The organism is Mesorhizobium sp. M1423, assembly GCF_040317575.1.
Classification (GTDB): Bacteria; Pseudomonadota; Alphaproteobacteria; order Rhizobiales; family Rhizobiaceae; genus Mesorhizobium.
Window position 1 is genome coordinate 220,754 of the sequence record NZ_JAMYKU010000003.1, and the last position, 57,671, is coordinate 278,424.

The 57,671-nt window shown below is 61.1% G+C and carries 50 protein-coding genes (2 of these 50 running past the window's edge); 23 read left to right on the forward strand and 27 right to left on the reverse strand.

The genetic code is table 11. From position 1 onward, the window contains the following. The 5 genes from NKG95_RS05890 to NKG95_RS05910 form a co-directional block, all read right to left on the reverse strand. Positions 1 to 728, reverse strand: partial view of an ABC transporter ATP-binding protein gene (locus NKG95_RS05890; RefSeq protein ID WP_352639489.1) — the beginning only. The gene continues 940 nt to the left of window position 1, outside the view; only the first 728 of its 1,668 coding nucleotides appear in the window; the start codon lies at positions 726 to 728; the stop codon falls past the left edge of the window. A 9-nt stretch (positions 729 to 737) separates the two neighbouring features. Beyond that, on the reverse strand, positions 738 to 1,871 hold the full coding sequence (locus tag NKG95_RS05895) for an ABC transporter permease (RefSeq protein WP_353040175.1): 1,134 nt from the start codon (positions 1,869 to 1,871) through the stop codon (positions 738 to 740). Between the two features lies 1 nt (position 1,872). Then, positions 1,873 to 2,880 carry an ABC transporter permease gene (locus NKG95_RS05900; protein ID WP_031194486.1) on the reverse strand — a complete coding sequence of 336 codons (1,008 nt, stop codon included), beginning with the start codon at positions 2,878 to 2,880 and terminating at the stop codon, positions 1,873 to 1,875. A 104-nt stretch (positions 2,881 to 2,984) separates the two neighbouring features. Beyond that, entirely contained in the window at positions 2,985 to 5,069 is a 2,085-nt protein-coding gene (locus NKG95_RS05905) for an ABC transporter substrate-binding protein (protein ID WP_353040176.1), read from the reverse strand. A gap of 122 nt (positions 5,070 to 5,191) precedes the next feature. After that, the gene (locus NKG95_RS05910; protein WP_352494473.1) at positions 5,192 to 6,658 is read right to left on the reverse strand and encodes an alpha-glucosidase/alpha-galactosidase; all 1,467 of its coding nucleotides are present in this window, start codon (positions 6,656 to 6,658) and stop codon (positions 5,192 to 5,194) included. Positions 6,659 to 6,935: 277 nt separating this feature from the next. Between NKG95_RS05910 and NKG95_RS05915 the strand changes: the two genes are divergently transcribed. The 5 genes from NKG95_RS05915 to NKG95_RS05935 all read left to right on the forward strand — a co-directional run bounded on the left by NKG95_RS05915 (position 6,936) and on the right by NKG95_RS05935 (position 12,030). Next, the gene (locus NKG95_RS05915) at positions 6,936 to 7,733 is read left to right on the forward strand and encodes a helix-turn-helix domain-containing protein (RefSeq protein WP_084642854.1); all 798 of its coding nucleotides are present in this window, start codon (positions 6,936 to 6,938) and stop codon (positions 7,731 to 7,733) included. 498 nt (positions 7,734 to 8,231) lie between these two features. After that, on the forward strand, positions 8,232 to 8,669 hold the full coding sequence (locus NKG95_RS05920) for a CBS domain-containing protein (protein WP_023720681.1): 438 nt from the start codon (positions 8,232 to 8,234) through the stop codon (positions 8,667 to 8,669). Between the two features lie 119 nt (positions 8,670 to 8,788). Continuing rightward, a complete protein-coding gene (locus NKG95_RS05925; RefSeq protein WP_353040177.1) occupies positions 8,789 to 9,715 on the forward strand; it encodes an NADP-dependent oxidoreductase in 927 nt (308 codons plus the stop codon). Positions 9,716 to 10,033: 318 nt separating this feature from the next. Continuing rightward, on the forward strand, positions 10,034 to 11,722 hold the full coding sequence (locus NKG95_RS05930) for an FAD-dependent oxidoreductase (protein WP_353040178.1): 1,689 nt from the start codon (positions 10,034 to 10,036) through the stop codon (positions 11,720 to 11,722). Next, positions 11,719 to 12,030, forward strand: coding sequence for a UBP-type zinc finger domain-containing protein (locus NKG95_RS05935; protein ID WP_353040179.1), 312 nt, complete (start codon positions 11,719 to 11,721; stop codon positions 12,028 to 12,030). Before NKG95_RS05930 ends, NKG95_RS05935 begins: the two co-directional genes overlap by 4 nt. Before the next feature lie 20 nt (positions 12,031 to 12,050). Here NKG95_RS05935 and NKG95_RS05940 read toward each other — a convergent pair whose 3' ends face one another. The 3 genes from NKG95_RS05940 to NKG95_RS05950 all read right to left on the reverse strand — a co-directional run bounded on the left by NKG95_RS05940 (position 12,051) and on the right by NKG95_RS05950 (position 16,340). Further along, on the reverse strand, positions 12,051 to 13,220 hold the full coding sequence (locus tag NKG95_RS05940) for a GNAT family N-acetyltransferase (protein ID WP_353040180.1): 1,170 nt from the start codon (positions 13,218 to 13,220) through the stop codon (positions 12,051 to 12,053). Beyond that, on the reverse strand, positions 13,217 to 14,212 hold the full coding sequence (locus NKG95_RS05945) for a sterol desaturase family protein (RefSeq protein ID WP_352844698.1): 996 nt from the start codon (positions 14,210 to 14,212) through the stop codon (positions 13,217 to 13,219). Before NKG95_RS05945 ends, NKG95_RS05940 begins: the two co-directional genes overlap by 4 nt. 199 nt (positions 14,213 to 14,411) lie before the next feature. Beyond that, entirely contained in the window at positions 14,412 to 16,340 is a 1,929-nt protein-coding gene (locus NKG95_RS05950; RefSeq protein ID WP_353040181.1) for a heparinase II/III family protein, read from the reverse strand. A gap of 116 nt (positions 16,341 to 16,456) precedes the next feature. Here NKG95_RS05950 and NKG95_RS05955 point away from each other — a divergent pair, with 116 nt between their 5' ends. After that, positions 16,457 to 17,698 (forward strand): glycoside hydrolase family 5 protein, encoded by a 1,242-nt coding sequence (locus tag NKG95_RS05955; RefSeq protein ID WP_353040182.1) that lies wholly within the window; start codon positions 16,457 to 16,459, stop codon positions 17,696 to 17,698. Between the two features lie 174 nt (positions 17,699 to 17,872). Continuing rightward, entirely contained in the window at positions 17,873 to 19,798 is a 1,926-nt protein-coding gene (gene asnB / locus NKG95_RS05960) for an asparagine synthase (glutamine-hydrolyzing) (protein ID WP_353040183.1), read from the forward strand. On the opposite strand, the gene NKG95_RS05965 is transcribed toward asnB, so the two are convergent. After that, entirely contained in the window at positions 19,772 to 20,890 is a 1,119-nt protein-coding gene (locus tag NKG95_RS05965; RefSeq protein WP_023720691.1) for a glycosyltransferase family 4 protein, read from the reverse strand. The two genes, asnB and NKG95_RS05965, sit on opposite strands and share 27 nt — an antisense overlap. 169 nt (positions 20,891 to 21,059) lie before the next feature. On the opposite strand from NKG95_RS05965, the gene NKG95_RS05970 reads away from it, so the two are divergent. Both NKG95_RS05970 and NKG95_RS05975 read left to right on the forward strand, forming a co-directional pair. Then, positions 21,060 to 22,499 carry a lipopolysaccharide biosynthesis protein gene (locus NKG95_RS05970; RefSeq protein ID WP_023720692.1) on the forward strand — a complete coding sequence of 480 codons (1,440 nt, stop codon included), beginning with the start codon at positions 21,060 to 21,062 and terminating at the stop codon, positions 22,497 to 22,499. A 123-nt stretch (positions 22,500 to 22,622) separates the two neighbouring features. Beyond that, positions 22,623 to 23,825, forward strand: a complete 1,203-nt coding sequence (locus NKG95_RS05975; protein WP_353040184.1) for a helix-turn-helix transcriptional regulator — start codon at positions 22,623 to 22,625, stop codon at positions 23,823 to 23,825. 47 nt (positions 23,826 to 23,872) lie between these two features. Here NKG95_RS05975 and NKG95_RS05980 read toward each other — a convergent pair whose 3' ends face one another. The 4 genes from NKG95_RS05980 to wecB all read right to left on the reverse strand — a co-directional run bounded on the left by NKG95_RS05980 (position 23,873) and on the right by wecB (position 27,832). Then, positions 23,873 to 24,307 carry a peptidase inhibitor family I36 protein gene (locus tag NKG95_RS05980; RefSeq protein WP_156948150.1) on the reverse strand — a complete coding sequence of 145 codons (435 nt, stop codon included), beginning with the start codon at positions 24,305 to 24,307 and terminating at the stop codon, positions 23,873 to 23,875. Between the two features lie 246 nt (positions 24,308 to 24,553). Then, complete coding sequence (locus tag NKG95_RS05985; protein WP_023720694.1) at positions 24,554 to 25,357, reverse strand: WecB/TagA/CpsF family glycosyltransferase; 804 nt, start codon at positions 25,355 to 25,357, stop codon at positions 24,554 to 24,556. After that, positions 25,354 to 26,685: a UDP-N-acetyl-D-mannosamine dehydrogenase gene (gene wecC / locus NKG95_RS05990; protein WP_023720695.1), complete on the reverse strand. Its 1,332-nt coding sequence runs from the start codon at positions 26,683 to 26,685 to the stop codon at positions 25,354 to 25,356. Before wecC ends, NKG95_RS05985 begins: the two co-directional genes overlap by 4 nt. Then, positions 26,678 to 27,832 carry a non-hydrolyzing UDP-N-acetylglucosamine 2-epimerase gene (gene wecB / locus NKG95_RS05995; protein ID WP_352484050.1) on the reverse strand — a complete coding sequence of 385 codons (1,155 nt, stop codon included), beginning with the start codon at positions 27,830 to 27,832 and terminating at the stop codon, positions 26,678 to 26,680. Before wecB ends, wecC begins: the two co-directional genes overlap by 8 nt. A gap of 336 nt (positions 27,833 to 28,168) precedes the next feature. Here wecB and NKG95_RS06000 point away from each other — a divergent pair, with 336 nt between their 5' ends. After that, positions 28,169 to 29,476 carry a glucosamine inositolphosphorylceramide transferase family protein gene (locus NKG95_RS06000; RefSeq protein WP_353040185.1) on the forward strand — a complete coding sequence of 436 codons (1,308 nt, stop codon included), beginning with the start codon at positions 28,169 to 28,171 and terminating at the stop codon, positions 29,474 to 29,476. Positions 29,477 to 29,495: 19 nt separating this feature from the next. Here the strand turns inward: NKG95_RS06000 and NKG95_RS06005 are convergent, their stop codons facing one another. Both NKG95_RS06005 and NKG95_RS06010 read right to left on the reverse strand, forming a co-directional pair. Continuing rightward, the gene (locus NKG95_RS06005; RefSeq protein ID WP_353040186.1) at positions 29,496 to 30,806 is read right to left on the reverse strand and encodes a VpsF family polysaccharide biosynthesis protein; all 1,311 of its coding nucleotides are present in this window, start codon (positions 30,804 to 30,806) and stop codon (positions 29,496 to 29,498) included. Between the two features lie 155 nt (positions 30,807 to 30,961). Beyond that, complete coding sequence (locus NKG95_RS06010; protein ID WP_023720700.1) at positions 30,962 to 32,029, reverse strand: acyltransferase family protein; 1,068 nt, start codon at positions 32,027 to 32,029, stop codon at positions 30,962 to 30,964. Between the two features lie 325 nt (positions 32,030 to 32,354). Between NKG95_RS06010 and NKG95_RS06015 the strand changes: the two genes are divergently transcribed. The 9 genes from NKG95_RS06015 to minE all read left to right on the forward strand — a co-directional run bounded on the left by NKG95_RS06015 (position 32,355) and on the right by minE (position 42,009). Continuing rightward, positions 32,355 to 33,905, forward strand: a complete 1,551-nt coding sequence (locus NKG95_RS06015; protein ID WP_023720701.1) for a GumC family protein — start codon at positions 32,355 to 32,357, stop codon at positions 33,903 to 33,905. Positions 33,906 to 33,913: 8 nt separating this feature from the next. Then, complete coding sequence (locus tag NKG95_RS06020; protein WP_352788059.1) at positions 33,914 to 35,020, forward strand: glycosyltransferase; 1,107 nt, start codon at positions 33,914 to 33,916, stop codon at positions 35,018 to 35,020. Between the two features lie 258 nt (positions 35,021 to 35,278). Next, complete coding sequence (locus tag NKG95_RS06025; RefSeq protein ID WP_353040239.1) at positions 35,279 to 36,277, forward strand: LacI family DNA-binding transcriptional regulator; 999 nt, start codon at positions 35,279 to 35,281, stop codon at positions 36,275 to 36,277. After that, a complete protein-coding gene (locus NKG95_RS06030; protein ID WP_353040187.1) occupies positions 36,274 to 37,791 on the forward strand; it encodes a sugar ABC transporter ATP-binding protein in 1,518 nt (505 codons plus the stop codon). Before NKG95_RS06025 ends, NKG95_RS06030 begins: the two co-directional genes overlap by 4 nt. Beyond that, positions 37,791 to 38,843: an ABC transporter permease gene (locus tag NKG95_RS06035; protein WP_352484056.1), complete on the forward strand. Its 1,053-nt coding sequence runs from the start codon at positions 37,791 to 37,793 to the stop codon at positions 38,841 to 38,843. Before NKG95_RS06030 ends, NKG95_RS06035 begins: the two co-directional genes overlap by 1 nt. 107 nt (positions 38,844 to 38,950) lie before the next feature. Beyond that, positions 38,951 to 39,952 carry a substrate-binding domain-containing protein gene (locus NKG95_RS06040; protein ID WP_031194494.1) on the forward strand — a complete coding sequence of 334 codons (1,002 nt, stop codon included), beginning with the start codon at positions 38,951 to 38,953 and terminating at the stop codon, positions 39,950 to 39,952. A 233-nt stretch (positions 39,953 to 40,185) separates the two neighbouring features. Further along, positions 40,186 to 40,905, forward strand: coding sequence for a septum site-determining protein MinC (minC, locus tag NKG95_RS06045; RefSeq protein WP_353040188.1), 720 nt, complete (start codon positions 40,186 to 40,188; stop codon positions 40,903 to 40,905). A 19-nt stretch (positions 40,906 to 40,924) separates the two neighbouring features. Beyond that, a complete protein-coding gene (minD, locus tag NKG95_RS06050) occupies positions 40,925 to 41,740 on the forward strand; it encodes a septum site-determining protein MinD (protein WP_353040189.1) in 816 nt (271 codons plus the stop codon). Then, complete coding sequence (gene minE, locus NKG95_RS06055; RefSeq protein ID WP_023720709.1) at positions 41,737 to 42,009, forward strand: cell division topological specificity factor MinE; 273 nt, start codon at positions 41,737 to 41,739, stop codon at positions 42,007 to 42,009. The genes minD and minE overlap by 4 nt, the downstream gene beginning before the upstream one ends. 181 nt (positions 42,010 to 42,190) lie before the next feature. On the opposite strand, the gene NKG95_RS06060 is transcribed toward minE, so the two are convergent. The 7 genes from NKG95_RS06060 to NKG95_RS06090 form a co-directional block, all read right to left on the reverse strand. Then, positions 42,191 to 43,510 (reverse strand): ABC transporter substrate-binding protein, encoded by a 1,320-nt coding sequence (locus NKG95_RS06060; RefSeq protein ID WP_023720710.1) that lies wholly within the window; start codon positions 43,508 to 43,510, stop codon positions 42,191 to 42,193. A gap of 95 nt (positions 43,511 to 43,605) precedes the next feature. After that, positions 43,606 to 44,454, reverse strand: coding sequence for a carbohydrate ABC transporter permease (locus NKG95_RS06065; RefSeq protein ID WP_352484059.1), 849 nt, complete (start codon positions 44,452 to 44,454; stop codon positions 43,606 to 43,608). Continuing rightward, positions 44,451 to 45,368, reverse strand: a complete 918-nt coding sequence (locus NKG95_RS06070; RefSeq protein WP_051409714.1) for a carbohydrate ABC transporter permease — start codon at positions 45,366 to 45,368, stop codon at positions 44,451 to 44,453. The genes NKG95_RS06065 and NKG95_RS06070 overlap by 4 nt, the downstream gene beginning before the upstream one ends. A gap of 19 nt (positions 45,369 to 45,387) precedes the next feature. Next, positions 45,388 to 46,479 carry an ABC transporter ATP-binding protein gene (locus tag NKG95_RS06075; RefSeq protein WP_023720713.1) on the reverse strand — a complete coding sequence of 364 codons (1,092 nt, stop codon included), beginning with the start codon at positions 46,477 to 46,479 and terminating at the stop codon, positions 45,388 to 45,390. 50 nt (positions 46,480 to 46,529) lie between these two features. Continuing rightward, positions 46,530 to 48,041, reverse strand: coding sequence for an arabinosylfuranosidase ArfA (gene arfA / locus NKG95_RS06080; RefSeq protein WP_353040190.1), 1,512 nt, complete (start codon positions 48,039 to 48,041; stop codon positions 46,530 to 46,532). An 18-nt stretch (positions 48,042 to 48,059) separates the two neighbouring features. Next, positions 48,060 to 48,221: a hypothetical protein gene (locus tag NKG95_RS06085; RefSeq protein ID WP_352844719.1), complete on the reverse strand. Its 162-nt coding sequence runs from the start codon at positions 48,219 to 48,221 to the stop codon at positions 48,060 to 48,062. A 4-nt stretch (positions 48,222 to 48,225) separates the two neighbouring features. Further along, the gene (locus NKG95_RS06090; RefSeq protein WP_352494491.1) at positions 48,226 to 49,152 is read right to left on the reverse strand and encodes an ArsR/SmtB family transcription factor; all 927 of its coding nucleotides are present in this window, start codon (positions 49,150 to 49,152) and stop codon (positions 48,226 to 48,228) included. 247 nt (positions 49,153 to 49,399) lie between these two features. Here NKG95_RS06090 and NKG95_RS06095 point away from each other — a divergent pair, with 247 nt between their 5' ends. The 4 genes from NKG95_RS06095 to NKG95_RS06110 are packed head-to-tail and all read left to right on the forward strand — an operon-like array spanning position 49,400 to position 53,426. Continuing rightward, a complete protein-coding gene (locus NKG95_RS06095) occupies positions 49,400 to 50,278 on the forward strand; it encodes an ABC transporter permease (protein WP_023718528.1) in 879 nt (292 codons plus the stop codon). Next, positions 50,275 to 51,096 carry an ABC transporter permease gene (locus tag NKG95_RS06100; RefSeq protein ID WP_023718529.1) on the forward strand — a complete coding sequence of 274 codons (822 nt, stop codon included), beginning with the start codon at positions 50,275 to 50,277 and terminating at the stop codon, positions 51,094 to 51,096. The genes NKG95_RS06095 and NKG95_RS06100 overlap by 4 nt, the downstream gene beginning before the upstream one ends. 22 nt (positions 51,097 to 51,118) lie before the next feature. Further along, entirely contained in the window at positions 51,119 to 52,261 is a 1,143-nt protein-coding gene (locus NKG95_RS06105) for an extracellular solute-binding protein (protein ID WP_352484610.1), read from the forward strand. Continuing rightward, positions 52,254 to 53,426 (forward strand): ABC transporter ATP-binding protein, encoded by a 1,173-nt coding sequence (locus tag NKG95_RS06110; protein WP_353040191.1) that lies wholly within the window; start codon positions 52,254 to 52,256, stop codon positions 53,424 to 53,426. The genes NKG95_RS06105 and NKG95_RS06110 overlap by 8 nt, the downstream gene beginning before the upstream one ends. A gap of 20 nt (positions 53,427 to 53,446) precedes the next feature. Here the strand turns inward: NKG95_RS06110 and NKG95_RS06115 are convergent, their stop codons facing one another. The 5 genes in view from NKG95_RS06115 to NKG95_RS06135 are tightly spaced (at most 11 nt apart) and all read right to left on the reverse strand, a layout consistent with a single transcriptional unit that may run on beyond the window. Continuing rightward, a complete protein-coding gene (locus NKG95_RS06115; RefSeq protein ID WP_353040192.1) occupies positions 53,447 to 54,424 on the reverse strand; it encodes a branched-chain amino acid ABC transporter permease in 978 nt (325 codons plus the stop codon). A 1-nt stretch (position 54,425) separates the two neighbouring features. Then, a complete protein-coding gene (locus NKG95_RS06120; protein ID WP_031193840.1) occupies positions 54,426 to 55,313 on the reverse strand; it encodes a branched-chain amino acid ABC transporter permease in 888 nt (295 codons plus the stop codon). A gap of 7 nt (positions 55,314 to 55,320) precedes the next feature. After that, entirely contained in the window at positions 55,321 to 56,031 is a 711-nt protein-coding gene (locus tag NKG95_RS06125) for an ABC transporter ATP-binding protein (protein ID WP_352856500.1), read from the reverse strand. After that, on the reverse strand, positions 56,024 to 56,797 hold the full coding sequence (locus NKG95_RS06130) for an ABC transporter ATP-binding protein (protein WP_353040193.1): 774 nt from the start codon (positions 56,795 to 56,797) through the stop codon (positions 56,024 to 56,026). The genes NKG95_RS06125 and NKG95_RS06130 overlap by 8 nt, the downstream gene beginning before the upstream one ends. Positions 56,798 to 56,808: 11 nt before the next feature. Then, positions 56,809 to 57,671, reverse strand: the 3' portion of a protein-coding gene (locus tag NKG95_RS06135) for an ABC transporter substrate-binding protein (protein ID WP_352856504.1). The gene runs 346 nt beyond the window's last position; the window shows 863 of its 1,209 coding nt (coding positions 347-1,209); its start codon lies beyond the right edge, outside the window; it ends in the stop codon at positions 56,809 to 56,811.

The following is a 57,671-nucleotide window of genomic DNA, read 5'->3' on the forward strand; positions in this document are numbered from 1 at the left end:
AACTGCCGCACCACGGTCAGGTCGTGCGTGATCAGGATCACCGCCATGCGCAGTTTCTTCTGCAGGTTGCGGATGAGATTGAGGATTTGCGCCTGAACCGTCACGTCGAGCGCCGTCGTCGGCTCATCGGCGATCAGCACGTCCGGATCGTTGGCCAGCGCCATGGCGATCATCACACGCTGGCGCTGACCGCCGGAAAGCTGGTGCGGATACTGCTTCAGCCGCGCCTGGGGCTCAGGAATTTGCACCTGCTGCAGCAGCTCGAGCGCCCTTGCCTCGGCCTGCCTGCGGCTCATCTTGCGATGCACCCGTATCGCCTCGACGATCTGGCTGCCGATCGTGTAGATCGGGTTGAGCGAACTCATCGGTTCCTGGAAGATCATCGAGATGCGGTCGCCGCGCAGTTTGCGCCGGGCACGCTCGGAAAATTTCAGGATGTTCGCCCCATTGTATTCGACGGTCGATTTCGGCGACACGACCGCACGCTTCGACAACAGTCCCATGACGGTGCGCGCCGTCACCGACTTGCCCGATCCGGACTCGCCGACAATGGCGATCGTCTCGCCGCGATAGAGCTGGAAGGAGATGTCCTTGACCGCTTCCACCATGCCGTGCTCGACCTTGAAATCGACGGCGATGTTGCGGGCATCGATGACCGGGTTTTCCGAACGTCCATCATGGTCGAGCCGGACAGGCGGTGCGAAAGATTTGACGAGCGCGTGTTGCATCATGTCACGTCAATAAGGATCGACTGCATCGCGCAGTCCGTCGCCAAGCGCGTTGAACGCGAAGACGGTGACAAGCACGAAGCCGACCGGCGAGAGGATCCAGGGATAGGTGCCAATGACCGAATAGGTGGCGGTGTCTTGCAGCATCAGCCCCCAGGAGATCAGTGGCGGCTTCACCGCGAAGCCGAGAAAACCGAGGAAGGATTCGAGCAGGACGACACTGGGGATCGCCAATGTGACGGCAACGATCACGTGGCTCATCACGTTTGGGAAAATGTGCTGCATGATGATGCGGCCATCCGTGGCGCCGACCGCCATCGCCGCACGGACGTAGTCGATTCGCGCCAGCGCCAGGGTCTTGCCGCGCACCTCGCGCGACATCTGCGCCCAGCCAAGCGCCGACATGACGACGATCACGAAGGCCAGGAAGACATTTGTCGGCGCCGTCACCGGAACCAGCGACGTTAGCGCCAGATAAAGCGGCAATTGCGGAAATGCGAGCACCAGTTCGACGAAGCGCTGGACCCAGACATCGAATGTGCCGCCGAAATAACCCGACACCATGCCGACCGTCGTGCCGATCACGGTGACGATGAAAACCACGGTCAATGCGATCATCAACGAGATGCGCGAACCATAAATCGCACGAGCCAGCACATCGCGGCCGAATTTGTCGGTGCCAAGGAAGTGCACCGGCTGGCCGTCGGCCGAGCCGAAGAAGTGCCGGTTCGCGGGAAGCAGGCCGAGCAGTCTGTACTCCGCTCCCTTGACGAAGAAGCCGAGCAGCCGCGGATGGTCGTAGTCCGGCCCGACGACGGGTTGGAAGGTAACCGGGTCGAGGTCTTCCGAATCCGCCAGGGCATAGACGCGTGGCTGGAACACGAAGTTGCCGTCCTTGTCATGGAAGCTCATCATCTGCGGCGGGGCGAAGCCGACATCGGTCACCTTGGGATCCATCGGTGCGAAGAAGTCGGCAAACACCGCCAGCAGCACCAGAAACGCGACCAGGATGAGCCCGGCCATGCCGGTCCAGGACCGTTTCAGGCGGCGCCAGACGAGTGCGATGTAGCTCTCATTGCCGCGCGGCTTGATCTTGGCCGGCTCCTCGGCAAGTGGCGGCAGCGAGGGCTCGAACACAAGCATCTCAGGACCCTGCATATTGGCGCACACGCGGATCGAGCATGACGAGCAGCATGTCGGCGATGATGTTGCCGACGATCAGCGTCGCCGACAGCACCATCATGAAGGTCGCCGTGACATAGACGTCGCCAACCGCCATCGAACCGACGATCGCCGGGCCGACGGTCGGCAGGGCAAAGATGATCGCAGTCTCGATCTCGCCGGTCAGCATATAGGGCAGCACCACGCCCTGATACATGACCAGCGGATGCAGCGCATTGGGCACCGCATGGCGCATCACGACCGCACCACCGCTGAGACCCTTGGCGCGAGCGGTTTCGACATATTGCGCGTTCAGCGTGTCGAGCAAATTGCCGCGCATCACCCGCATGTTGTAGGCGAGCCCGCCAAAGGTGGCGATGGCGACAACCGGCCAGACATGCCGGACGAGATCGACGAACTTCGCCCAGGACCACGGCGCCCCGCCAAATTGCGGCGAAAAGAAGCTGCCGATCTCGGACACATTGAACTGGAAGACCAGCAGGTAGACGATGATCAGCGCCATCAGGAAGCGCGGCACCGTCATGCCGAGGAAGGAAATCGCTGACAGCGTACTGTCGATCCAGCTGTACTGTCTGGTCGCCGCCCAGATGCCAAAGCCGATGCCCAGCACCGAAGCCAAGAGATGGCAGACAAGCGCAAGCAGCAGCGTGCGCGGCAGCCGCTCGCCCACCACGTCGGCGACGGGCTTGTTGTAATACAGGCTGTAGCCGAAGTCGCCGCGGGTGACGATGCCGGCGATCCAGTTCAGGTATTGGAGCGGAACCGGCTTATCGAGGCCATGCTCCACGCTATAAGCCTTCGCCTGCGCATCGGCCTCGGCAAAGGAGGCTCCACCCTGGTTGATGAGCTGCAAGCGGATGTAGTCGGCATAGTTGCCCGGCGGGGCCTGGATGATCGCGAAGGTAACCACGCTCAAAATGGCGAGAACCGGTAATGCGGATGCTATGCGCATAAGCAGAAATCGCAGCATCGGCCGTTTCTCTCCTCGCTCGGTTTCAATTATCCCCTTGCCGCTGGCTTTGTCCCGGCCGCGCCAGCAGCGCGGCCGGGAATTTTCAAGTCAGGGGAGGAAACTCAGTTCGTCGGACCCTTGTCGCCGGGCTTTCCGGGAAGCTGTTCGGGGAACAGTTCATATTTCTGCTGCTTGTCGACAGCGACCCAGACCCTTTCACGAATGATCGAATCTTCGGCCCAGTTGAACATGAAGATCGGCGTTCCCTGCGGGATATTGGAGAAGCGGTTGTTGATGATCAGCGCGCCGGGATATTCGGTCAACCCGACGGTATAGACGTGTTGCGTCGAGATCTTCTGGAACTGCTTCATCAGGCTGGCGCGCTCGTCGTTGTCCTGCGCCGAGACGAACTTGTTGACGATGTCGACGAGGTCCTTCTCGAACGGCATCAGATCGACCTGGCCGTTTTCCGGAGCGCGATGGTTCCAGCTTGTGCGTGGGCCGATCGGCGCCAGTTGCTCGGTGTTCTGTACGACCGAGGTGAGCTCCTCATCATTGCGCCTGACCATCCAATCGAAACGGCCAGAATACATGGACGCGTCGCGCTGGACGCCGTTCAACCCGTTCAGGACAACGCGAAGACCTAGCCTCTCCATCTGGCCGACGACGCCCTCCGCGAGGCTCTTGTCGGTGGTGTAGTCATTGTTGACGAGCATCACGATCTCGACATTCTTTCCGCCGGCGGTGCCGGCAGGAAAATTGACGAAGCCGTCGCCGTCGCTGTCCTTCAGGCCTGCCTTGGCGAGTTCCGCCTTGGCGCCTTCGAGATCGAAGGGGTAGTAGACCGTCGACTTCCGGTCGTAGAAGCTCGTACCCGAGGAGAAGCCGCCCGGATAGATGGCGGTGAACGGACCCTTGACCAGCGAGTCGCCGAGCGCCTTGCGGTCGAGCGCCATGGTAACGCCCTTGCGGAAATCCTCGTTGCGGTTCAGCTCGCGAACCGCCTGCCCACGCTCGTCGGGATTGCCCCAGCCGTTGGCGGAGAAGTTCATCCGCAGATTATAGCCGATCAGCCGCGGACCGAAGGCAAGCCGGGCCGGCGCGTCCTTTTGCGCCGCCCGCTTCAGCGAGGCGACGAAATTCTCCGGCTGCTCCAGATTGGAGATGTCGGCCGCCCCCGACACCGCCTGAACGTCGCGGTCGGCCCAGGTCGATAATTTGTAGTGCAGTTCATTGAGATACGGCAGTTGGTTGCCCTTCTCGTCGACCTTCCAATAGTACGGATTACGGCGCATGACGATGATGTCGTCGGGGCGGTATGCCACCGGCACCCAGGCACCCATCACGGGCATGTTCATATATTCCGGCGGGAACGCGTTCTTGAACTGCTCGTAAGTGTTCTTCGAGTATTTCGGATGCTGCGGCTTGAGGATGTGCGACGGTCCGGGGCAGAACTTGCCGTAAGCCATGGCGTAGAGGTGTTGCTTCGGAAAGGCGTCCTTGAAGGTCCACTCGACGGTGTAGTCGTCGATTTTCTTCAGCGTCGTGCCGACGCCGAAGGTCTCCTGCGTGGCGCCGTTCAGCGGCGAGACATTGGGGTCGATCACCTCGTCGTCCCAGTAGAACATCACATCGTCGGCGTTGAACGGAACGCCGTCCGACCATTTCGCGCCCTCGACCAGATGCATCGTCAGCGTGTGGCCGTCCTTCGACCAGTCCCAGCCCCTGGCGAGGTTCGGCAGCGGCTCGGTGTCCTTGGCTTCGACCTGGAAAAGCGGGGCCGTTCGCGTAAGGCATTCGGAGAGGCCGATGTCGATGCCGCCCCAGCCTTGCGTCTGCCCCGCGCCGTAGTTCCAGCCCTCCGGCCGGCCGCCGATGACATGGCGCATCGTGTCACCGTAGACGCCGACGCCGTCCGGCATGTTGCCGGTCTTGAAGACCAGCGGCTCCTTCGGGAGCCGGTCCTTGACCGGCGGCAGCTTGCCTGGCTTGACGTATTTGTCGGTGACCCAATCGGGTTCGTGGTATTCTGGAAGTGCCTTGAACTCCAGGATGGAGTCGCGCGCGACATATTTGATCTTTCCCTCGGCGGGAAATTGCGCGGGCACCGGCGGCACGGTCGGCTCGGATGCATATGCGCTCAGCGCCGAGGCCGAGACGCCAAGCGCCAGCCCTGCGATAATGCCAATGTTTCGAAAATTCCTCATCGTCTCTCCTCCCTGTTGTTCAGGAGCGCGTTGACGCCGCTCCATTTCTCCTCGAACGCTATGCAGACGGTGCGGCGCCGAAAATCCCTCCGAAACTTTACCGCAATCCGTCCCGATGAAATTCAGACGGCCTGCTTGAGAGCCGTTTTTTCCGCACGCAATTCCTCGATCGAACGGACGTCGCGCCGTGCCGCACCGGCCCATTCTCGGGTCTTGACCCTGGATTTCGAAAGCCGTTCCTTCGCGGCCGGCACCGCATCGGCATATTGCGGCAGCCAGCGGGCCTGGGCGACGACCATCTCGTCCACCATTTGCCAAACCTCTTCCGGGGTCGAAACCGCGCCGACCAGTGGGTCGTGCAGGACCGCGAGCTTCAGCAGGTCGATATCGCCGGAGATTGCCGCATGAACCGACATGCGCTGGACGTTGATCGAGGAAATGCAAGTGGCGGCGCAGCCCTCCGGCAGCGTGATGCCGGCCACCATGTTGATACCGAAGCGATCGACGAAGCCGGGCGACTCGACGATCGCATCCTGCGGCAGGTTGGCGATGATGCCATTGTTCTTGACGTTGAAATGACCGCGATAAACGCGGTTCGTCTCCAGCGCCTCGAGAATATGGCTGGCATGCTCGTTGGAGCGCTTGGCAGGATCGATCGGCCTCGCGGCGGATTCCAGAAATTGCGGGAATTCGGTTTCGAACCAGTTGCGCGTTTCGGTCGAATAACGAAGGTAGCCGCCGGTCTCGCCGTGGATCCAGTCGGACATGTCGATCCAGCGGGTGATTTCGTCCGGCCGCTTGCGGTACCAGGGCAGGTATTCGGAAAGATGGCCGTTGCTTTCGGTCGAATAGACGCCGAACCGCTTCAGGACGTCGATGCGCAGCTTTTCCTGTTGCGAATAGACCGGATGCGCCTCGAAGGCGGCAACCAGCTCGTCCTTACCGATCTTGCGGCCGTTGAGACGCAGGTCGATGAACCAGGTCTGGTGATTGATGCCGGAGCAGATGTAATCGAGTTCGGTGCGCGACTTGGCGCCGAGCACTTCGGCGATCTGGTCGGCGCCGTGCTGGACGCCGTGGCAGAGGCCGACGGTATCGACCTTGCCATATTCGATCGCCGCCCAGGTGTTCATGGCCATCGGGTTGGCATAGTTCAGGAATTTCGCCCCAGGCTCGGCGACTTCGAGGATATCCTTGCAGAAATCGAGGATCACCGGAATGTTGCGCTGGCCGTAGAGGATGCCGCCGGCGCAAATCGTGTCGCCGACGCATTGGTCGATGCCATACTTCAGCGGAATGCGGATGTCGTCGGCATAGGCTTCGAGACCGCCGACGCGAACGCAGCTGATGACGTAGCGGGCACCCTCGAGGGCAGCACGGCGGTCGGTCGTTGCTGTAACCTTGGTCGGCAGCCTGTTAAATTCGACGACCCTGTCGAGGATCGACTTGATCATCTGGAGATTGCGCTCGCTGAGATCGGTCAGCGCGAATTCGACATCCCTGAATTCAGGAACGCACAAAATGTCGGTGAAGAGCTTCTTGGTGAAGCCGACGCTTCCCGCACCGATGATAGCGATCTTGAAACTCATCAGTCTCACCTCGACCTGATCGAATGTTAGGGCAAAGGCGGCGAAAACAGGCCTGGCCCGCCTGCCATGGCGTGCAGGCTGGACTCCGGCGCTTCCTCCCGTCCGCTCTTTGACCGCGGTTTCTTTTGCTTTTCTCGAGGGATTATGCGCCTAATTCAGCACGCGACCAGAGAAGGATTATGCTTTTAGGGGTAATTTTGTGCTGCGGAACTTGATCGACGCCGGGCCGGCGGGCAGGACGGTATCGCTGCCGCGCGGCCGCCAGCGCCTGCACACCATGCCGACAAGCACGGGCTATGAAGTGCGCGAGAACGAGGTCTACGACTGGGATGGGCGCAGGCGCGGCCAGACGCCGTTTACCGTGCTCCAGCACACGATCAGCGGCATCGGCCGATTGCGCTACGAGAACCGGAACTACCGTCTGCAAAGGGGCGATACGTTGCTGGTTCTCGTGCCGCACAACCACCGTTACTGGCTGGCCAGGGGCGAACGCTGGGAATTCTTCTGGATATCGATGAACGGCGAGGAGGCACTGCGCATTCACAAGTCGATCCTTGCCGCCGTCGGTCCGGTGCTTCGGCTGAAGCCCTCGACGATCGATCATCTCGCGGATTGCAGCGTACGCCTGATCACAGGCGCGGTCTCGCCCGGAGCCGCCTCGGCTGTCGCCTATGAAGCCGCCATGGCGCTCTACGACGATGTCTTCGGCTCGCATGCCGTCACCGACGACAAGAGCGCCATGCAACCGGTCATCGATCACATCAAGGCCAATCTCGACAGGCCGCTCCGCGTTGCCGATCTCGCCGAGATCAGCGGCCTGAGCCGCGCGCATTTCTCGCGCTGCTTCGCCGAGAGTGAAGGTCTTCCGCCCGCCGAATTCGTGCTGCAGCAGCGACTGCAGCGCGCGGCGAAGTTGCTGACGAAGGCCGATTTCCTGCCGGTCAAGGAAGTCGCCATCATGTGCGGCTTCGAGGATGCCAATTATTTTTCGAAGGTCTTCCGCCGCCTCTACGGCATCAACCCGACGCAATTCCGCACCAACGGAATGTATGCCAGCCTGGGAACCGCCCGATAGATTCGCACCGCGCTTGGCGTCGGAATCGGGAACGCTTTTGCTTCCCCTTGGTTTAGGACAAGAGAGCCTGATCGCCGCTGCGACAACCCACTCTGAGCGGAGATCAGGCCACAGATGTCAGGGAGTGATCGATGGACAATCCCGATCCGAACAACCCGAATCCACTGCCGGACAATCCCAATCCCGAGCCGGCCCGGCCGCCTGCCCCGCCGGAGACTCCGCCGGGAGAACCTCCAGGCGTACCCCCACCCTCGCCGGATCCAATTCCAATGCCGGACCAGGAGCCAATCGGGATTCCTCCTGGCACCCCTTCCGAAATTCCTTCGGAACCGACTTTTCCCGGGCCGACCGCCTGAAGGGCGGTCGGAGTGGAGGATGGCAAGGGTGATTTGGCGGAGCGCTCGAAACGGGTCTTGCCATGGAACGTTTTGCGCTGGCGCTCATTCACCCTTCCATCACGGAATTCGGCGGCAGGGCCTGCAACCAACGGAGGTTAAAATGAAAGTTGGCAACTGCATGACAAAGGACGTCGAGATCGCCAGTCCGCAGCAAACCCTACGTGATGCGGCAGAAATGATGGGTCGCCTCGACGCCGGCGCGATGCCGGTGGGCGAGAACGACCGGCTCGTCGGCATGATAACCGATCGCGACATCGCAATCCGCGGCGTCGCCCAAGGCAAGACACCTGACGCCAAGGTACGGGAAGTGATGAGCACCGAGGTCAGGTATTGCTTCGACGACGAAGACGCGGAGGATGTTCTGCGCAACATGGCTGATCTGAAAGTGCGCCGGTTGCCGGTGCTTAATCGGGACAAGCGCCTGGTCGGCATCGTTTCGCTGGGCGACCTCGCCACCAACAGCGAGACGGCGACAGCCGGTGAAGCGCTAAGCGGCATCTCGCAACCCGGCGGCGAGCATTCGCAAACGATACACTGACGGCGCACCGTCGACCGGCCTTGCCACGACCGAACCGCCGGCCGGATAGACGCCAGCCTGCCGGTGAAGGTGAAACTGTTCAGAGGCGAACTGGACCGCAAACCGACGAGGAGCAAGCCATGATTACCATGAAGGCCGTCCGTATCCACGATTTTGGTGGACCGGAGGCTCTTTCGCTGGACACGGTTCCGTTGCCTCAGCCGCATGACGACGAGGTCACGCTCAAGGTCTACGCGGCAAGCGTCAATCCCGTCGACTACAAGGTTCGCGAGGGCTCTTCGGGCGCGGATCTGCCCGTCACGCTCGGCCGTGACGTATCCGGCGTGGTGGAACTGTGCGGCACGCGGGCCCATACGCTGAAGAAGGGCGATCCGCTATATGCCATGCTCGGCAACGACCGCGGCGGCAACGCCGAATATGTCGTCGTCAAGGCAACGGAGGCGGCGGCGAAGCCGCAACGCTTAAACCACGCCGAAGCCGCCGCCGTGCCGCTTGCGGGCCTTACCGCGTGGCAAGGCCTTTTCGATCAGGGCGGCCTCAAATCCGGGCAGCGGGTCCTCATCCATGGTGGCGCCGGCGGCGTCGGTCATCTGGCGGTGCAGTTTGCAAAGGTTGCGGGCGCCTTCGTCGCGACGACCGTTTCCGCGCAGGATTTCAATTTCGTCCGCGCGCTTGGCGCCGACCAGGCGGTCGACTACAAGAACCAGCGCTTCGAGGAGGTTGTCGAGGACGTCAACCTCGTCTTCGACCTAGTAGCAGGTGAAACACAGGACCGCTCGTGGGACGTGCTCAAACCCGGCGGCACGCTCGTCTCAACGCTTTCCGAACCGTCGGCGGAAAAGGCCCGCCAGCATCGGGCTCGCGGCGTCTCCTATCTGACCAAGCCGAACGCAGCACAGCTTGCCGAAATCAGCCGCCTCATCGACGCCGGGAAGGTCAGGCCGTTCGTGCAGGCAATCTATCCTCTCGAGGACGTCGCCAAAGCCGAGGAACGGCTCGAGAAGCAGCATACGCGCGGCAAGATCGTGCTTCAGGTAGCCGCCTAGCGGACGCAGGCCGTTTCTCCTGTTCAGAAGCCCGGCGGCCGAGAGTTTGACACAGGACGGCGCGCCGGGCCTGGCCGGCTTAGACAGGCGCCGGCCGAAGCAGCATGCGTCGGGTTTGCCGGAATACGCAAATCAAACAAATCAGGGAGATGCAACGGAATGTGAGGCACCTCGCGACGGCACCGGCGCACGGCCCGCTGTCAGTGAAATGCGAAGCGAAGGGGCGCAGCGTTTACCGACAGGCGGGTTAGGTTCCTACGGCCCGCAACCCGCAAAAAACCGCTTCAATCTGTCGGACAGCGGCGATAGGCTCGAACCATGTCTCAATCTGCCAATCCGATCTCCATTGCCCGTCGCGATCAGATGTTTCCCGCGCTGGCTGAACCTGACCTGGACCGCATGGGCCGTTTCGGCGAAGCCGTGTCCTATGCTGCAGGCGAACAGATCGTCAAAGCCGGTGAGCTGGCGCCCGGTCTGATCGTGGTCCTGTCCGGCAAAGTGGATATAATCCAGGGCGGCAGCTTCGGCCGGCGCGAAACGATCGTCACGCACGGTGCGGGCAATTTCGTCGGCGAGCTGGCGCAGCTTTCAGCCCGGCCCTCACTGGTGGATGTGGAGGCGGTCGAGCCGGTCGAGGCGCTCGTCATCGCCTCGCAAAGGCTGCGGGACCTGATGGTACAGGAAGCAAACCTCGGCGAGCGCATCATGCGGGCGCTGATCCTGCGCCGTGTCGGCCTGCTCGAGAGCGGCACAGCCGGACCGATCATTGTCGGACCGGTCGACAGCGGTGACGTATTGCGGCTGCAAGGTTTCCTAGCCCGCAGCGGTCAGCCGCATCGGGTTCTCGATTCCGCTACCGATCCCTGCGCCAAGACGCTGATCGAACGCTTCCATGTCGATATCCACCATTTGCCGATCGTGCTCTGCCCGAACGGCAAGCTGCTGCTCAATCCCGGAGAGAACGAGCTCGCCCGCTGCATCGGCCTGGTGAGGCCGATCGACGCCGACAAGCTGTACGACGTGGCCATTGTCGGCGCCGGACCAGCCGGCCTCGCGGCGGCCGTCTATGCGGCTTCCGAAGGGCTGTCGACGATCGTGCTCGATTGCCGTGCCTTTGGTGGACAGGCGGGCGCCTCCTCGCGCATCGAGAACTATCTCGGCTTCCCGACCGGCATTTCGGGAATGGCGCTGATGGCGCGCGCTTACAATCAGGCGCAGAAATTCGGCGTCGAAATGGTGATACCGGACGAGGCGAAGCGGCTGGGCAGTACAAGCGACACGTCCGGTGCCCACTACACGCTCACCGTCGGCGGCGGGGAGACCGTGCAGGCGCGGTCGGTGGTGATCGCCAGTGGAGCGCGCTATCGCCGCCTTGATATGGCAAACCTGGCGCAATTCGAGGGAACCTCCGTGCACTACTGGGCTTCGCCGATCGAAGCGCGGCTTTGCGCCGGGCAAGAGGTAGCCCTGGTCGGTGCCGGCAATTCGGCTGGCCAGGCTGCTGTTTATCTGGCGGCGCATGTGAAGAAGGTATGGCTGCTGGCGCGCGGCAGCAGCCTGGATGCGAGCATGTCGCGCTATCTGGTGGAGCGCGTCAGGGCACAGCCGAACATCGAGGTGCTGGCTGAGACGCAGATCACGGCCCTGGAAGGCGACGACGGCAATCTTGGCAATGTACGCTGGCGCAACCCCGACACGGAGACAGCACGTCCGATCCACCATCTCTTCCTGTTCATCGGCGCCGATCCGAACACCGATTGGCTGGCGCAATGCGGCTTGGCGTTGGACGCGAAGGGCTTCGTGCGCACTGGGCCGGACATTGGCCAAGCGGGTGCGCTGGAGACGAACCGCAGCGGCGTGTTCGCCATCGGCGACGTGCGCGCTGGCTCGATCAAGCGCGTCGCCGCTGCCGTCGGTGAAGGTGCCCAGGTGGTTGCGGCGCTGCATGCATATCTCGCGCAAGGCGGCAGTCTCGCCGTGGCGCCTCAACTGGCCAGGAGCGCATGATGGCGGACGAATGCAGGCATGCCGGGGACATTCGCGACGTGACGCCGAGCGCGCTCGGCTGCGAGGAATGCCTGAAGAGCGGTTCGCAGTGGGTGCATCTGCGGCTCTGCCGCACATGCGGCCATGTCGGCTGCTGCGACGACTCGCCCAACCGTCATGCCACCAAGCATTTTCAGGCAACCGGCCATCCCGTCATCGAAGGCTACGATCCGCCGGAAGGCTGGGGATGGTGCTACATCGACGAAATCTTCCTCGACCTCGGCGACCGCACCACGCCGCAAAACGGTCCGATACCGCGCTTCATTTGAGCTTTTTTGCCAGCGTCCCGCTAGTCCAAGGCTGCTTCGGCTTGGGCGGGGATATCGCGCCCCTCTGGTGGTGCCAATGAACGCTCGCGCATGTGCCTGACGGTCTGAAGGACACGATCGGCAAGGGATGCAAGCGCGCCCTGTGCCGTGCGCGTCCCGATGACGGATTCCAGCGTAACCGCCTGCGTTGAGAATTTGTGTTTGAACGACTCTGCGCCACAGAGGAAATCGACCATGCCCAGGCCGTGATCGATCGACCACTGTACGTAATCCATCAACAGGATCACACCCGGCGACGCCCGGCCGAAATCCGGATCGAAGGTCGTCACGAAGGCCATCATCACGTCGTGCTGGACGAAGTTGATCGACACCGCGACCATTATGCCATTGCATTCCAGGACGAAGATATGCAGCACGCCGGCGCGCGCCAGCGCGTCGACGAGCGCGGCGAGTACCGGCACGCCGTCTTCGAAGAGGTCGGACTCTCGCATACGCTCGGTCAGCCATTTCCGCTTCAAGGCCGCGAGGCGCTCCAGTACCGGTTGCAGCGGCTCGTCGGGGGCAAGCAGGCGAAATCTCACCTCTCCGGTTTCTTCCAGCGCTTTGATGCCGCGCCGATAGTTCTGGCGCGTCTTTTTCGACTGTTCCGCGAACCATGCCGCTCCGCTTTCCCATTGTCCGGCAACGCGATAGCTGACTTCCGTTCGGTGAAACGGACGAAGCCTGATGCCGCTGGAAGCTCCCGGCGTGAAAATTTTGCGGGCCGCCGCATCCGGTGAGAGACGATTGATCAGGGCAAGATCGAAGCCACCGGCATCGCAGAGTTGGCTCCATAGCTCCTGCAGCGCCGACAACGAGCAGTCCGGGGCAACGAGAATATCTCCATAGTCGGTATAGCTGCCGGCCGCCCATTCGAGAAACCGCAGCCCCCTGCGCCTGCCGATCGCCAGCGGAACGACGGCAACGAGTTTCTCGCCCTTCCACACCAGGCCGATCCGCAACGCGCGCTGGTCACGGCGTTGTACGGTACTCCACCATGCCGAAATCCAGGCATGGCTTTGAAAGATCAGCCCGTCGGTACGATGCCAAAGGTCCATCCAAGCGGCTTCGACCGCCGCCAGGCGATCCGCCGAACGGACGATTTCCAGACGCTCCGCGCCTAGGACGTCGATGGAAACAACGGTGTTCATGAAGGAGAACTGTCCTGTGGCTGCGCGACCACATTGGGCCGCCTGTGAAACAGTCGCATGACATGCCTTGTCATCTTCTTGAGCGGCAGGATGTAGAGCCCAAAGAGCGACTGATAATCGCGCACATCGCGATCGATCAGGCCAAATTTCAGGTCTTCATCAGGCTCCGGGACAAATTGCGTTCCGAACAGCCGATCCCAGAACGAAAAAAGCAGGCCGAAATTCTTGTCATAATGACGTGGGTCGATGCTGTGATGAACCTGGTGCCAGTGCGGACACAGGATGATGTTGTTCAACGGGCCGAACGAGACCTTGAGATGCGTATGGCGAACAAAATCCATCATCAGGATGTTGCGGATGACGTAGACGTTGATGCCGAAGATAGCGACCTCTACCGGATCGAGTGCAATGAGGCTCCAGATGCCGAAGCAGATGCCCGGGATGACGCCATCCCACATACGGTTCATCAGATCGTCCAGCGGATGAACCCGGTCCTTGGTGATCCCCACCATCACCTCGGCCGAATGATGCACCTTGTGCAATTCCCACAGGAACGGGAAACGGTGCTGGGCGACGTGGTAGAGGTAGTATGAAATATCATAGGCGACCAGCATGGTTGCGGTGAAGATGACGATCGTCATCGGTCCCGCCGGGCCGCCGAGAAGCGGCGCGTGGGTGTTAAGGAGCCAGCCGATTGCCTCGCGTGTGCCGTAGCCCACCGCGACGACGAAGGTGACGCCGGCAGGAATGAGCAGGAAGGGCATCATCGCCCGTTTCGTGATCCAGAACAGGGCGTCGGCTCGCGCCGACGGATGCAGGATGACTTCCGCCGGGAAGGCGAAGTCGAAAAAATCCCTGAGGGATTTATGTTCGGCAGTTCGCCAGTAGGCGATCACCGCGCTGCCCAGTGCGGTGAGGAGAAGCAGGCCGAGCGTGGTCAGATTGACGTTCGAAAGCTTTTCCACAATCGCTCTGGCAAATTCGGAAAACATCGTTGCAGCGGCTCCTGGGGCGAATTGCAAAGCACGAAATCCCCGCCACACCTGCTACGCCGCCTGCAACCAGTGGCTGTTGCGGGCGCAGCGGGCAAAGCAGGCTGGATGATGCGAGACTAGCAGATCAACGGTAACGAAACCGCTAAATGTCCAAACGTAATTAATGTCGAATACGGCTGGAACTCGCCCGGCAACTCTACGTTGGCGCCGGTTTTTGCCGTTGCGGCGGGTGAATTGGGGCAAGATGGATATGGATTCCGGCTTCGCCCACTTCACCGTGCCAGGCGAGGCGTTCGGCTTGCTGCCTGGTGCCAAAACGCAGTGAAACCCAACCGCCTTGCCCCGGCATGTCACCGCCGGCGCGGATATCGAGCGCGGCATCAGGAAAGCGGATGGCCAATAGCGCCTCGTCGCCGCGCAACACCGTGACCGTGTTTTCATGCCGGTCGGTATGGAGGCCGGCGGCCAGTTGGAAGACGATCTCGGACTGATGCTTGCCGCTGAGCAGTTGGTCGGTGATGAGGATGCCATCGGCCTGGCGCGCCAAAGTGCGCTGATGCATGACGCCGAAGCGGCTTCTATACCCGTCGTGCCGGCCACACAGCCTCCAGTGCGTTCCAGGCTCGCTGTCCACCAGCGTCGCAACTGCCTTGTGCGACCAGTTGAAATTCCCAGCGATGGTGCTTTGGTTTTTACCCTCGATGTTCAGCGTGTTGTGCGCCGGCGTGGAGCGGAACCAGTCGCGCCATGCGCCTCCCGAACCGTAGAGCCAGGTGCCTGGATCGACCAGCACCGGCTCACCGTCGATGCACAGGGTGAGCGACAGCGCGTCGGCATGGCCGTGCGCCGCTATCGAGAGATAGCCGAGCGGCCCATGGTCGAACGTCAGTTCGACATCGCGGCCATTCATTGCTCCGCGCCAGACGGAGAGCCCACCTCGCGCGAATGTCTGCAAGCCATGCACCGCCGGTGCCGGGCCCGACGGCGCACCAAAGAAAAGCGAACGAAAGTCGTCGGGCCCCGGCGCGTTGCCCGGCGTCCCCAGTAAGCTTTGGATGGCGGCCGCGACGGATCGGATATAGTTCGGCTCGTCCCCCAGCTTCAGCACGCGGCCCTCATCGTCGTCGCCGAAGCGGGCGGCTTTCAGTGGCAGCCAGCCGACGAAATTGGCGAAGGCACCCAGACGCGCTTCGACAGCGGGGGGAAACGGCGTTCCCGCCTGGCGTGCCGCGGCGGCGCACAGCAAGATGAGTTCGGCGCTGAAGGCTGCGTAGGTCGGCGTTTGCTCGGCACCGGCGCCGTCGGCAAGTATCTGCTTGTGCGTCTCATTCAGGAGGGCGCCGCGGGCGATTTCGGATTCGGCCCCGAGCGCCAGGCCGACCAGATATTCGCCAGCCAATTCTGCGACGAGATGGTTGTTGGCGGAGGAATATCGCGATGGAAACCGCGGCAGCCAATAGGCGCTTGCCGCGAGTATCTCACCGGCTTTCCGCAGGGTCGTCGGGTCAAGCCGGTCGCCAACGAGGTCCAGGGTGACGATCAGGCTGATGGCTCGCAGCGCTACCTCGATGCCGGACGCCCAGCCAATGCCTCGGAACGGCGGATTGGCGGAATGCCAACTGCCGATTGCCACCTCAATGGCCCTCCGGGACCGATTGTCCTCGCTGAGGAGCAGGTGTGCAGCCAGTGGCGGCAATTGCTGCAGCCGGTTGATTTCCCAGACATATTTTATATCGCCAAGGTCGCCGCCATGGCGAAAATCGATGTCGAAAGTATGAGCCTCGGAGCCAGGCCAAAGCCTGCCGGTCACCGGATCAAGACGCCAAAGCTCAGCAGGAAACAAAACATCGGGCTCGCGCTTTGGCCATGTCCGCCCGAGTGCCGAAAACCGGCCCTGAAGCGTCTCTTGCGCGGCCGCCGCTATGGCTTGCCGTTGAGCGTCGGTCGCTGCCAGCACAGCGTGGCGAAATCCCGGCAGCACCGGGTGCAACTGCGGCGATGGATAGCGCTCCCACCCATCATCGCGGCGGCGCGACGCGATCCTTCGACGTTGCTCGCTCAGCCGGTGCAACACCTCGGCCGGTCCCATGCTGCGCAATCGGTTGATGTACCAGCCGATTCTCATGCACGCCCCGTCAACGTTTCGGTCCTTGTATACCATGCCGTCGAAAAGCTGCGCGCCGGCAATCTTCTTTCCCGTTCGTTGCGGTTAATATCTCCGGCGACCATGCGGAGAGAGCGATGAGAAAAGCGGTGTGTGTTGTTGCCTGGGTGCTCGCCTTGGTTATGGCGGCCGAGGCAGCGCCCATCCCTCTCAAGCGCGGCGTTGGCGTGCATGAGTGGCTCAACTGGTCGCCGGTGGAGAAAGACGGAACCTACGTTTGGCCGCCCTATCGCAGCGAAAAGGAGTGGCTTGCGGGAAGCAGGCCGTTCACCGATTGGCCGGCCGGGGAGGTGTTTGCCCACATCCGATCGATGGGCTTCGACTTCGTCCGGCTGAGCGTCGATCCCGGCCCTCTGCTTGCCAGCGAGGGCGGCAGGCGGCAGCAGGCGCTGGACATACTTGCCGCCGCCGTCGAGCGGATCACGTCGACCGGCCTCAAGGTGGTTTTCGACCTGCATGGCGTCACTCAGGTTCCGGACTACAGCATGGAGATGATCTACGGCGGCGCCGACAGCGAGGGCGTTGCCGGCTACCGCCAGATGGTTGTGGCGGTCGCCGCCATGCTGGTCAAGATAGGCACCGACAAAGTCGCCCTCGAACCTTACAACGAGCCAGCATATTACCCTTGCGATCCAAGCGGCAGCGATGACTGGCAGCGGATCATGGCGGGGACCGTCCACGACATTCGAGCGGTCAGCAGCGAACTCACCATCGTTGCGACCGGCGCCTGCGGCGGCAGCATTGCCGGACTGGTCAACCTCAGCCCCGGCTTCGATGACCCAAACCTCTATTACAGCTTCCATATGTATGAGCCGCACAGCTTCACCCACCAGCGGCCCGACGACACAAACAGCTTTGTTTCGGGACTTCCCTGGCCTGCCGACAGCAGTACACCCGAAGTGGTGACCGAAACCCTTAGGGCGCGGATGGAAGCTGCCGGCTTGAGCAGGGTCGAGCAGATGATGAACATGGCCACCGCGCGCGAAGCAGTAGCGAAATATTTCGAGCAGAACTGGGGGCAGAGCCAACTCGAGACGAGCTTTCGTCAGGCCGTCGACTGGGCTGAAGGCCATGGCATTCCAAGCCGGCGGCTCTTCATGGGCGAATTCGGCGCTATTCTCATGTCAGCGGACGGCCGCATGGGCGCCTTCGAGGCCGACCGTTCGCGCTATCTCAAGGCGGTGCGCCGAGAGGCCGAACGCTTCGCGATCCCATGGTCTGTCTGGGAGTTCTCCAATCGCTATGGGATGAGCCTCATCCGGCCCGATGGCCCCCCGGTGCCCGACCCGGAGATGCTGCAGGCACTGGGCCTGCCCTAATTGCCGTCAGTTCTCGTCGCGGATGAGCAGCCGTCAACTTCGATCCTCTCAACGCCAGGTTGGATCGAGAACGGCCTGTGGCAGTTTTTCCCTCGCGGCTCGATCTGTTAGCCACGAAGTGTTTAATACATTTGTTGTACTGGAGTGAGGAATACGCGCGCCTAGGGGGAAACAATGTGTGGAATTGCCGGGTGGATCGGCCGAAGGGCCGAGAACCCACAAGAGCGGGCCGCCAGAATGTCAAATGCATTGCGGCATCGCGGTCCCGATGCCGAAGGCATCGAGTTCTTGGACTTGAATACTGGCGAGGAACAATTGGCATTGGTCCATCACCGCCTGGCGATTATTGACTTAGCGCCAGAGTCAAATCAGCCGATGCATATCGAGGACGGCCATCTCAGAATAATTTTCAACGGCGAAATATACAACTATATCGAGCTACGCCAGGAACTGATCGGCCTCGGCCATCATTTTCGAACGCGCTCCGATACCGAGGTGCTGCTCAGAGCTTATGATCAGTGGCACTTGTCCATGTTCGACCGGTTGAGCGGCATGTTCGCTTTTGCGCTCTGGGATGCTCAGAGGCACGAATTGATCCTCGCCCGTGATCCGTTCGGCAAAAAGCCCCTTTACCTCATGCAAAGCGAAAAACTGCTGTCCTTTGCCTCAGAGATCAACGCGTTGTTGTCATCGCAGCCAAATGCGCAGCAACTCGATTTGGACGCTGTGCACGAGTACCTGCGCTGGCGTTACGTGCCTGGACCGCGCACGCTTTTTAAACAAATCCGCAAGCTCAACCCCGGAAGCTATGCCGTTTGGTCGCAAGGGACTGTGACGGAAACGCGCTATTATACGCCTCCAGATCAAACGGACCTGACCGAGGACATCGACCACGAAACCGCCAAGCGACGATTTCTGGAACTGCTCGACCATTCCGTCGAGATCAGAATGCGCAGCGATGCACCTTTCGGCGCCTTTCTCTCCGGAGGCCTCGACTCGTCAGCAATCGTGGCCCTGATGACCAAGCACAGCGACAAGCCCATTCGCACATTTTCGGTCGGTTTCAGCGAACCGGCCTATAGTGAACTTCCATTCGCCCGACGCGTCGCCGATCATTTCAAGACCGATCATTGCGAACTGGTCATAGAAGCGGACGACCTGATTGACCACCTGCCGAAGTTGATTCGCCATCTGGGGGCGCCCGTTTCACAAAGTTCGGACATTCCGATTTACCTGATGTCGGAGCGAGCCTCACAGGACGTCAAGATGGTGCTCACAGGTGAAGGGGCAGACGAGGTTCTCGGCGGGTATCCCAAACATCGCGCAGAGTCACTGGCTGGAATCTACCGGTCGCTCGTTCCAGCCTTGCTCCACAACAACCTCCTCGCCCCTTTGATACGTGCCATGCCTGGCGCATCGGCCAAGTTCGATACATTTGCCCGAAGCGCGGGTGAAAGGGACTTTGCCACCCGGATGATCTCCTGGTTTGGAGCCATGACAGAGCAGGAACACAGTCGCCTCATCGGTGCGCCGGCCAATTGCCGCAATGGACGCAACAACTTACCGTTTTCCTCAAGCGCGACAGCATCCCATCTTCGCCGCGCGCTATTTTTCGATCAGACATCGTGGTTGCCCGACAATCTCCTGGAACGAGGCGACCGGATGATGATGGCCGGTTCAATCGAAGGAAGAATGCCGTTCCTCGATCGCGATCTGGTTGCGTTCGTCAGCAAATTGCCCGATCGCTACAAGGTGGGTTGGCGGAAGGGCAAGCTGATCTTGCGCAGCAGCATGGCCAACATACTTCCGGAGGAAATTCTCAACCGCCGCAAGATCGGATTCAAGGTGCCCGTCGCCGAATGGTTTCGGGGGTCGATGAGGAACTACGTGCACGATCACCTTTGCTCGCCTAACTCCGTCATTCGCAGCTATTTGAGCCCGAAACAGCTTGATCAAATCGTCTCGGAACACACCACGGGTGCCGCAGACCACGAAAAGCTGATATGGGCGCTGTTGAATTTGGAGATATTCCACCGCGAATTCAGGCTTGAGGCGCCGCCGCGATCATCAGCCTCACCGCTTGACCGGTTGACGGCTTGACGCCGCCGACCGCCAGACATCGCAGATTGCGCCGACAAACGGGGCGAGTTCAAGCCGTTCCCGATGCACGGCCATGGCACCGGCACCAAGCCTCGCCCTCAGTGCTGGGCTCTCCACGAGGCGGCCCAGCGCGTCGGTCAACGCAGTAACATCGCCTGGCGGCACCAGCAGCCCGGATTGCCCGTCGGTAATTATGTCTTCGACCGCGCCAACCGGGGTTGCCACCACCGCCAAACCGGCTGCCATGCCTTCGATCACCGACATAGGCAGGTTTTCGGCGAAGGAGGGAAGAACCAGAATATCCGCGAAAGAGATCAGCGACGCGACATCGTCGGGTCCCACCCAACCCGGAAAGGCGATCCGGTCTGCGATCCCTAGCCCGGCCGATTTTGCCCGTGCCGCATCGATTTCGCCATCGCCGGCAATCGTGGCGCGCCAGTTCTTGACGGGGTTCATGCGGTGCAGCGCGTCCAACAATTGCGGTACGCCCTTGCGGTCGCCGATACGACCCAGGAACAGGATATGCACGTGGCCGCCGCCACCGACGTGCGCCAGCGACGGGACTTCGGTCGCATTGGGCACGATCACGATATTGCCGGCAGCGCCTGGCGCCCGGCTGGCGACGAAATCGCGCCAAAGCCTGCCCAAAACGATCACCCGATCGGCATGCTCGAACAGAGCTTTGATACGGCGGCTTATGAACCCGTGATCGTCTTTCCAGAATGTCTGATACTGCGCCCCGTGCAAATGCAGGACATAGGGTATCGACAGCAGCCGTGCGCAGGCGGCGATCACCATCTTGCGATAGGTGCTGCCGGAGACTGAGATGTTGATATGAACGACATCGGCGCGTCCAGCCAGACGCGCTTTAAGCATCCGCAAGCAAAAGCCGAGCATATAGAAGATCGAAAGTCCGACATGCCCCGAGCCACGACTGGCAAGGAAGCGCACATCGATGTCGGTGACTTCTTGCCGTTCGAACTCCTGCTTCAGCGCCCCCATGATGCGGTCGATGCCGCCCTGGCCCGAAACGCCCGACGGCGTCGCGACCAGGACATGTATTTTTCGATCGGATATGAGGCGCTGCAACATGATGGTACTCTAAATAACACAGACCGGGTAACTGCAAAGCAAACGTTCCCGATAAGGTTTACGGCAAATCTTTTAGTTCAAACTGAATCTGTTCACCCTTCGCCGTCATCGCGCTGGATTTTCCGCCAATCGGCGGCTAGTCGAAGGTGAATTTTCCAGGGACACGCCTTTGCTGCTCCGTTCCACGCTCATTTATGCTCCGGCGATCCTGCTGACGCGAATCTCGGCGTTGCTCCTGCTGGTCGTCGTGACGCGTTTGATCGACCAGACCGAGTATGGCCTGCTCACTCTGGTGGTGACCGTCGGCGAAATGACCGACATTGCCGTCACCAACTGGCTGCGCATCGCGTTGCTCAGGCTTGGCGGCAAGGGCGAAGTCAGCCGCGGCAGCCTGATGCTGGCCGGGCAGGTGTTGCTTGCCACCACGGCACTGGCGCTGGTCATATCGGTAGGCGCGTCGGCGGTGGTCGTGCCGGAACGCTGGGTCGAGTTCGCGATCGCGGTCTGCGGCTATCTGGTCGCCGGGTCCATCAGCCGCTTCGCGTTGACGGTGCTGCAGATGCAGCAGCGCCATTCGGTCTATTCGATGCTCGAAGCCCTGCGTGCCCTGCTGCAACTCGCGCTGCCGATCGGCGCCATCCTTATCTTCCAGGATAGCTTTCTGACGGTATCGCTCGGCTCGAGCCTCGGCGCCTTGATTGCCGGCATCGTGGCGGGCATCATGGCATCCCGACGCGTCGTTACCGGTCCGCCGCGTTTCACCCACAGAGACTTCTTTGCGCTCGGTGTGCCGCTGATCATCATGGCGCTGGTTGGCTTCGGGCTCAACAGCGCGGAGCGTCTGTTCCTCAAGTTCTATTACGATGCCAGCGCTGTGGCGATCTTCGCCGCAGCCTATGCGCTGGCCCGCCAACCGATCGACATGGTCGCTAACGCCATCAACATGGGCGCCTTTCCCGAGGTGGTCAGCCGGTTCGACGAGGACGGGCCCGCCGCATCGGGTCGGTTGCTATCGCAGTTGATGGCCTTGATGATGCGGCTTTGCCTGCCGATTGCAGCTATGCTGGTCGCGCTCAGCAGCGATATCACTGAGCTCATGCTGCCCTCGCAATATCACGGCCGCTTCGGCCTGCTGTTTCCGATCATCGCCTTCAGCGTGCTGTGTGCCAACCTCACCAGCTTCGTCTATGGCGTCGTGGTGCACGCGCACAAACGGCCGTGGCTGCTGATCATCGCCAATCTCTTCGGCTCGGCGGCAACAATCGCATTGTCTCTGCTATTGATCCCCTCGATGGCGGAGATCGGCGCCGCTTTGGCGCTGGCGGGCGGCTCGGTGGTGGGCTCCATAACCTGCATCATCATCAGCGAACGGCTCACGCCGGTGCCGGTGCCGTGGCGCGACATTGGCGTTTCGGCAATCATCTCGCTCAGCACAGGGGTGGCCGCCAAGCTTGCCAGCATGGTGGCCGGCGATGTGCCGGCAATCTTCTCGCTTATCGCCGGCGGCACCGCCGGAGCTGCGGTTTTCTTCGGGCTGACCTCGCTATTCCACCCTGTGGCAGCGACGCAATTCCTCGCCCAGCTGCGGGCGCGGCTACGGATCGCGTAGGCGCATAAGCGATCTGTAAGCGGCTCTTTCCTAAATCTGCAAACAACATCCCGCGGCTTGCGGAAATGGAAATTTTTGGTCTTCCAAGGCTTGCCCGGCCGTTCATCGCGGAGTGGACGAAACGTGCGCAGTTCCATCGTTTCGGCAGAGAACGAGCCTGGAATTCTGGTTCAGGACTGCCAGATATTGCCGGATTACTTTCCGGCGCTGATTGGCGCCATTTACGACTGCGCGCTCGATCCCTCACGCTGGGAGCAGACGTTGGCGGAAATCACAGCGGCACTGCCAAGCGAATCCGCAATCCTCTCCCTTAACGATCTCCGCCATAACCGGCTCTTGATCGACAAGAGCGTAGGCTGGGATAGGTTTGGGCTCGAGGAAAGACAAAAGCATATTCCCGAAATCCATGCGCGGCTAGAGGAATGGTTCGCTAAGGGATGCTCGGTGAACGAGCCTTACGTGGCCTCGCGGCAGCTCTCGCCCGACTACCTGCGGAGGTCGCCATACGTCCAACGCTGCCTGAAGCCGCTCGGCATTGTCGACGTCATGCATCAATTCCTGATGCGTACCCCATCGCATTTCTCGGAACTCGTTATTGGACGCCACAAACAGCACGGCGCGATCACTGATCGGGAAATTGAGATTGGGGCACTTCTCCTCCCGCACCTGCGTCGTGCGATCACCATCAGCAATGTGCTGGACGCCCGCACTGTCGAAAGCGCGCGCATGGCCGAAGTGCTCGATACGCTCCGCTGTGGTGTAGTGCTGACCGACGACAAAGCCACCATTCTGCACGCGAATCGCGCGGCGGAGCACATGTTTGGCACCGGAGCGGCGGTGCAAGGCACACGAGGTGTCCTCAGCGCGAAATCGTCGGCGGCAGCGCATGAGCTGCGCAAGGCGATTCGCGTTGCAGCCAACAACGAAGTCATGCTCGGCAAGGCCGGCCTTGCCGTCCGCTTAACCGAACCCGAAGCGCGGCCAATCTTCGCCCATGTTCTGCCGATGAATGGCAGCCAGCAGCGTGCAAGGCTGCAGCCTCAGGCGGCGGCGGCTATATTCATTGGGGCGCCGATCCGGGCAGCCTTTGACGTGCCGCCTGGCGAAACAAAAGAGAACATGCGCCGCCAGTTTGGATTGACCAAAGCCGAGGCCGATGTGGCCGCGGAAGTTCTTAAGGGAGGCGGGCGTGATGCAGTGGCTGCCCAGCTTGGTGTCTCAGTGACGACTGTTCGGACGCATCTCACCCACATTTTTGAGAAAACCGGCGTGCGCCGCCAGGCGGAGCTGGTCAGCATCCTGCTGAGCGGCGAAGGGCACGGCTGAGGAAGACCCGGCCGTTATCCCCGAAGTAAGTCTGACTGATGTTTCACTCAGTCGCACTGGCACTTCCATGACGAGATCTGATCGTTCCACAGGTCGCCGACATAACGGTAGCTGCCGCGAAACACTTTGCTGTCTCCTTGATAGTCCCGATGCTGATAGGCGCGAATGCCGCAACCGTTCCTCATTCTGAAAGACGAGATCTTATCGTTCCAGCCGCCACCTACATACCTCCAACCCCTCCCGGCGTTTTGAGTAATGGTTGCGCCACCGAAATCCCGGTGTTCATAACCAATGCAATCGTGCCTTCTTGGCCCGCCTGGCTCTGGCGCCCCCGCAGCTTGCGCATCAAGAACGTTTGAGGTGGTGAGTCCGAGGCCTGTGAGAACAAGGACAACATGCAGTTTTGAAACCATGACCGATATCCTTTCTGTTTTCGCCATTGGTTGGCGAACATCCGTCTCATGGATCGGTTCTTTGCGCATCGGACGTTCGTTCTACGCTTGTCGGTCATGAGATGAATGATGCAACCGCAGCCGACAGGCCAGGAACGCTCCTGAGAACGCCCAACTCGGCGTGCTCGGTTACCTTGGAAATGCATATCGCGTTCGAGACGGGCGTCGTCCCATCGTGAAGCATCAGTTGACCAGCGGCAAGCACTGGATCAGCGCCTCAGGCTCGTGAGCGCGAAACTCAATCTCAGGCAAAAGTTTGGTCGAGGCAGCCGGATCTCATAAACCGGCGTTTCGGCGCCAGCGACGCTCCCAGAACTCCCGGCACAGCAGCCCGGCATAGGCAGTGTTGGTGTCGTAGTAGCGGCGCCACAAGCGTCGCGGCTCCTGGACCACGCGGAACAGCCACTCCAGGCCGGCTGCTTGTATCAGCCTCGGCGCACGGGCAACCTTGCCGCCATAGACATCGAAACTGCCGCCCACGCCCATCACGAAGCTTGCGGCGAGTTCGTCGCGGTAGCGCTTGAGAAATCGCTCCTTACGCGGTGTCGGCATGGCCACCAGCAGGCAGTCGGCGCCCGACGCGTTGATCGCCGCGACGATCCCGGCCTCATCCTCCGGCTTGAAATAGCCGTTGCGCATCCCCGCTATGACCAGGCTCGGATGGTCCTTGGCAAGTCTCGCTACAACCGCGTCGAGAACGTGCTGTTCGGCCCCCAGCAGATAGGGCCTGAACCCACGCTTCGCGCAGAGGCTCAGCAGATTGATCATGATGTCGACGCCCGCCACCCGCTCGGGCAGCGCGACGCCACACAGACGTGCGCCCCAAAGCACGCCGATCCCGTCGACATTGACCACGTCCGCCCCTGCAACATCCTCGCGCAGTTCGGCATTCTGGCGCATGGTCACCAGCTTGGCGACATTCACGACCACATGATGCAGCGGCCGCCGCACGGTCATCGCCTCGTCGGCGATGGCCAGCGTCTCGGCCATGGTCAGCGCATGGATCGGTGCGCCAAGGAACTCCCGGCGCCGTGATGCCAACAGGGAATGCTGCGCCCAAGCCGGGTCGTGCGCGTTCATGCAGCCTGCTCCCTTGCGAGCGTCACTTGTGCGACTTCTGGTTTCTTGCCTTCGATACGGGCGTCGGGCTTGCGTGCCTTGCGCCAGGTCCATAGGCCCCTTGTATCGACGAGCTTCTTGTCCTTGAGCGCTTCGGGGTCGACCAGATTGAACTGCCGATGGTCGACCAGGAGGACGACGATATCGGACTTGTCGATGGCCGAAAGTGCGTCGGTGAACACGATGCCCCTGCCCTCGAGTTCATGCGGCAGCGCATTTGTGTTGGGTTCAGCCGCAATGATCTTCACATTGGGGTTATCGGACAGAAGCTTCACCACCTCGACGGCCGGGCTCTCGCGCAAATCGTCGATATTGGCTTTGAAGCTGAGGCCAAGACAGGCGATCGTTTGCTTGCGGGAGGGGTCGAGCAAGGCCTCGATATCCCTGACCACCGACATGGGCCGCTCGGAATTGATCCGGCGTGCGGAAGCCATCAGCCGCGTGCTGTTGGGTGCGGCGTCGATGATAAAATATGGATCGACCGCAATGCAGTGACCGCCAACGCCCGGGCTCGGCTGGAGGATGTTCACGCGAGGGTGCCGATTGGCGAGATCGATCACTTCCCAGACATTGAGCGACAGGTCCTGACACACTGCGGCAAGCTCATTGGCGAAGGCGATGTTGACGTCGCGGAACGCGTTCTCGGTAAGTTTCACCAGCTCAGCGCTTTCGGCCGTCGTCATGAACAGGTCGCCGGTGACGAAGGTTGAATAGAGTGCCGCGGTCCGTTCCGACGATTTGCGGGACAATCCGCCGATCGAGCGATCGTTATTGATCAGCTCGGTCAGCACCTTTCCCGGCAGCACGCGCTCGGGCGAATAGGCGACCAGCACATCGGCGTCTTCGCCATGCAGGACAGGAAATTTGAGGTCAGGCCGCAACTCGGCAAGCAGCCCGTTCATGATGCGTGTCGTGCCGACCGGCGATGTCGATTCCAACACAACAAGGTCTCCCCGCTTCAGCACCGGGGCGATGCTTCGTGCCGCCGCCAGCACGTAGGTCACGTCCGGCCTATGGTCGTGGGTCATCGGGGTCGGCACGGCGATGATATACGCATCCGCCGGCTGCGGCGTGCTGTAGGCCTTGAGCTTGCCGTTCGCCACGACCTTCTGGATCAGGCCGTCAAGGTCCGGCTCGACGATGTGGATTTCGCCGCGATTGACTTTCTCGACGACCGCTCCGTTCACATCGACGCCAATGACGTCGAGCCCTCGGCTGGCGAAAATGGCGCAGGTCGGCAGGCCGATATAGCCCATGCCGATTACGGAAACGGTTTTGATTTCAGCCATGATGCAGCAGTTCCTCAACAATCCGGTTACTGGCCCGGCCATCGCCATATGGGTTGTGTCGTTCCGCCATGCCGCGATAGGCAGCCTGATCGTCGAGCAGGCGATTGGCGTTGAACAGGATTTTCTCGACATCGGTGCCGACGAGGCGGGCGGTGCCGGCCACGATCCCCTCGGGTCGCTCGGTATTCTCGCGCATCACCAGCACCGGCTTGCCGAGCGAAGGCGCTTCTTCCTGCACGCCGCCGCTATCGGTAAGCACCAGATAGCTCTGCTTCTGCAGATACAGGAACGGCAGATAGTCCTGCGGCTCGACCAGATGGATGTTCGGCACGCCTTCCAGCTCTGCGTTGACCACCGAGCGCACATTGGGGTTTGGATGGACAGGGTAGACGATCTGCACGTCTCCGCGCGCCGCCAATCCTTTCAACGCCGTACAGATGCGCTGGATGCCGCCGTCGAAATTCTCGCGGCGATGGCCGGTGACGAGGATCATTTTCTTCGTAGGGTCGAGGAAGGGGAAACGGGCGGCGAGCTTCGCGTTCATCAACCTGTCGGCATCGATCGCGCTTGAAAAATGCAACAGCGTGTCGATCACGGTGTTACCGGTCACGAAGATAGTGCTTTCGGCTTTTCCTTCGGCGATGAGGTTGTCGCGCGCCTGAACGGTCGGCGCAAAATGCCAGGTGGCGATGTCGCCGGCAATCTTGCGATTCAGTTCTTCAGGAAACGGCGAGTTGATGTTGTGGCTGCGCAATCCTGCTTCGACATGAGCGACCGGGATGCGCTTGTAGAAGGCAGCCAGAGCCGCGGCCATCGCCGTGGTGGTGTCGCCCTGTACCATGACGATATCGGGCTTCGCCTTGTCCAGCACCTCGGCCATGCCCAAGAGCACGCGCGAGGTCACGTCGAACAGCGACTGGCCGGGTTGCATGATGTTGAGATCGTGATGCACCGGCAGGCCGGTCAGTTCGACAACCTGGTCGACCATCTCGCGATGCTGGGCGGTGATGCATATTTCGGTGATGAAGCCTGGATGAGCAAGGGCGGCGCGCGCCACCGGAAAGCATTTGAGCGCCTCCGGCCTCGTGCCGAACACGATCAGCAGTTTCCGCCTGGACGGCAGTTTTGGACGTGAAAGGACGTTCATTGCTGATCCTGGCCGCCTGCAGCACTCGAAACATGCCGACTATTGTCCGCAACAGCCATAATAGCGCCGGAAAACGCCTTCGTGATCTCAATTCTTAATATATGATTAACAACCAAGGCCGCGTTCTCCCGGGTTAACTCTTGTGAAAGGTCGGGCTGACAAATAGTCTATGGTAGTAGTCTTGAAAAAGAATATATTGGATTGACTAATATTTTAATCATCGGCCACGCCGACGCATCCCGGCGCTGGGAAAATGAGCTTCTGGTGCGGTTGAGCGCGGCTGGACACGTTGTCTCGAGTTGCCGCGCGCCGACGCCTGAAGCCAACGCGCGCGGGATGGATAATGTGCTGGCGCTCGAGGGCCGGCGCTTCGGCCCCTCACTGGCAAGCCGTTCCGAGCCGTTGCCGTCCGGCGATACCGGCCCCGCCGACCTTATAGTCGATCTCACCGCTACCGCCGCACGACGGGGCACGCCTGTCCTGACGCTCGAATTTTGTGGCCGCAGCAGCTTTGCCGCGGGCATGACCGAGATACTGGCGAGCGGGCGGCTACCCGAACTCACCGCCCGCCTCGACGGCGTTGCCATCGCCAGGGCGCGGCCGATGATCAGCGATCGGCTCTGGCTGTCCCGCAGCAGCAACGAGCTGCTCGCCGGCGCCATCTCCCTGATTGCCCAATGTGTCGCCCGCTTTTCCACGGGCAAACTTGCGCCGATTGCCGAGAGCCCGGCGCCACCCCTGCAGAAAGGCGGATTTATCCGGCACTATCTGCCCTTTTTCGGCAGGGGATTGGTCGACCGTGCCGTGCAAAAACTGCGACGTGGCCGGCGCCCCTTCTATTGGCAGGTTGCTTACCGGCTGATCGACGGTCCAGGCGTCGCCGAAACCGGACAGCTGGATGGCAAGCCGTTCACCGTGCTTGCCGATGACGGGCAGCGATTCTACGCCGATCCGTTCGTTCTCGAACGCGACGGCCGCCACTATCTTTTTGTCGAGGAGTTCCCCTACGCCACCGGCCGCGGCGTGATTTCCGTCGCTGAACTTGGCGACGACGGCGTTTTCGGCGTGCCGAGGTTGGTGCTGGAGGAAGCGCATCACCTGTCATATCCGCAGGTGTTCGCCCACTCCGGCGAAATTTTCATGGTTCCTGAAAGCGCTACGGCACGCGAACTGGTGCTCTACCGTGCCGTGCAGTTTCCGGATCGCTGGGTACGCGATACGGTGCTGATCGCGGACAGGGATTTCAACGACGCCACGCTGCTAGAATCCGACGGCCGCTTCTGGTTGCTGGGGACGGAGCGGTTCGGTCACGGCAGCGCGTCGGACACGATGACCGTCTATTCCGCCACGGCGCTGCGTGGGCCTTGGGTAGCGCATGCGCTCAATCCCGTCGCCGTCGATCACTCGGCCACTCGGCCGGGCGGCGCTTTCATCCGTCAGGGCGACGCCTTGCTGCTGCCGGTGCAAAACGGCTCGAGAGCCTATGGCGGTGGCCTGGGGTTGATGCGGCTGGATCGGCTTAATGATTTCGACGTCCGTTTTGAACTGCCCCGCCCAATCGATCCGGGGCCGGCATGGGCGCGGGCGGGTATCCACACGCTCAATCGCGCCGGCGATGTCGAGGTCGTGGATAGCGCCGGCTGACCGGATCCGAGGTCCGTGCTTAACGAGACCCGGCCGGGTTTGGGTGGGATGCAGCGGCCGAAGGCATGCTCTCGAGCTGGCCTCTATCGGGCTGCTTCCTATAGGCAAGCAGCAACACCACAATAATCGCGATTTCAGGCGATTTTGATGAGAGCGCGTTGTTCGACAGCGCAGCAAGCAGGAAGGTGATGATGCCTATCCATGCGGGCAGCGGCGCCCCGCGCAGCAGCCGAAAAACGAACCAGAATATCAGCACCGTAAAGAGCACGGCTATGGGCAGGCCGAAGAGCATGACGATGACCACCGGCGCGCTCTCGATGAACGGCAGATGCAGCTTCTCGTTGACGATCGCCAGGAGTTCGTCGCCGTTCATGCCAAACAGGATGTCTTTCCAGCTGACAAGTCCGAACACCTGGTAGATCGTCACCCGCGCCATAAAATTTTGGTCGAAAATGGTGTTGCTGAACCGGTTCAGCAGACCGCCAGCAAACAGCATCGCAACAAGCACCGCGCCGCCTGTCATAGTGAACATCAGCACGACAAATTTGGCCTGCCGCTCATACTTGAGCGACAGGCCCGGCCAAGGCACGAACAGCAGCAGAATGAGGATTTCTCCGGCAGCGAGCAGAAGCGCGGCGCGAGCGCCCGATGCAGCACAACCGACGACCAATACGAAAATCGCCACCACCCGCACCCATATGCGCCAGCGCGTCAGCGGTACGAATCCGATGACTGTGGCGCAGAGCGCGCCTAGTGACAGCGGATGGGCCGCTAGGCCGATCGGCCTGAACTGCAGTTCGTTGATGCCGTAAGGCAGGAATCGATGTTGAGTCACCGCTTCGATAGTGCCGATCACGGCGCTCAGGATGGCCATTCCAAGCACTACGTCGCCCAGCGCCCGCCGCGACTCCGCGTTTAATGCCAGCATCAACAGGCCTGTGGCGCCGGCCACCAGATAGGTATCGATGATGAACCCGGAGGAGCCCGCACGGCCGGTAATGAACAGATAAGGCACCAGCGCGAACATCAGCACCGAATAGCGTATCAACGCCTTGAATATTCCAATTTCGTCGCCCTGCAGCAGAAACGGTCGGCTGAAAAGAACGACAGCAAGCAGCAGGAAGATCGCGTAAGTGCCGAAATGCAGCTTCTCGTAGAACGAGCCTCCCTGGGCCGTATAGTCGACGACCATGTTCATCACCTGCGGCGACACCGTAAAGCGCAGCAGGAACGCGAATGCGGCGCATAGGAAAAACAGCAGCGACAACGCGTTTTGACGGCGCGCCTGGCTGGACAACAATCGTTCCGATGCGGCAGCAGGATAGCTCATGGCCCATCCAAGTGAAGGTATTCAAACGGCATTCCGGCCACGAGATCCATTCAAGAGACTGCCGAACGGATGCGGCGTGTGTGTTGTCAAAATATGCCGGGCCATGCGTTTGCCACAACCGTTAAGTTCGATGCCCGGACGTTTGCACGGTCTCCTTATTTGTTCCCCGTGGCAGCGTAAGGAAGCGATGTGGCTCTAACCTTCCTTCTGCCGTTCAGAATGAGAAGAATCGGCTTCTCGATCATCTGGTGGATCACCAGGCTGGCTATGCAGGCAGTCACGATGCTGACCACCGAGACCAGCAACACTGTTGCCGGATGGTCGTAGCCGATGGTGCGCCTGGCCAGGTAGGCTACGGCGCCGATCACGAAGATATGCGACAGGTAAAGCGCGTAGGAGGCGTTGCCGAGCTCTTCGAGCAGGCTCCAGTGCTTCAGTTTCGGTTCCAGAATGAGGCCAAGGTGAAGCAGGCTGGCGGCCCACATTACCTGCCCCGCGAAGCTGATCTGGCTCATCAGCGGCGTGCCGTCATCGACGAATGCAAGCAACACGCCTGCAGCGGCCATAGGGCCGAGTAGCCAGACATGGCGTGTGTCGGAAGCAAAGCCGCCGTCCAGATAGCGCCGGCCTATCCACATGCCGACGACGAAGGCCACCGGCGAAGCGTTCAGATAGAACTGGAGAACAGGGTTGGTGGGAGCTATCAACAGCCCGGCCAGCCACATCGCAATGAAAAAGACCGTCAACACAAATGCGCGCGCGGTCACCGATAGGAATGCGAGCACCGCGAATGCGATATAGAAATAGGCCTCATAATTGAGCGTCCAGCCGAGTGACAAAATTGGGCTGACGCCATCTCGTTCGGGCGCTTGGTGGACAACGAAGAACAGCGACTGGAGATAATGGGGCCACGTAAAGACGGTCTTCTGGAAGAGACTTGGTGCAAGAGCTGCCAGAAGTGCGGCGACGCTTGTGAAAAGCCAGTAGAGGGGGATGATCCGGATCGCTCGGCGTTTCAGGAAGGTTGGAGCAGAGAAGGGACCGCTCCCCGTAATATAGACCATTATGAATCCGCTAATGACGAAGAACAGAATGACACCAAGGCGGCCCGCAGTCACGATAATCGGATTATCTATGCCGATCTGGTAGGAAAAAGCGTGCGCGAACAGAACCAACAAAGCGGCGCAGGCGCGAAGATACTGGACCGAATAGAATTTCGTCACGTTCCTCTCCTGCAATTGCAGGCGACTGACGCCATCCTGCAGGTCGCGGTCAGTGCTTCAGATGTCATTCAAAAGGCATTGCCATCTTTTCAATACAACCGCGCCGTTAAGTGCGCGTTACCGATTTCATGAAAATCACTCACCGGTTGCGGACGCAAATCGGGCGACGGCAAGAATGCGCGCCAAATTCTGGGCAACGAATCCCTTCAACGTCCGCCGGACGGAAGGGGGGATGAACGGCAAAATGGGCCAGCTTGGAAAATAAGATATTAACGATGTTTCTGTAGAGCAGGCCAAGCGTAACGATTTAACAAGGGTTGTCACCATGTCTGCCGGTTCCGGCACACCCCCCATCTCCGCGACGGCTTCCAATAACAGTGCGTTCGAGCGTATCGCCAATGCGCGGCGCAGGGCGATGCTGCAACAGCACGACCCAGTCGCGGCGCGCAGCTCCGCACCGGTGACGCCGCAACCATCCGAGCCTGTCGCGACGGTGACCCTGGACAAGATCGGCGATTTCCTCGAACTCGATTTTCGACGCCTGTTCGTCTGGCTGCGGGCCGGTCTCGCCCTGGCGTTCATGCTGGCGGTAATCGGCGGCATTGTCGGCGGCGCCTATGCATTGCTGAGCAAGCAGCGTTACACCGTCACGACAGAGGTACTCATCAACCCCTCCAATTTGCAGGTTGTGGAAAACGACCTCTACTCACAACCGGGCCAGGTCGATAGCCAGCTGCTCAGCACACGCAGCAAGCAGCGCATCTTGACCTCGGGCAACGTGCTTTCCCGTGTGGTGGACGAACTGAATCTGACTCACGATCCAGAGTTTTTCGATCCAGACCGGAGCACGTCTACGTCTGGCGCGGTGGCGAAGCCCGACCCGAAGCTTATCGCCTTGAAGAACCTGGCGGACCGGGTAAACGCCGCTGCGGACCCAACCTCGTTTGTCACAACCCTCTCGGTATCCGCGGAAACCACTGCCAAAGCGATCCTGATCTCGCAGGCCATAGTCAAAAACTTCCAGGAAGAACTGGCCAAGGCCGAAGCTGCCGGTGCCAGCCGTGCCGCGGCTGCCCTCGATAGCCGACTTGGCCAACTCAAGAGCGACGTGCAGGCTGCCGAAGAGAAGGTCGAGAGCTACAGGCGCAGCCACAACCTGTCCTCCAGCAATGGCCAGCTCGTCAGTTCGCAGACGATGACGCAGCTCAACGGCGAAATCGTCGATGCGCAATCGCGCGTGATCGCCGCGCAGGCAAGCTACGACGCCCTGGTTGCCTCCGGTATAAATGGGGCCAATCCCGACCCCACGGTTTCGGAAGCGCTCGCGGCGCTGCGCGACAGGTCAAACAGCCTGCGACAGCAGATCGACTCACAGTCGATGACCTTCGGTCCGCGCCACCCGACGATTGTCAGGCTGAGGACGGAGCTCGAGACCGTCAACTCGCAACTCCGAGCCGAGTTCTCCCGCACCGTCGGAACGGCAAAGTCCAGCCTGGACAAGGCCAGGGCCTCGTTGGCCTCTCTCAACGCCAGGATGAACGATCTGAAGAGCAACGTTTTCACCGACAGCGAGTCCGAAGTCGCCCTGCGTGAGCTTGAACGCGATGCGGCCTCGAAGAGAGCGGTCTATGAGAGCTTTCTGTCACGTGCGCGCCAAATCAGCGAGCGCGAGCAGATCGACACTACAAACGTACAGGTGATTTCGACCGCGGTGCCCCCGCCAGGGCGCTCATGGCCCCCGCGCACTGCCCTGGTGGCAGGCGCAGGAGCGTTCGCAGGCTTTGCCCTGGGCATGCTGCTGGCCATTGGCATGGGCATTATCCGCGACATGCGCCGGCCGCCGAACAGATCAGACCTTGCTGCCAGCCGAGCCTGAAGCAAGGCATGGCGAAGCGCATCGTTTTCCACATCGCCAGCCTGCGAGGCGGCGGCGCCGAGCGTGTCTTCGTCCTGATGGCAAATGAAATGGCGTCGCGTGGCCACGAGGTCACGCTTTTTACCTGGAACGCGCAAGGGCCTAACGCGGCGCTGCGCTCCGCCGCCGTGCATCTGGTCGACTTCGGCCTTCTCTTGCGCGGCGAGGGTTACGCCAAGTCGGCGACGCTAAAAGGCATCGTGCGAAGCGCAAATTTGTTCCGCCGCCTTGATCCTGATGCGGTCTATAGTGCCCCGGAATTCGCCAATCTGGTCATGGCGCTGTCACTCATGTTGGCCAGAAGCCGCGCAAAATTCTTTCCAAGCTTCCACGCCGCCGCCTCGCTGCCTGCGAGCGGCCTCGGCGCGAGGCTGGCGATCTGGCTTTCCGCGCTGGTTGCAGCGCGCGCGACCAAAGCCATCGCCGTTTCGGCGGGTGTCGGCCGTGACATCATCGCCCGCGGCTTCCCCGAATCCAAGGTCGTGGTCATCAGCAACCCGCTGCCGCCGGCTGAAGCACCGCAGGGGACTTCCTATGCCTGGCAGGCAAAATTGGCAGCGATGGGATATGGCCCGGTCATCGCCACCGCCGGGCGCCTGGTGCCGGTCAAGGACCACCGGACTTTGCTGCGGGCCTTCGCTGCCCTGCGCGCCGGCCGCCCTGCCCGGCTTGTCATCTTCGGCGAAGGTCCGCTGGCTGCCGAATTGCACGCCTATGCCGAAGAGACCGGCATAGGCGGGGAAGTGCTCTTTGCCGGCTACGTCAACGATCCGGCAGCCTGTTATGCCGCAGCCGATCTGTTCGTCCTTACATCCACCAGCGAAGGCTTTGGCAACGTGTTGGTCGAGGCCATGGCTGCCGGTGTCCCGGTAATCTCCACCGATGCTCCGCATGGCCCGCGCGAGATACTCGGTGACGGCCGTTTCGGCACCTTGGTGCCGGTCGGTGACGCCGCAGCCCTGGCGAAGGCGATGGCCGAGATGCTGGACCACCCCACCCCTGCTGCCGTCCTGAAAAGCCGGGCGGCGGATTTCACAGTCGACAAGATTGGCGATCGGTACGAAGCCTTGCTCTAGTTGTCGCGCCCGGCCAACAGATCGCGGTGGCATCCAGCCGCAGCTGATGGCCGGCACGGAAGTCCTGGCTGATTTCGGCGCAAGCAAGTCACATCAAGCCAGAAAACCGGTTGCGCAAACGTTTCGATGGCGCTAGCTTTCGGAAAGTCACAACGGCCGCCCAGGCGGATTCAAAGATTGTGAGACTGGGAAACGCAAGATTCGAGGAGGAGCGTGCGTGCGCTTGCCCGTCACCACGTCGAGCGCGACAGCTCCGCGATGACAACGATCGTCGAGGTCGCTCGCAGGGCAGGCGTGTCGGTGTCGACCGTTTCACACGTCGTCAATCAAACCCGCTATGTCTCCCCGGCCACTGCCAGATCGGTGAGCGAGGCGATCGCTGCTCTCGGCTATATGCCCAACAGTGTCGCACGCTCGCTAAAGCTGGCCTCGACGAGCAGTGTCGGCCTGGCGATTTCGGCGATCTCAAACCCCTATTTCAGCGACATCATCTGCGCCGTCGAGACCGAGTGCGCGCGCCTTGGCCTCATGGTGTTCCTGTCGGATACGCAGGACGATCCCGACAAGGAACTGGCTGTCGTCCAGGCACTGCACCAGCGACGCGTCGACGGGATCATCCTGGCGCCCTCTGCCGCGCCGCAAGCTGCATTGCGATATCTCTCGGAACGGTCCCTGCCCTGCGTCTTGATCGACCGACTACCTGACGATCGCTTTGATCAGGTCGGTGTCGAGAATTTCCAGGCCATCCGCGCGCTGATCGACCACGTCGTGTCCTTCGGACATCGCCGCATCGGTTTTGTTGCCGGACAGCGGGGATTTGCCACCACGCTGGAGCGCATGAACGGATTTCGCGCGGCACTGGAGGCCAACGGCCTGGAGTTTGTGCCGGACTACGTCGTGACGGGAAACGCGACCACCGCCAGTGCGAGCACCGCCGCCCATGCGCTGTTGTCGCTGCCGGTGCCTCCGACCGCCCTAGTGACCGGCAACAATCTGTCGACGATAGGCGTGATGCGCGCCGTCCGTGAGCGAGGGCTCGCTGTCCCCAGGGACATATCGGTGGTCGGCTTCGACGATTTCGAATGGGCCGATTACTTCGAGCCGCGACTGACGCTGGTCGAACAGCCCTGCGAGGATTTGGGCCGGCAGGCAGCCGCGTTGCTGATTGAGCGGATTGGACTTCCAGATGGCCAACGACGCACGGTTCGCCTTGAGCCAACGCTGCGCCTGCGCGCATCCTGCGGAAGACCGGCATGACTTCGCCGCTTCTGACCATGAATGGCGTCGTTAAACGTTTCGGTGGCGTTCACGCTTTGCGCGGCGTCGATTTCGAACTGCGCGTGGGCGAGATCCATGCCCTGCTGGGCGAGAACGGCGCTGGCAAGTCGACATTGATGAACATCCTGTCCGGTGTGCACGCCCCTGACGAAGGAACGATCACGATCGATGGCGCACCGGTGCATTTTGCCAATCCGCGCGAAGCGCAGGCCGCCGGCATCGCCACGATCTTCCAGGAACTCGATCTCGTGCCTGGCCTCGATGTCGCGGCCAATCTTTTCCTCGGTCGCGAGTTGGTGAAGCCCGGCGGTTTTCTCGATGTCGCAAGGATGCGCGAAGAAGCCCGCACCCGGCTGACCGCCATCGAGTTGGACATCGATGTCGAACGGCCCGTCGGCGAACTGTCGATCGGGCATCGTCAGGTCGTGGCGATCGTCAAGGCACTGTCCTATGCATCGCGTGTCCTGATCATGGACGAGCCGACGGCGGCCCTGACGGTCAGCGAGGTGGACAGGCTCTTCACCATCATGCGCAAGCTCAGTGCCACCGGCGTGGGCATCATCTACATCTCGCATCGGCTTGAGGAGGTTCCCCAAGTTGCGGACCGGGTAACGGTGATGCGCGATGGCCGCGTGGCCGGGACGACAGCCCCGGACGCACCACAGGCCGAACTGGTCAGCCTTCTCGTCGGCCGGCCTCTGGAGGACCTTTACCCGAAACGCACACGCACCGCAGGTCGCCGGCTCCTTCATCTCAAGGACGCCCGTTTCCATCCCGCTCGAGCCAGCGCCGGCTGGCAGGTTCCCCAAAACGTTTCGCTCGACGTGCATGAGGGCGAAATTGTCGGGCTGGCGGGCGTCATGGGTGCCGGCCGTACCGAGTTGCTCAGCGCGCTCTATGGCACCGGCCTGGCAGGCCGTTGGGCCGGCACCGTCGAGGTCGACGATCGCACGGTGCGCCTCGAGTCCATCAGAGCTGCGCGCAGGGCCGGCGTCGCCTTCGTCACCGACGACAGGCGAGGAAGCGGACTGATGCTGCGTACGACGGTCGGCCGCAACCTGGTCATGTCGGTGCTGCGACGAATCTCACCCCGCGGCTTCATGTCGATTGCACGCGAAGCAGCCGCTGTGGCGCGCTCGTTCGGCCAATTCGACATACGACCGCGCAATGCGGCCATCCCGGTCGGCGCGCTGTCGGGCGGCAACCAGCAGAAGGTGGTGCTCGCCAAGGAGATCCTCGGCAATCCGCGGCTGCTGTTGCTGGATGAACCGACGCGTGGCGTCGACGTCGGCGCCAAGGCGGAAATCTATGCCAGGCTTCGCGATCTGGCATCGCAAGGCCTCGGCATACTCGTCGCCTCGAGCGAAATGCCTGAGCTGATTGGCCTATGCGATCGCATCGTGGTTCTTCGGGAGGGCCGCAACGTGGCGGAATTCGAGCGCGGCGTCGATGAACACACGGTGCTTGCCGCCGCAACCGGAAAGGCCTCCTGATGTCCGACACCAGCACGGCGGATACCGAACTGCCGAGCGGCAAGACAGCTCAGAAGCGGCGCGATCCGCTTGCACTCATCGTCCGCTTCCAGAGCCTGATCGGCTTGGTGGTCGTCGTGATCGGCGGCATCATCTTCTCGCCGCGCCGGCACGGACAGATACTGTTCATCGCCCCGGACAACATCGCCAACATCGTACGCGCCGTGTCCGAGACCGGCATCATCGCGATCGGCATGACTTTCGTCATCATCACTGCGGGGATCGACCTCTCGGTTGGCGCTTTGCTTGGCCTGGCCAGTGTCGTCACGGCTACGATGATGATCAATGGCGGTGTTGGCCTCGTGCCGACGATTCTTGCCGTGCTTCTTGCCGGCGTGGTCTTCGGTGCCGTTCAGGGCTCGATCTCGACGCGCTTCCGCCTTGAGCCCTTCATCGTCACCCTCGCGGGCCTTCAGGCCGCGCGCGGTCTGGCCCTGGTCGTCTCGGGCAACGAGTACATCAACATCTCCTATGGCGACGGACCCGGGCTTGCCCCTCCGGTATTTGCCATTCTGGGCGAGCGCTTGTTCAACAATGTGGTGCCGGTGGCAACCATCGTCTTCATCGCTTTTGCGGCGATCGCCACAGTGGTTCTCAACACGACCCGCTTTGGCCGCTATGTCTTTGCCGTCGGCGGCAATGAGCGGGCGGCGCGCCTCTCGGGCGTTCCGGTGTCCGCCGTCAAGATCACCGTCTATGCGATCACCGGCTTCGCGGCCGCTCTCGCCGGCATCGTCCATGCAGGGCAGTTCAACTTCGGCAGTGCCAATGACGGCGCCGGTTACGAACTTACCGCCATCGCCGCGGTCGTCATCGGCGGTACCAGCCTGTTCGGTGGAGCCGGATCGATGGTCGGCACGGTCGCCGGCACGATCATGCTCGGCGCGCTCGCCAACGTCCTGCAACTCAACAACATCACACCCGCCCTGCAATTGCTCGCGACAGCCGCGATCATCATCCTGGCGGCGGTTCTTCAGTCCCTCGTCCGTCGCCGCGAAGGTCTGGTCCGTTAAGTGGGCGACATTGGAAGACCCCTGAACGCCAGCTTACCCGGCGTCGGGAGAGTGAAGCTCAGCAAACCAACAGTCGAGCCAAGGGCATCGACAGGAAGGAAACAACCATGGTTATCAGGAGCACACGCAATAGCAGACAAAGGGCCTGGCAAACGTGTCTGCTTGCCGGGACCTTTCTCGCAGCCGCCGGAGGGGCTCAAGCTGCGGAACCATTGGTCAAGGCTTGCTCCAAGACCGGCGAATTCGTAATCGGCTTTTCTCAGGCCAACAATGCCGAGCCGTATCGCCAGCACGTCAATGACGAACTCACCGCCGCCGCCAAGGCAGTGTCCCAGTTCACCTTGCAGATCGCCGATGGCGCCGGCAGCGTGAACACCCAGACCTCACAGGTCGACAATTTCATCACCCAGAAGGTCGACCTGCTGCTGATATCGCCCTTCGAAGCATCGCCGCTGACGCCGGCGGTGAAGCGGGCCATGGAGGCCGGCATCCCCGTCATCGAGCTCGACCGCAAGACGGTTGGCGATCCGGGCAAGGACTACACGGCTTTTATTGGCGGCGACAATTACAAGATCGCCTTCGAAGCCGGCAAATACACCGCCACGAAACTGCTTCCTGACGGCGGTGAAGTTGCCGTTCTGGAAGGGCTGCCCAGTTCGACCCCTGCCGTGGAACGGCTCAACGGCTTCAAGGACGGCGTCAAGGAGAACGACAAGATCAAGGTCGTCGCTGAGCAGGCGGCGGACTGGCTGCCGGACAAGGCACAGACGGCGTTCGCAGCCATGCTTCAGGCCAATCCCGATATCAAGATGGTCTACGCCAGCAACGACATGATGGCCGCCGGAGCGCGCCTTGCCGCCAAGGGCGCCGGCAAGGAAGGGCAGATCAAGATCATCGGCACCGACGGATTGCCAGGTCCTGCCGGCGGCATCCGGGCCGTTGCCGAAGGCGAATGGGCTGCAACCTTCACTTATCCGACGGGCGCCAAGGAGGCGATCGATATGGCAAAGTCGGTTCTTCTCGATTGCGCCACATCCGTCGAGCCGACGGTCACAGTTGCAACGACGGCGATCACGCCGGAAAACGCCAAGCAGATGATGGGTAACTGACAAAAGTGCCATGGCGATTGCGGTGCGGAGGTCGAATGGCACCTCCGCACCGTCGCAACGCCTCATTTCCGCCCATCGGCCGGTCTTCGGCAACGGCGAGGGTCTCCAGGGTCCAATCAGATCGACCGTCGGTGCGCTCCGAAACAGCAAGAATGGAAGCCTCGGAAGGCCGCCATTAACTGTTCGTTAACCATGCCGGGCTAGCCTTAACCAATCAGTAAGGAGTCGCCTCTGTGACCTGCGTCGCTCCCATCCAAAACAAGTCCATACGCTTTCGAGCGCGCTCGTTTGTAGCCTTCACCCTCACCCCTGAGGCCCCGTTGGGGGAATGGCTGCAAAGCCTGGATCACTGGACCGAAAACTCTCCCGGCTTCTTTGCCGGTCGCCCGGTCGTGCTCGACCTGAATATGCTCAAGCCCGAGGCGGGCGAGATCGAAGATCTGGTCTCACAGCTCGCGGAGCGCGGGATTCGCATCTACGCGATCGAGGCGGACGGCAATGTTGGTCTCGATGCTGATCTGCCGCCGCTCCTCGTTGGCGCCAAGGAGGCCACCGCTGACGCGCTTTACGTGCAGCCGGACCCAAAAGCCGCCGCTGAGGCCAAGACGAAAGAGCCGCAGGCGCCGAACTCATTGATGATCAAGGCACCGATCCGCTCCGGCCAGTCGATCTTTCACCCCGATGGCGATGTGGTCATTGTCGGCTCCGTCAGTTCCGGTTCCGAAATCATCGCCGGGGGGTCGATCCACGTCTACGGCACGCTGCGTGGGCGTGCGTTCGCCGGCGCCACGGGAAATTCCGCGGCTCGTATCTTTTGCCGGAAAAATGAAGCCGAACTTCTGGCGGTAGACGGCTGGTACCGCACCGCCGAGGAGATGGACGCCTCCTCGCGAGGAAGGCCGGTACAGGCCTTTCTCGAGGACGGCGCACTTTGCGTCGCACCGCTCAACTAACAACATTGGAGGCACAAATATGGGCAAGGTAGTGGTTGTCACATCCGGCAAAGGGGGTGTCGGCAAGACGACCTCGACGGCCGCTCTCGGCGCCGCGGTCGCGAAAACCGGCAAGCGGGTGGCCCTCGTCGACTTCGATGTCGGCCTGCGCAATCTCGATCTGATCATGGGCGCCGAGCGGCGCGTGGTTTTCGATATCGTCAACGTCATTCAGGGAACTGCCAAGCTTTCGCAGGCGCTGATCCGTGACAAGCGGCTCGACACGCTGTTCCTGCTGCCGGCCTCGCAAACGCGCGACAAGGATGCCCTCACCGAGGAAGGCATCGCCGATGTCATCGACAAGCTGCGATCGGTTTTCGACTACGTCTTCTGCGACAGCCCCGCCGGCATAGAGCGCGGCGCGCAACTTGCCATGCGCTTTGCCGACGAGGCGGTAATCGTGACCAACCCGGAAGTGAGCTCGGTCCGCGATTCCGATCGCATTATCGGCCTGCTCGACTCCAGGACGATGAAAGCCGAGCAAGGTGAATCGATTGCCAAACACGTCCTCGTCACGCGCTACGACGCTGCCCGCGCTGCCCGCGGCGAGATGCTCAGCATTGATGACGTTCTCGAGATCCTGTCCACGCCTCTGCTGGGAATAATTCCCGAGAGCCAGGACGTGCTGCGCGCATCCAATGTGGGCGCGCCGGTTACGCTCAGCGAAAACACCAACCCCGCCGCACGCGCCTATATCGACGCGGCAAGAAGACTCGAGGGCGAGGACCTGCCGGTCGTTCTGCCTTTCGAGCGGAGGGGCCTCCTCGACCGGCTGTTGGGAAGGAGGGCAGCATGAACCTGCTCGATATCTTCAAGCGCCGCGGCAGCGCGCCCGTGGCGCGCGAGCGCTTGCAACTGCTGTTGGCTTACGAGCGTCGAAGCCGCAACCAGCCCGATCTCGTCTCCGTGTTGCGCGAGGAGATCATGGCGGTGATCGCCCGGCATGTTCAGGTCGACCAGGATTTCCTGCAGGTGAGCATGGATCACGGCGAAACGACGTCGAGATTGGAGATCGACATCCAGATCCCCAACAAGATCGCAATGCCCATGGCCGCGGCGTTCTAGCGGAATCCTCCAGTCAGGGCTCGCGTCGGCTGCTGCCGAGGTTGCGGCGCCGTGATTGGCGTGTTCGACCCGGTCGCCACGGGCAAGTCACGCAATAACCACTGCAACCACCGCCTCACCAAAACCCCGCGGCCGTTTCCAGCCGCGGGGGCGCCTTGGGAGGGCCTTTCGAAACCCGTGGTCAAATGTTGGCGAGCAATTCGTTGACGCGGCTTTCCATGTCGGCAAGGGCGGTGTCGACGTCCTTCTGGCCACTGATTGCTGCACTCATCTCTTCGCCGATAATGTCCTGGATCGCAAACTGGCGCTGTACGGCCGACGGCAGCGGCTTGCCGAGGTCGGCGACCGCAGAGATCGTGTTGCGATGCGGCAGGGCCTTGAAGGCGTCCGAGGTGATGACGGCCTTGTAGGCGGGCAGGTGACCGGTGCGCGACCACTCAAAGTCGTTGTCGGCGAAGAACTTCAGGAATTTGCCGATGGCCGCGATCTGTTCAGGCGTGCGGTCTTTCTGCGACACGGCCCAGGTGTGGCCGTCGGCATATTGCGCGTGGGTGCCGCCAAACAGCTGCGGATACGGATAAACCGCATAGCCGCCCTTGTTGAGCGCCGTACCCTTGGTTTCGGACTGGGCGTTGTAATCGCCGACCACCCAGGTGCCGTTGAGGTGGACGCCACCCTCGCCGGCAAGGAAGGCATTGATCGAGCCGCCATAATCGAGGTCCTTGGTGGTGTAGCCCTTCTCGAAGATCGCCTTGTACATCTCGACGACCTTCTTGGCTTCCGGCGTATTCAACTTCACATGCTTCGGATCGGCAAAGAAATCGGAATCCTGCTGGAAAAGATAAGTGTAGAGATTGCGTGTGTAGAGCGCAGTCTCATTGGTCAGGTTCTGGACGAAATAAGGCTTGCCCGTCTTCTGCTTGAACTGTTCGGCCTGGGCGAGCAGTTCCTCGGGCGACTTTGGAAAAATCGGCGTGCCGTCGGCACTGACGAGGCCGGCTTGTTTGAAAAGATCCATGTTGACATGATAGAGCATCGTCCAGCTGTCGATCGGCAGGCCATAGATCTTGCTGTCTTTGGTGGCGCCATTGCGCGCCGCGTCGGTGAAGGCGTCGGGTGTCACGCCGACTGACTTCAAGAGATCGTCGAGCGGCATCAACAGGCCCTTCGACTGATAATCCGACAGTACGGATTCATGGATCGTGACGATGTCCGGAGCGTCGCCTGAAGCGAACTGCGCGGTCAGCTGATCGTAGCCGGGCCATTCCACGGTGGTGACGTTGACGTGGACATCGGGATTGTCGGCGTTGAACTTGTTGATCAGCGAGGTGATGATTCCGCATTCGCCAACGGCTTTGGTGGGATCGGTGTTGGTGCCGAAATCGGCATCGCAGGCGCCGAAAAAGCGCTGCACGCTCAGTTCCGTGGCCGCGAAGCTTGGATTTGCGAGCATCATTGCGCCCGCAGAGACTGCGGCAAACAGCATTTTCTTCAGTTTCATATCAGTTCCTCCTACTGAGTTTCCGCCGCTCCACCCTGGATTGGCCTTCGTGCTTCAATCGCTGCGCATTCCCCCCGGCCGTCAGGCAATCTTCGTTATCTCACCGCAGCGCCGGAGACCGCCGTGACGATGTATTTCTGGAAAAACAGGTAGACGATCAGGATCGGTGCACCGGCAAACACCGCCTGCGCCATCAGGAAGCCGATGCCTTCGGACTGGGCGAAGTTGGTCTGCGTCGAGGCCATGCCGACCGTCAGCGTGAACATGTCCTTCCTCGTTGCCGAAATCAGCGGCCAGAAATAATCGTTCCACGCGCCGAGAAAGGTAAAGATGCCGAGCGTTGCCTGCGCAGGCAGCGTGAGCGGCAGAAGCACCTTCCAGAAAATCCTGAGCCGGCTGGCGTTATCGAGCATGGCGGCTTCGTCCAACTCCTTCGGGATGGCTTTGAAATACTGGGTCATCAGGAAGACGCCGAACGGAGCCGAAAGGCCCGGCAGAATGAGCCCTTGATAGGTGTTGTGGAACTTCAGCATGCTGAAGATCTGGTGACGGGCGACGAGCACGGCCTGCTCCGGGACCGCCAGGCCGAACAGCACGATCACGAACAGCACGTCTCGGCCGGGGAAATTCAGCCGTGCAAAGCCGTAGCCGGCGAGCGACGACAGGATCAAGGTGCCGAGCGTCAATCCGCCCGAGACGATGATGCTGTTGCGCACCCAGATGAACACCGACGAGGTGCCGACCGTGTTGATGTAGTTCTTCAGCGTATAGGGCGCGTGAAACACCGAATTCGGATCTGCCATCAGCTCCGCATTGTCCTTAAGTGACAGGCCGATGACCCACAGAACCGGCGCGATCATGACGATCGAAAGCAGGAGGACCAGGGCCAATAACAAATGGTCGCCAAATGCCCGTCCCTTGATGGAAGCGGCTGGAGCGCTCATGCCTGGTCTCCCCTGCTGCGTGTCACCAGGTACTGGGCCATGGCCGCGATCAGGATGAGGATGAACAGGATTTCCGATGCAGCGGCGCCCAGGCCGAGATCCCAGCGGCGGAATGCGGTGTCGTATATGTAGAGCACGATCGGCTTGGTCAGGTTGTTCGGACCGCCCCGCGTCATCAGCCAAGCCTGGCCGAACAGCTGGAATTGCAGCACGATCTGGATAATGATCACCAGGATGAAGGTCCGCTTGATCGACGGCAGCGTGATCGAGCGTAGCGTCTGCCAGCGATTGGCATTGTCCAGCGCCGCCGCCTCGTAGATATCCTGCGGAATCTGCTGGAGCGCCGAGAGAAAGAGCATCATCGGCAGGCCGATGCACCACCAGATGGTGGCAATGGCGATGCCGACCATCGCCAGGTTGGGATCGGAAATGAAAGCCGGCGCGGTCGCGCCGAACCATCCGTAGATCGTCGACAACAGGCCGACATTCGGAATGAAGACGATGCGCCAGATCAGCGTGACGATGGTGACCGACAGCACCGACGAGGAAAAGAACAGCGTCCGCAAAACCGCAGCAGTGCGCGTCCGGCGATTGAGGCAAAGCGCCAGGAAAAGACCGATCAGCGCCAGCGTCGGCACCGTCAGCAGCACGAAGTAGAAGGTGTTCCAGATCGATTGCAGGAAGACCTTGTCGTGATACAGCCTGACGTAATTGCCGAAACCGACAAAATTTCCGGACGAGAACGTGTCGGCCTTGTGGAAACTCAGCCACATCCCCCAGAGCAGCGGGAAGAGCAGCAGCGTCGTGAAGAAGAACAAGAATGGCGCAACGAAAATGAAGTTTCGCCATTGCGGCGCATAGATGTCGGCGGTCGGCGTTCTGGCGCCGACAGCAAGCGTCGCGGTCGGGGACATCGCCAGCCGGTCAACCATCTCAGGCCTCCCTCGCATGCCAGGCGCGGCCGGTCTCATTGAACAGATGCGATTTCTGGCCGTCGAAGGCGAGCCCGATCCTGTCGCCGACGGCGACGCGACTGTTGCCGGCATCGGAACCGACTATCTGCTGGCCATCGCCCAGCCGCGCGTAGATCAGGGTGCGTTCGCCGAGCCGCTCGAGCACATCGACCACGCCATCGGCATTGCCCTGTCCGGCGGCAACGATACGGACGTCTTCCGAACGGATGCCGAAAGTGTACTTGCCATCGGTCAATTGGCTGGAGGCGATCTCGGTCTGCACCGAGATGCCGTCCGCAAACCTGGCCGTGGCGTTCTCGCCGGATTTGTTGAGCGTCGCATCAACGAAGTTCATCGCCGGCGCACCGACGAACCCTGCGACGAATTTGGTCGCCGGACGCTCGTAGATCTCCATCGGAGTGCCGATCTGATCGATCTTGCGATTGTTCATGACGACGATGCGGTCGGCGAGCGTCATTGCCTCGACCTGGTCGTGGGTGACGAAGATCATCGTCGACTGCAGGCGCTGATGAAGCTGGGCAAGTTCGATGCGGGTGCGGGTGCGCAACGCCGCATCGAGATTGGAGAGCGGCTCGTCGAACAGGAACGCCTTCGGCTCCTTGACGATCGCACGGCCGATGGCGACGCGCTGGCGCTGACCGCCGGAGAGCTGGCCCGGCTTGCGATCGAGCAAATGCGGCATTTCGAGGATGCGGGCGGCTTCGTTGATGCGCGCCTCGATGACCTTGCCTGGAACGCCGATATTCGCAAGCCCGAAGGCCATGTTGTCGCGCACCGTCATATGCGGATAAAGCGCATAGGACTGGAACACCATGGCAATGCCGCGCTTGCCCGGCGGCAGATGATCGATGCGCTCATTGTTGATGGCAATCTCGCCGCTATCGACAGCTTCGAGACCGGCAATCATTCGAAGAAGCGTCGATTTTCCGCAACCGGACGGCCCCAGGAACACGATGAATTCGCGTGCCCTTATGGAGAGCGACAGATGATCCAGCACCGTCATGGCACCGAACTGCTTGCTCACGTTTCTGATCTCGATATCGGCCGTCACGTCGACGCTCCTCCTCAGCGCTTGCGCTTGTCTCGATGATCCGCCTGAACTCAGAGCCTCAGGCGAATGACCTGGTAGGAATAGGCCGGCAGCGACAGGCTCAGCTTGCCGCCGGCGAGTGAGGCGCCCTCACCCTTCCTTGGGCCGACATTGCCTGGGTTCTCGGCCGAATTGACGGCTTTCAGATCGGCGTGCGCCACGACCCGGTGATCGACGATTTCCGCTGCGCCGAAGCCGGTGAGGTCGACCACTGTTTCGATTGCCTCGCTCGAATGGCGGTTGACGGCGAAGAAGGTGACGTGGCCGGTCTTCGTGTCGTGCACGCCGGCAATGTCGACGTAGGCGACGTCGCCCGCAACGGTGGATTTATAGGTCGGGCTTTCCACCTTGAGATCCAGCGCATTGCCGCGGCCGTAGTTAGAAGCAAACAGATAGGGATAAAAAATCGTCTGCCGCCATGCCGGGCCATTCGGAACGGTCATGATCGGCGCGATGACGTTGACCAGTTGTGCCAGGCAGGCGATCTTGACGACATCGGAACGGCGGATGAAGGTGTTGAGGATCAGGCCGACCTGCAGCACATCCTCGAAATTATAGATGTCTTCGAGCAACGGCGGGGCGAATGGCCAGCCGTCGCTGCCGCCGAGGATTTTCTTGTCCTGCTCCTTGGAATGGTACCAGACGTTCCATTCGTCGAACGAGATGTAGACCTGCTTGTTGGAGCGCTTCTTGGCCTTGATATAGTCGATGACGCCGGCGACCGAGACAATGTAGTCGTCGAGCTTTTCGCTCATGGCGAGATAGTTCGAAGCGTCGTTGGCTTCGTTGTCGAAATACATGTGCAGCGAGATGTAGTCGACCTCGTTGTAGGTATGGTCGAGAACCGTCGCTTCCCATTCAGGGTAGGTCGGCATCTTGGCATTCGAAGAGCCGCAGACCACCAACTCGAGCGACTTGGAGAAGGCGCGCATTGCCTTGGCCGTCTCATGCGCTAAGCGGCCATACTCGTCCGCGGTCTTGTGGCCGATCTGCCAGGGGCCGTCCATTTCATTGCCGAGGCACCAGAGCTTGACGTCGAAGGGCTCCTTGCGGCCATTGGCGATGCGCTTGTCGCTCCATTTACTGCCGCCGGGATGGTTGGCGTACTCCAGAAGGTTGCGGACTTCGTCAAGGCCGCGCGAGCCGAGATTGACGGCAAGCATCATCTCGGTGTTGGCGGAGGTGCACCAATCGGCAAATTCGTGCAGGCCGACTTCGTTGCTTTCCGACGTATGCCAGGCGAGGTCGAGCCGCACCGGGCGCTCTTCCTTGGGGCCGATGCCGTCTTCCCAATTGTAGGCGGAGACGAAATTGCCGCCGGGATAGCGGACGATCGGAACATTGAGTTCCCTGACGAGATCGATGACGTCCTGACGCATGCCATTGGCATCCGCCGTCGGATGGCCTGGCTCGTAGATGCCAGTATAAACTGCCCGCCCGAGATGCTCGATGAAGGATCCGTAGAGCCTCGGATCGATTTCCGAGACAACATAATGCGGATGTGCCGTAACGGCTGCCTTCATGCATTCCTCCCATCGATATCACAAACGATGATTTAAATCATCTTGCCCGATATCAAAGAGGAATTGGCAGCCCTTCGTCAAGCCAAAATAGCCAAAAGTAGGACAATTAGACGAAGGTTTTGGCTCAGCAGAAAGCCAGTTCATTGAAATTGCTGCGTTATCTTCAGAACCCGGTTTCATGATATCAACCAGTTTTGATCCGGAGCAGGATGTCCTGATCGTAATTTCCAAAGCCCTTGCCGAAAATGTTGATCCCGCCAGGGCGCTTGGCGTCGTCCTTGACGCCGATACGGACGCGGATTGAATGATGGCTCTTCAGATCGAGTGCGGCGAGGCCGGTTTCGGAAATCCTGAGGCCGTCGACATAGGTGCCGTCATTGGCAATTCGCCAGTTCTTGAGCTTGCCGTATTGCGAACCCTTGAGTTTCCACCAGGACGGCGTGAAGACGCCGCGCTTGTCGCCGAAATCCCCCGGCGACGTCCAGGTGCCGACATCGACGCCATTGATCGTCAGCGTGATGTCCGAGGGCCAATCGGCGCTGGTGCCCGGCACTTCCGAAGACAGCTCTATCGCCACTTCGAGCTCGGTGATCTCGGCATTGGCGAGCTTGGCATTATTGGGAAACTGGTATTCGACAAAACCGCGGGTGAACCACAACAGCCCGGCTTTCATACGATCCGGATCGAGGAAAGTGTTCGGTACATCGAGCAAGCCGATGATGCCGTCCGGCGAACAAAGGCCGCAGGGCGCGGTAACCTCGAAGCCGGTGTAAAGCCCGATCGGCATCGACACTTCGATCGCGTCGTTCTTGACCGCACGATATTCGCTCTTGAACACGACGAGCACTTCTTCGGCCGTCGGATAACAGATTTTCTGGCTGCCTTTCTTCGCTTTCAGGTTCTCGGTGCGGATCAGCCCCGCATCCTCCAGCACCTGGATGTTGGTCGAGACGGTCGACTGCGGCAGCGACAGCACGGCGGCGATTTCGTTGACATTCATCGGCCCCTTCTCATGCAGCAGTTTCAGCATCGAGATACGCGCCGAGGAGGCAAGCCCCTTGAGCACGGCAATGCCTTCCTCAGGTTCAATCACCAGAAAATTGCGACTCATAAAATGCCCGGGCCCATGCCAAATCTATATCCGAAATTATCCTGTATATCGGGATATCTGATTTAATCAATGCGCAGGCGAACCCGAGCAATTTGTTAAATCCAGCAGGGCGACGGTCGCGCGGTGGCCCTGCACAGAATTTGTGCAGGAGCCATATGCAGAGTGGACACCTGAACGCCGATCGCCCAATCTAGTCCGGAGCCGAGCCCGGTGATGGCGGCTTGGACATGAAGTGGTTGGACGGGTCGTGACCAAAGGGTGGAAATTATATGATCAGCGACTGGCCTGGGTCCTCGTCGCGCCCGTGCTTTTGCTGCTTACCCTGCTTCTGCTGCTGCCGATCGCGATGATGACTGTCTACACGTTTTTCACCTTCGTTACCGCTGGGGTGGAGTCGGCGGTGCTGACCTTCGACAACTGGAAGGAATTCCTCACCGACAGCTACTATCACGGCTTTCTTTGGAAGACCGTTCGCGTCGGCGCCATCACCGCTGTGATCTGCGCGATCCTTGGCTATTTCCCCGCCTATTTCATCTGGGCCACGACTTTCAAGCACAAATGGCTGCTGCTGTTGCTGCTCATCGTGCCGTTCTGGATCAGCTTCACCATCCGGACATTCTCGTGGATCCACATTCTCGGCGAACAGGGGCTGATCAACGTCGTGCTCATCCGGCTGGGGGTCATCAACGAGCCGTTGCCGATGCTCTACACCGAGGGCGCCGTCATCATGGGGCTGCTGCATTTTCTGCTGCCCTACATGATCCTGAACGTCTATGTCAGCCTGGAGGGCATCGACCGCACCTTGATCGCCGCCGCCCGCTCGATGGGCTGCACCAGCGCACAGGCGTTCCGCGAAGTGACCCTGCCGCTGTCGATTCCGGGGCTGGGCGCCGGACTGTTGCTCTGCTTCGTGCTGGCGGCCGGCTCCTATGTGACGCCGCAATTGCTCGGGGGAAGCCGCGACGCGCTGTTCGGCAACCTGATCTACGACACCATCATGGGGCAGCTCAACTGGCCGATGGGCGCCACGCTTTCCATCGTCCTGTTCGTTCTGCTCGGTGCGGCCGCGGCCGCCTACAGCCGCTATATGGGCCTGTCGCAGATCATGAAGGGTCTCAGTGCATGAGAGCGGAGCATCCCGATCGCGAAGGCAGATGGGCGTGGCGGCTAACCGGCGCGATCACGGTGTGCGTCTATGTCTTCATGTTCGCGCCGATCCTCGCCACGGTCGTGCTTTCCTTCAACGCCTCGATGTTTGGCGGCTTTCCCCTCACCGGCTTCAGCCTGCGCTGGTACGAGAAGCTGCTCACCAACGGGCCGGTCCTCGATGCCTTCCGGACATCGATGTGGATTGCCCTGGTGACGGCAACGGTGACGACGCTGCTCGGCATCATGGCGGCATTGGCGCTGGTGCGCTTCGAGTTCCGTGGCAAGCAGGCGATCAACACGCTTGTCATTCTTCCCGCGCTGGTCCCCGAGACGATACTGGGCGTCGGCCTGCTGGTCATGATCAAAGCCGTCGACCAACCGCGCAGCATGACGCTTCTGGTGCTCGGCCACATTCTGCTCACGCTCCCCTACGTGGTGCTGATCGTTCAGGCGCGCATGGTCGGCATTAAACGTTCCTATGAGGAGGCGGCACTGTCGCTCGGGGCGCCGCGTGTGTCGACATTCCGCGAGATCACGCTGCCGCTGCTCATTCCCGCAGTGCTTGCCAGCGTGCTGCTCGCCTTCACCATCTCGTTCGACAACACCTCGGCCAGCCTGTTCTGGCGACCGGCGGGCGTCGAGACCATGCCGACGCAAATCCTCTCGATGCTGAAGATCTCGATCAGCCCCGAGGTGAACGCGCTGGGCACTGTCATGATCCTTTTGACGGTCGGCATTCCCTTGGCTGGTGGGCTCATCCTGCAAAGCCTCACCTGGTTCAAGGCAGGCAAGTGAAAATGAAAATGGGAGAATGAAAATGAAACTGACAACCACCAAACGACTGGAACGGCTCAACGAACGCTATGCCAATGGCGACATCAGCCGGCGATCATTCCTGACGCTGACGGCCGCCGCTGCCGCCGCCACCGGGCTTTCCATGCCCTGGATGGGACGCGCGCTGGCCGCGGTTTCGGAAGTGCGCTTCGACGGATGGGGCGGCGTGGTGCAGGAGGCGATCGATAAGTACGCGTTCCAGCCCTACACCGCCAAGTCCAAGGTCAAGGTCGTCCAGGGCACCTTTGGCGACGAGAACGAGATCATCACCAAGATCAAGACGTCGAAGCCGGGCGACTTCCAGATCGTCCATTCTTCCGGCGTCAACTACTACATCAAATACGTCAATGGCGGCTTCAACTCGGAGATCAATGAGGCGAACATTCCGAACATGGCGAATGTGCTGACCGCCATGATCGAGCCGTTCCGCAAGATCACGCCGAAGCTGTCGGCAGTGCCATATGATTACGGCACCACCGGCATCGCCTACAACAACAAGGTCATCTCGCCGGAGGAAGCCAAGGAAAAGGGCGCCAACCTGCTTACCGACAAGAAATATGCCGGCAAGGTCGGCGGCTACGCCGATATGACGACGCGCGTCTGGTATGCGGCGCTGCAGACGAAACAGGACCCCAACAACATCCAGGACATGGATGCGGTCTGGGCCAAGGTTCGCGAGACCCGCGACCTGGCCAAGAAGTTCTGGAGTTCCGGCGCGGAACTGATGGACCTCCTGTCGCGCAACGAAATCGTCGTTACCGATGCCTGGTCCGGACGCGTCGCCGCCCTGCAGCAGCAGGGCCAGCCGATCGGCTATCTCGACCCCGCCGGCTCATACGCATGGATGGAGGACATGCTGGTGCTCAAGGGATCGCCGATGGCCGAATGCGAGGAACTGATCAACTTCATGCTGGATCCGGCCACGTCGATCGCTGTCGCGGAAGGCCAGAATTATCCACCCTCGCTTGATCCGACCAAGGTGAAGCTGACCGACAAGATCGCAGCGCTTCCGGCCTTCGACCCGACCGGATCGATGAAGTCGCTGACCTTCGCCGATCCGCTCTACTGGGCGAAGAACGAAGACGCCTGGACCAAGCAATGGGACAGGGTGTCGAAAGGTGCATGACGATAACAGCCACGATCAGCCCCGGCCGGCATCGGCCGGGGCTGATCGCGACCCGCTCGCTCGGGGCGAAAGCCAGCCGACAGGAAAGCCTGCGGTCGAGTTTCGCGACATCGATATTTTCTACGGCAAGTTCGCCGCCGTGCGCGATTTTTCACTGGCGATCCGCAAGGGCAGTTTCGTCACCTTGCTGGGGCCGTCCGGATGCGGCAAGACCACGATCCTGCGATCGATCGCCGGCCTGGTGGATATCACCAGCGGGCAGATCTCGATCGGCGGAAAGCGCGTCGACGACATCCCGATCTACAAGCGCAACATCGGCCTGGTGTTCCAGAACTACGCGCTCTTTCCACACAAGAACGTCTTCGACAACGTCGCATTCGGGCTGAAATACCGGAACGTGCCGAAACCGGAAATCGTGCGCCGGGTCAAGAAGGCGCTGGATATGGTGCGGCTGCCCGGCGGTGAGACAAAGCTGCCGTCACAGCTCTCGGGCGGCCAGCAGCAACGCATCGCACTGGCCCGCGCCATCGTCTTCGAACCGGAAGTGCTGCTGCTAGACGAGCCCTTGTCGGCGCTCGACGCCAATATGCGCGAGGACATGCGCGTCGAGATCAAGAAAATCCAGCGGGAGACGGGCATCACCGCCATCTTTGTGACGCACGACCAGGAAGAAGCCTTGTCGATGTCCGACCGCATCGTCGTGATGAACGCCGGCCTGATCGAGCAGATCGGTTCCCCCGCGCAGGTCTACGACCAGCCGGCCACCGCATTCGTCGCCAATTTCCTGGGTAAGGCCAACATGCTGCCCGGCAGCGTGACGGCGATGGACGGCAAGATGGCGACGATCGCGCTGGCCAGCGGCCATGTCGTAAAGGCGGCCGCACCGAAGGCGCTCACGGCCGGCAGCGCGATCACCGTCGTCGTTCGCCCGCAGAAGCTTACCGTCGGCACCGCCGGTGCTGCCAACAGGCTGTCGGGACGAATAGTCTCGACCTCCTATCTCGGCGGCAATGCGGTCTACGAGATCGACATCGGCGCTGGCACGCCGGTGCGCGCCAACACGCTGATCGACGGCCAGCCGCTGCGTGAGGGCGAAACGGTCGATGTCTGCTTCGACCCGCTGAGCTGCGTGCTTCTCGACGCGCAAGGCGTACGCATCGCGTAGCGAGGCGGCGCTGAGCCATTTCAGTCTTTCGCGTCACCTTTTGGCCCGAGAAACCGCGCATAGACCTCACCGACAATACCGCGCCGGAAAACCAGCACACAGACCATGAAGGTCAGGCCGGTGGCGATGGTCACCGGAAAATTCGAGGTGGCGAGCGTGTTTTCCAGGCCGACGACCAGACTGGCGCCGATGATCGGCCCGACCATGGTGCCGATGCCGCCGAGGAGCGTCATCAGGATCACCTCGCCCGACATCTGCCAGGTGACGTCGGTGAGCGTGGCAAACTGGAAAACAATCGCCTTGAGCGCGCCGGCCAGCCCGGCCAATGTTGCCGACATGACGAAAGCCGCCAGCTTGTAGTAGGCGACGGAATAGCCAAGCGAAATCGCCCGGCTCTCGTTTTCGCGGATGGAACGCAGGATCATGCCGAAAGGCGAGTTGATGATGCGCCAGATGGCGAACACGCCGATCAGGAAGACCGCCAGAACGAAATAGTAGATGTTCATCGAGACGTTCAGGTCGAGCATTCCAAACAGCCTGCCGCGCGGCACGCCCTGGATGCCGTCCTCACCTCCGGTGAACGGCGCCTGCACGCAGAAAAAGAAGAACATCTGCGACAGCGCCAGCGTGATCATGGCGAAATAGATGCCTTGCCGGCGGATGGCAAAGAAGCCCATCACAAGGCCAAGCAGCGCGGCACCCAGGACGCCGAGCAGGATGCCCGCTTCCGGCGGCCAGCCCCAGACCTTGACCGCATATGCGCTGAAGTAGGCCGCCCCGCCGAAGAACGTCGCATGGCCGAAGGACAACAACCCGGTGTAGCCGATCAGAAGGTTGAACGCGCAGGCAAACAGCGCAAAGCACAGCATTTTCATCAGGAAGATCGGATAGACGAAGAAAGGCGCCACCAGCAGCGCCAGAATGCCGAGCCCCACCAGCGTCCATTCAAGCCATACCGAACTTTTGGCGCGCGTCTCGCGAAGTGAGAGTTCGGCCATCTCAGACGTCCCTTCCGAACAGGCCGGCTGGCCGGACCAGAAGCACGATCGCCATGATGACGAAGACCACCAGATTGGAGGCTTCGGGATAGAAAACCTTGGTCAGGCCTTCGGCGAGCCCAAGCATGTAACCGGTGACGATCGCCCCGAGGATCGATCCCATGCCGCCGACCACGACAACGGCGAACACGACGATGATGAGATCAGATCCCATCAGCGGGCTTACCTGATAGATCGGCGCAGCGAGAACGCCGGCGAGACCGGCAAGAGCGCAGCCGAGGCCGTAGGTAAGGGTCAGCAGCAACGGCACGTTGACGCCGAAAGCCTGGACCAGGCGGGGGTTCTCCGTTGCCGCGCGCAGATAGGAGCCCAGCTTGGTCTTCTCGATCAGCACCCAGGTGCCGAAACAGACGATCATCGAGGCGACCACCACCCAGCCGCGGTAATTTGGCAGGAACATGAAGCCGAGATTGGTGCCGCCGGAGAGCAGCGGCGGCACGGAATAAGGACTTCCCGATACCCCATAGTAGTAACGGAACACGCCTTCGAGCACGAGCGCGAGGCCAAAGGTGAAAAGTAGACCGTAAAGCGGGTCGATATCGTAAAGCCGCGACAGCGCCAGGCGCTCGACCACGACACCGAAGCCGCCGACGATCAGCGGCGATAGGATCAGAGCTGGCCAATAGCCGATGCCGAACCGGGTGAGCAGCAGATAGCCGATGAAGGCGCCGAGCATATAGAGCGCACCGTGGGCGAAATTGATGACACGCAACAGGCCGAATATGACGGCCAGGCCGAGGCTCAACATTGCGTAGAAAGAGCCGTTGATGAGGCCGACCAGCAATTGGCCGAGGAATGCCTGAACGGGTATTCCGAAGATCATCGTCATGGCGCCATCATACACCCAGCACTTCATGCAGCAGCGTCATGCGATCCGGAAGTTCGCCGACCGGAAAGCCCGCCACCACCTTGCCGTGCTCCATCAGATAGAAACGATCGGTGACACGGCTGGCAAAGCGGAAATTCTGCTCGACCAGCAGGATTGTCATGCCGCGCTTTTTCATCGTCGCCAGCAGATCGCCGATGCGCTGCACGATAACGGGAGCCAGTCCCTCGGTCGGTTCATCGAGAAGCAGCATTTTCACGCCGGTCCGCAGCATGCGCGCGATCGCCAGCATCTGCTGTTCGCCGCCCGACAGCCTGGTGCCGGGGCTGTTGCGGCGCTCCTTCAGATTGGGGAAGAGATCGAATATTTCCTCCACGCTCATGCCGCCCTCGGCTACGATCGGCGGCAGGACCAGATTCTCGTCCACGGTCAGCGTCGCGAAGATGCCGCGTTCCTCCGGCACCAGGCCAATGCCTTGATGCGCCGTCCGGTGCAGTGGCAGGCGCATCAGATCCTTGCCGTCGAAAGCAATCTGGCCGGTCCGCTGGCGGATCAGCCCGATAATGGCGCGCAATGTCGTGGTCTTGCCGACGCCGTTGCGGCCCAGCAATGTCACCGTTTCACCTGGAAAGACCTCCAGATCGACGCCGTGAAGCGCATGGCTTTCGCCATACCAGGCGTTGAGGCCGCGGACTGCGAGAAGAGGCGCGGCGTCACTCATCGGCGGTGCCCATATAGGCGATCCTCACCCGTTCGTCGCGACTGACCGTGGCATAGTCGCCGGCGGCAAGGATTTCGCCGCGCTGCATGACGGTTATCCAGTCGCAAAGATCGGCTACAACAGTCAGATTGTGCTCGACCATCAGCACGGCGCGATCCCTGGCGACCGAGCGGATGATGTCTGAAACCGTGCGCACATCCTCATGCCCCATGCCGGCCATCGGCTCGTCGAGCAGCAGCACTTTCGGGTCGAGCGCCAGCGTCGTGGCGATATCGAGCACGCGTTTCCTACCATAGGAGAGATCGGCGGCGGGCCTGTTCTTGGCATCGTCGAGGCCAACAGACCGCAAAAGCTCCTCGGCGCGCGGCGTCAATCGATCGAGCGCTGCCAGCGAGCGCCAGAACTGAACGCTGAGCCCGCCCGGCCGCTGCAGCGCAACGCGCACATTGTCGAGCACGCTGAGATGCGGAAACACCGCCGATATCTGGAACGAGCGCACCAGGCCCATCCGCGCGACCTTGGCCGGCGACGTGCGGGTGATGTCGTGGCCGAGCAGTTCGATCCTGCCGCTCGTCGGCGGCAGGAACTTGGTAAGCAGGTTGAAGACGGTGGTCTTGCCGGCGCCGTTGGGCCCGATCAGCGCGTGGATGTTGCCATGGTAGAGGTCGAGATCGACATTCCTCACCGCGACGAAACCGGCGAAGTCGCGCCGCAGGCCCCGGGCGGAAAGCACCACCCGCGGCCCATTCGGTTCGGGCGGCGCCATCGGCCCGCCAATCACTCGCCGGCCGTGGGACAGCCGCTTTCCTTGGGGCTCAGGAACGCCTCGTTACCGGGGATCGTGGCAAGGGGTTTGTAATAGTCCCATTCCTTGGTGCTCTCGCTCGGCGACTTGACCTGATAAAGATACATATCGTGGACCATGTTGCCGTCGGACTGCACTTTGCCGTTCGCCGTAAAGACGTCGTTCACCGGCATCGAATGCAATTCCTTGGCGACGGCTTCAGTCGCGTCGGTGCCGGCCTTGTCGATCGCCTTCAGATACTGCGTCACTGCCGAGTAGGTGGCGACCTGGATCATGTTCGGCATGCGGTTGGTGCGCTTGAAAAACTGCTGGGCGAACTCGCGGCTCTTGTCATCGCGATCCCAGTAGAAGCCTTCGGTCAGCACCACGCCTTGCGCTGCCTCGAGGCCGAGCCCATGCACCTCGGCCAGCGTGAACAGAAGCGCTGCAAGCCGCTGACCGCCCTGCACGATACCGAACTCGGCCGCCTGCTTGATCGAGTTGGAGGTGTCGAGGCCGGCGTTCGCCAGCCCGACGACCTTGGCGCCCGACGATTGCGCCTGCAGCAGGAAGGATGAATAATCGGTCGAGCCGAGCGGATAGCGCACCTCGCCAACCACCTTGCCGCCATGGCTCTCGACGAACTTGGCGGTCTGCTCCTTGAGCGAATAGCCGAATGCATAATCGACGGTGACGAAGAACCAGCTGTCGCCGCCTTGCTGGACAAGAGCGCCACCGGTTCCTACCGCCTGCGAATGCGTGTCATAGGCCCAGTGGAAGCCATAGGGCGAGCATTGTTTGCCGGTCAGCTCGGTGGTCGCGGCGCCGGTGACGATGTCGATTTTCTTCTTTTCCT

Coding starts and splice junctions, on each gene's coding strand:
- NKG95_RS05950 (WP_353040181.1), bottom strand. CDS start 16,340: ATGAGAATCGGCTGGTACATCAACCGATTGCGCAGCATGGGACCGGCC.
- NKG95_RS06070 (WP_051409714.1), bottom strand. CDS start 45,368: ATGTCCCCGACCGCGACGCTTGCTGTCGGCGCCAGAACGCCGACCGCC.
- NKG95_RS06130 (WP_353040193.1), bottom strand. CDS start 56,797: ATGGCGCCGCCCGAACCGAATGGGCCGCGGGTGGTGCTTTCCGCCCGG.
- NKG95_RS05940 (WP_353040180.1), bottom strand. CDS start 13,220: ATGAACACCGTTGTTTCCATCGACGTCCTAGGCGCGGAGCGTCTGGAA.
- NKG95_RS05895 (WP_353040175.1), bottom strand. CDS start 1,871: ATGCTTGTGTTCGAGCCCTCGCTGCCGCCACTTGCCGAGGAGCCGGCC.
- NKG95_RS06020 (WP_352788059.1), top strand. CDS start 33,914: ATGGCGAAGCGCATCGTTTTCCACATCGCCAGCCTGCGAGGCGGCGGC.
- NKG95_RS05955 (WP_353040182.1), top strand. CDS start 16,457: ATGAGAAAAGCGGTGTGTGTTGTTGCCTGGGTGCTCGCCTTGGTTATG.
- wecC (WP_023720695.1), bottom strand. CDS start 26,685: ATGGCTGAAATCAAAACCGTTTCCGTAATCGGCATGGGCTATATCGGC.
- NKG95_RS06030 (WP_353040187.1), top strand. CDS start 36,274: ATGACTTCGCCGCTTCTGACCATGAATGGCGTCGTTAAACGTTTCGGT.
- NKG95_RS06060 (WP_023720710.1), bottom strand. CDS start 43,510: ATGAAACTGAAGAAAATGCTGTTTGCCGCAGTCTCTGCGGGCGCAATG.
- NKG95_RS06090 (WP_352494491.1), bottom strand. CDS start 49,152: ATGAGTCGCAATTTTCTGGTGATTGAACCTGAGGAAGGCATTGCCGTG.
- NKG95_RS06100 (WP_023718529.1), top strand. CDS start 50,275: ATGAGAGCGGAGCATCCCGATCGCGAAGGCAGATGGGCGTGGCGGCTA.
- NKG95_RS06065 (WP_352484059.1), bottom strand. CDS start 44,454: ATGAGCGCTCCAGCCGCTTCCATCAAGGGACGGGCATTTGGCGACCAT.
- NKG95_RS06040 (WP_031194494.1), top strand. CDS start 38,951: ATGGTTATCAGGAGCACACGCAATAGCAGACAAAGGGCCTGGCAAACG.
- arfA (WP_353040190.1), bottom strand. CDS start 48,041: ATGAAGGCAGCCGTTACGGCACATCCGCATTATGTTGTCTCGGAAATC.
- NKG95_RS06005 (WP_353040186.1), bottom strand. CDS start 30,806: ATGAGCTATCCTGCTGCCGCATCGGAACGATTGTTGTCCAGCCAGGCG.
- NKG95_RS05945 (WP_352844698.1), bottom strand. CDS start 14,212: ATGTTTTCCGAATTTGCCAGAGCGATTGTGGAAAAGCTTTCGAACGTC.
- NKG95_RS06025 (WP_353040239.1), top strand. CDS start 35,279: ATGACAACGATCGTCGAGGTCGCTCGCAGGGCAGGCGTGTCGGTGTCG.
- NKG95_RS06120 (WP_031193840.1), bottom strand. CDS start 55,313: ATGACGATGATCTTCGGAATACCCGTTCAGGCATTCCTCGGCCAATTG.
- NKG95_RS06035 (WP_352484056.1), top strand. CDS start 37,791: ATGTCCGACACCAGCACGGCGGATACCGAACTGCCGAGCGGCAAGACA.
- NKG95_RS05915 (WP_084642854.1), top strand. CDS start 6,936: ATGCCGACAAGCACGGGCTATGAAGTGCGCGAGAACGAGGTCTACGAC.
- minE (WP_023720709.1), top strand. CDS start 41,737: ATGAACCTGCTCGATATCTTCAAGCGCCGCGGCAGCGCGCCCGTGGCG.
- NKG95_RS05920 (WP_023720681.1), top strand. CDS start 8,232: ATGAAAGTTGGCAACTGCATGACAAAGGACGTCGAGATCGCCAGTCCG.
- NKG95_RS05905 (WP_353040176.1), bottom strand. CDS start 5,069: ATGAGGAATTTTCGAAACATTGGCATTATCGCAGGGCTGGCGCTTGGC.
- NKG95_RS05910 (WP_352494473.1), bottom strand. CDS start 6,658: ATGAGTTTCAAGATCGCTATCATCGGTGCGGGAAGCGTCGGCTTCACC.
- NKG95_RS05965 (WP_023720691.1), bottom strand. CDS start 20,890: ATGTTGCAGCGCCTCATATCCGATCGAAAAATACATGTCCTGGTCGCG.
- NKG95_RS06000 (WP_353040185.1), top strand. CDS start 28,169: ATGGATAATGTGCTGGCGCTCGAGGGCCGGCGCTTCGGCCCCTCACTG.
- NKG95_RS05930 (WP_353040178.1), top strand. CDS start 10,034: ATGTCTCAATCTGCCAATCCGATCTCCATTGCCCGTCGCGATCAGATG.
- NKG95_RS06115 (WP_353040192.1), bottom strand. CDS start 54,424: ATGGCCGAACTCTCACTTCGCGAGACGCGCGCCAAAAGTTCGGTATGG.
- NKG95_RS05985 (WP_023720694.1), bottom strand. CDS start 25,357: ATGAACGCGCACGACCCGGCTTGGGCGCAGCATTCCCTGTTGGCATCA.
- NKG95_RS06105 (WP_352484610.1), top strand. CDS start 51,119: ATGAAACTGACAACCACCAAACGACTGGAACGGCTCAACGAACGCTAT.
- asnB (WP_353040183.1), top strand. CDS start 17,873: ATGTGTGGAATTGCCGGGTGGATCGGCCGAAGGGCCGAGAACCCACAA.
- NKG95_RS06085 (WP_352844719.1), bottom strand. CDS start 48,221: ATGAAACCGGGTTCTGAAGATAACGCAGCAATTTCAATGAACTGGCTT.
- NKG95_RS05925 (WP_353040177.1), top strand. CDS start 8,789: ATGATTACCATGAAGGCCGTCCGTATCCACGATTTTGGTGGACCGGAG.
- NKG95_RS06015 (WP_023720701.1), top strand. CDS start 32,355: ATGTCTGCCGGTTCCGGCACACCCCCCATCTCCGCGACGGCTTCCAAT.
- NKG95_RS05900 (WP_031194486.1), bottom strand. CDS start 2,880: ATGCTGCGATTTCTGCTTATGCGCATAGCATCCGCATTACCGGTTCTC.
- NKG95_RS05935 (WP_353040179.1), top strand. CDS start 11,719: ATGATGGCGGACGAATGCAGGCATGCCGGGGACATTCGCGACGTGACG.
- NKG95_RS06125 (WP_352856500.1), bottom strand. CDS start 56,031: ATGAGTGACGCCGCGCCTCTTCTCGCAGTCCGCGGCCTCAACGCCTGG.
- NKG95_RS05980 (WP_156948150.1), bottom strand. CDS start 24,307: ATGCGCAAAGAACCGATCCATGAGACGGATGTTCGCCAACCAATGGCG.
- minD (WP_353040189.1), top strand. CDS start 40,925: ATGGGCAAGGTAGTGGTTGTCACATCCGGCAAAGGGGGTGTCGGCAAG.
- wecB (WP_352484050.1), bottom strand. CDS start 27,832: ATGAACGTCCTTTCACGTCCAAAACTGCCGTCCAGGCGGAAACTGCTG.